We start from the raw sequence: 57,671 nt of genomic DNA on the forward strand, positions 1-57,671 counted from the left end.
GCCGGTCAACACCAGCGACGCAAGCACCCACACAAGCCATCTGATCCGTATTGTTAAAGAGCTTCAGGGCCGCCTTGAAGCGGCGAAGAGCGCGTATTCTACAGCGCCTGAATGCCGCGTCAACCCCTTTGTTCCGCCCCGTCAGGGCCTCGGCTCGTCGCCTTCGCCCCAACCGGGAACAGGCATTCTAGTGCATCCTGAATACCTGTCAACGCCCCGTAACTTCCAGTCCGAAAACCGCCTCCGGGGCGCCCCTCACCAGACCCTTCGCCCGACAAGAGAGCGCGCATTATAGCCACATCTGACGAGCGGTCAACAACCCGTAACGCGGCTCACACGCGATAGTAATCCCGGTACCAGTCCACGAAACGCGCCACGCCCTCTTCAACGCTCGTCGAGGGACGGTAGCCGACGGCCTGATCCAGCAGCGAGGAGTCCGCGTAGGTGTCCGGCACGTCCCCCGGCTGCATCGGCAGCATGCGCTTCTCCGCACTCCTGCCCAGGCACGATTCCAGCACCTCGATGTAGCGCATCAGCTCCACCGGCCGGTTATTGCCGATGTTGTAGACGCGGTACGGCGCGGCGCTGCTCGCCGGGTCCGGGCGGTCGCTGTCCCAGTCCGGGTTGGCGGCGGCGACGTGGTCGCAGGCACGGACCACCCCCTCGGCGATGTCGTCGACGAAGGTGAAGTCGCGCTGGTGGTGACCATGGTTGAACACATCGATGGGCTCGCCGGCGAGTATCGCCCGCGTGAACTTGAACAGCGCCATGTCCGGCCTCCCCCACGGTCCATAGACGGTGAAGAAGCGCAGCCCGGTGGTGGGCAGCCCGAACAGGTGGCTGTAGCTGTGGGCCATCAGCTCGTTGGCCTTCTTCGTGGCCGCGTAGATGGCAAGGGGATGATCGACGGGGTCGTGCTCTGAGAACGGCATGCTCGTGTGCGAGCCGTAGACCGAGCTGGTGGAGGCGTAAACGAGGTGGCCGACGTCGTTGTACCGGCACCCCTCCAGGATGTTCATGAACCCGACCACGTTGGAATCCACGTAGGCGTGGGGGTCCTCCAGCGAGTGGCGCACCCCCGCCTGGGCGGCCAGGTGAATAACCCGGTCGAAGCCCTCGCGGAAGACCGCGGCCATGCCGTCGCGGTCGGCGACGTCGAGGCGCACGAACCGGAAACCGTCGGCCCCCTCCAGGCGGGCCAGGCGCGCCTGCTTGAGCGTGACGTCGTAGTAGTCGTTGAGGTTGTCGAGGCCGACGACCTCGTCACCGCGGGCGAGCAGCCGCTCGGCGACGTGATAGCCAATGAACCCGGCCGCGCCGGTGACGAGTACCTTCATGGTCTTCCCGTTGCTGTCTCAGAGAATGGCGTTGCGCCGGCGGCCGCTCAGAGGCGGCCGTCGACACAGTCACGGGGCAGCGCCCCCTTGATGTCGTAGAGCACCCCGCCCGGGCGGAGCAGGCCGCGCAGATCCGCACCGAGCTCGCGGAAGCGGTCATGGGCGACCGCGAGGACCACGGCGTCGTAACCGCCCTGCTCCGGCTCGCCGACCAGACGGATGCCGTACTCCGCCTCGGCCTCCGCGGCGACGACCTCCGGGTCGTGTACGCTCACGTGGGCGTGATAGTCCTCGAGCTCGGCGATGATATCCACCACCCGGGTGTTGCGCAGGTCCGGACAGTTCTCCTTGAACGCCAGCCCCAGCACTAGGACGCGGGCGTCAACCACCGGCTGCTTGCGCTTGGTCAGCAGCTTGACCACCTGGGCCGCCACGTAGCCGCCCATGCCGTCGTTGATGCGCCGCCCGGCCAGGATCATCTCCGGGTGATGCCCCATCTGCTGGGCCTTGAACGTCAGGTAGTAGGGGTCGACACCGATGCAGTGCCCCCCCACCAGGCCGGGGCGGAACGGCAGGAAGTTCCACTTGGTCCCCGCCGCCGCCAGCACCTCCTGGGTGTCGATGCCCATGCGCTCGAACAGGATGGCCAGCTCGTTGACCAGCGCGATGTTGACGTCGCGCTGGGTGTTCTCGATGACCTTGGCCGCCTCCGCGACCCGGATGCTGCTCGCCCGGTGGGTACCGGCGGTGATCACCCGCGCGTAGAGGGCGTCCACGAAATCGGCGATCTCCGGTGTGGAGCCGGAGGTGACCTTGACGATATCGGTAACACGGTGGGCGCGGTCGCCGGGGTTGATCCGCTCCGGGCTGTAGCCCGCGTGGAAGTCGCGGTTGAACGCCAGCCCCGAGGTGCGCTCGATCACCGGCACGCACACCTCCTCGGTGGCGCCCGGATAAACGGTCGACTCGTAGATCACCACATCCCCCGGCGAGACCACCCGGCCCACGGTCTCGCTGGCCGCGCGCAGCGGGGACAGATCCGGCTGGCGGCCGCTGTCGATGGGGGTGGGCACGGTCACGATATAGACGTTGCAGTCGCGCAGCGCCTCGAGGTCATCGGTGATCGTGAGCCCATCGGCCTCCGCCAGCTCCGCCGGCGAGACCTCGCGGGTATCGTCCCGGCCTTCATGCAGCGCCTCGACCCGGGCGCGCTTCACGTCGAAGCCCACGACCGGATAGTGGCGCGCAAAGGCCACGGCCAGCGGCAGACCCACGTAGCCGAGACCGAGGACGGCGACGCGGGGACTGACGGTTTCATCGCTCATCGGTGTAATTCCATCCCTGTCCGGAAAATACTTCGGGCGATGCAACGATACCGCGCCGCACCAGCGCACAGCCATCCCCGCGGCGGGGCATTCATCCGGCTTTCCCCGGCCTTCATCGGGCCACCGGTGACGTCCCGCCGGGCGCTGCCCCGGCGGGACGTCGCCGGGAGGCTACACTGGCGATGTAGACCAGAAACGGGGGACGCTCCGGTGCATTCGGGTGCATGGCAAAGCTGCGACAGGGAAGAAGGGGCACAGATGGACGCGACCTCGCGGCGGAACCGCCAGCTGGAGGCGGTGCTCGGCGCGTTTCCCGACATCTCCTTCGTCATCGACCGCCGCGGCCGCTATCTGGAGGTGATCGGCGGGGTCGACGAACGCCTCTATGAGGACGGCCGCGGCCTCACCGGTCACACCCTCCATGAGGTACTGCCGGCCGAGACGGCCGACCACTTCCTCGACGTGGTACACCGTGCGCTCGGCAGCGGCGAGCTGCAGCGCGTGGAGTACACGCTGAGCGCCCGTCAGGTACGCAGTCTCGACAACGAGCGCCGGCGCTCGCCTCGGGCCGGCACGCCGCAGTGGTTCGACGGCCGGGTGCTGCCGCTGCCCGGTTACGAGGCGGACGAACCCGTGGTCCTGTGGGTGGCCTTCAACGTCACCGAGCGCAAGGCCCTGGAAGAAGAGCTCCGGCGGCTCGCCACCACCGATGATCTCACCGGCCTGTGCAACCGGCGCACGGCACTGCTGCAGCTCGGGCGACTCCACCAGCGGGCCCGGCAGGGACACAGCCGGCTGTCGGTGCTGCTGCTCGACGTGGACCAGTTCAAGCAGATCAACGACGGCTTCGGCCATACCGCCGGCGACCGGGTGCTCAGCTGGGTCGCGCGGCAGATCGAGGGGGTTATCCGGCCCGGCGACCTGATCGCACGGGTGGGTGGGGATGAGTTCCTGATTGGCCTGCCGGATGCCGGCAGCGGCGCCGCCGAGGAGATCGCGGCACGGCTGACCCAGCGCATTCGCGGAGAGGCACTGCCCTTCGAGGGCATGGACATCCCGGTGACGATCAGCGTGGGCGTGGCCACGGCCGGCGTGGAAGACGTGGAGCTGGAGAGCGTGATCATGCGCGCCGACTCCGCGCTCTACCAGGCGAAGGCCGCGGGACGCGACTGCCACCGGGGGGCGGCGCCCCCCGGGGATATCCGACCGCGCCCGGCTAGCGCAGGCTGATGTAGCCGAGCTGCTCGAGCTTGAGGATGACCTCCTGGGCCGCCTCGTCCGGCGTCGAGTCCGTGGTGTCCAGCACCAGTTCCGGGGACTCCGGGGCCTCATAGGGGTCGTCGATACCGGTGAAGTTCTTGATGATACCGGCACGCGCCTTGGCATAGAGTCCCTTTCGGTCCCGCGCCTCGCAGACCTCCAGCGGGGTCGCCACGTGCACCTCGACGAAGCCGCCGTTGGCCTCCTCCACCATCCCGCGGACCTGGCGCCGGGTCGCCGCGTACGGCGCGATCGGCGCACAGATGGCGATGCCGCCATTCTTGGCGATCTCGCTGGCGACGAAGCCGATACGCTGGATGTTGAGGTCGCGGTGCTCCTTGGAGAAACCGAGCTCGCTGGAGAGGTTCTTGCGCACCAGGTCGCCGTCGAGCAGGGTCACCCGGCGACCGCCCAGCTCCATGAGCTTGGCCATCACCGCGTTGGCGACGGTGGACTTGCCCGAACCGGAGAGCCCCGTGAAGAAGAGGGTCACGCCCTGCAGGTGCTTGGGCGGGAACGTCCGGCGCAGCTCCTCGACCACCTCCGGATAGCCGAACCAGTCCGGGATATCCAGCCCCTCGCGCATGCGCCGGCGGAACTCCGTGCCCGATATCTGGAGCATCGTCTCGCGGGACTCGTCGACCTCGTCGATGGGCGCGTACTCCGCGCGCTCCTTGACGTAGACCATCATCTGGAACGGCACCATGGTGATGCCGAGCTCCTCGCCGTGGCGCGTAACCAGCTCCTGGGCGTCGTATTCGCCGTAGAATGGCTGGCCGTCACTGCCCTTGCCCGGACCCGCATGGTCGCGCCCGACGATGAAGTGGGTGCAGCCGTAATTGCGCCGGATGATCGCGTGCCAGACCGCCTCGCGGGGCCCACCCATGCGCATGGCCAGCGGCAGCAGCGACAGCGCGGTGGTCTGCTCCGGGTACTTCTTGAGCACGTGCTCGTAGCAGCGCACGCGGGAGTAATGATCCACGTCTCCCGGCTTGGTCATGCCCACCACCGGCTGGATGAGCAGGTTGGCCTCGGCCTGCTTGGCCGCGCGGAAAGTCAGCTCCACGTGGGCCCGGTGCATCGGGTTACGGGTCTGGAACGCCACCACCCGCCGCCAGCCGCTGCGCGCAAAGCGCTCGCGCAGCTGGCGCGGCGTCGCGCGGAGGTGGTTGAAGTCATAGTGCACGGGCTCGCTCACGCCGTAGACGCGACCACCGAGGTAGACCGGATTGCTGCGGTTGAGGAGGTAGTCCACACCGGCATGGGCGGTGTCCGTCGTGGCGAACACGCCCTGCGCCTCGCGCTCGCGGTCCGGCCGCCACAGCGCCTCGACATCCATAACCGCCAGCAGGACGCCCTCCGGGTCGCGCAGCGCAATGCGCTGCCCTTCCCCGACCCCCTCGGCGAACGCCTCGGAGACATCGAGGGTCACCGGGATCGGCCACAGCGTGCCGTCGGCGAGGCGCATCTCATCGACCACCCGATCGTAGTCGGCGGGCGAGAGGAACCCCTCCAGCGGCGAGAAGCCGCCGTTGAGCAGCAGCTCGAGGTCGCAGAGCTGGCGCTGTGTGAGGTCCCAGCTCGGATAGTCGCGGGCCCGCTCCTTCTCGGCCGCAGCCGCCGCCTCGTCAAGGTAGAGTTCCTTGAGCTCCCCGCCGTGGGGCTCGATGAGCTTGGTCATGTCACTCCTTTCCTGCTGAACCGTAGAGAATTCGATCGCCGGGCGCCGGCCGCGGCTACGCCCCCTGGGAGGCCCCCGCGGTGACCGGCGCCGACAGCCCGCTGATCAACACCAGCCAGACCGCGGCCAGCACCGCCCCGCCAATGAACACGCCGGTGGGACCGAAGCGCCCGTAGGCCGCACCGCCGAGCACACCGCCGATGAACGCGCCGGTGAACTGGGACGTCGAGAACACCCCGAGCGCCGCGCCCCGCGCCGCCTGAGGGGCAAAGCGCGTGACCAGCGAGGGCAGGCTGGCCTCGAGCACGTTGAAGGCCGTGAAATACACCACCAGCGCCCCCGCCAGGGCCCAGGGACCGACGGCGGCCGCGTCCGCCAGCGCCACCTCGCCGACGATGAGCACCACCACGGCGGCGGCGATCAGCCGGTGCATGATCCGCTTGGCCTCGCCCACACCGATGGCCGGGAACATCAGCAGCGCCGAGATCGCCATCACCGGCACGTACATCTTCCAGTGGTCCGCGGGCGCCAGTCCCGCCACATCGGCGATCACCACCGGCAGGACCACGAACTGCGCGGTCATGATCATGTGCAGCACCATCACGCTCGCATCCAGGCGCAACAGGTCAGGGTTGCGAAGCACCTCGCCGAAGGTCCCGGCACGGATATCGCGGTCATGACTGCGGGTCGTCGGCACCGGCACCAGCCAGACCAGCAGCGCCAGCGCCACCAGCGCCAGCGCGCCCGTGAGCCAGAAAATCCCCGAAAGGCCCATCGCCGCAGCCGCCTCCGGCGCGATGACCAGCGCCAGCATGAACGCCAGCCCGACGCTGATCCCGATCAACGCCATCGCCTTGGTACGCTGCTGCTCCCGGGTGGTGTCCGCGGCCAGCGCCATCACCGCGGCCGCGATGGCCCCGGCACCCTGCAGCGCGCGCCCCGCAATCACGCCCCAGATCGTGCCCGACATCGCCGCCACCGCCGAGCCCAGGGCGAACACCACCAGCCCCCCGATGATCACCGGCCGGCGACCGAGGCGGTCGGAGAGCACGCCCATGGGGATCTGCAGCAGCGCCTGCGTGAGCCCGTAAGCGCCGATGGCGAAACCGATCAGCGTGGGCGTGGACCCGCCGAGGGCGTCCGCATAGAGCGTGAAAACCGGCATGATGAGGAACAACCCCAGCATGCGCATACCGAAGATAGTGGCGAGTCCCGCTGTCGCCCGGCGCTCGGCGCCGTTCATGGGACCGCTGGAGTGGCGTGTGCTGTTACCCAAGATCCTGACTGCCCTGATCGCTGATGAATGGATTCGAGGACGCAGCCGAATTGACAGACCCGGTATACTATCAGGTTGGCTACGCCGGTCCTAATTCGATGAATCATATCTTTATTCAGGGTGCCCGCACCCATAACCTGCAGAACATCACGCTGGCCATCCCCCGGGAGCGGCTTGTGGTGATTACCGGACTCTCCGGCTCGGGCAAGAGTTCCCTCGCCTTCGACACCATCTACGCCGAGGGCCAGCGCCGCTACGTCGAGTCGCTGTCCACCTATGCCCGGCAGTTCCTCTCCATGATGGAGAAGCCGGACGTCGACCATATCGAGGGGCTGTCCCCGGCGATCTCCATCGAGCAGAAGGCGACCTCCCACAACCCGCGCTCCACCGTCGGCACGGTAACCGAGATCCACGACTACCTGCGGCTGCTGTTCGCCCGCGCGGGCACGCCCCGTTGCCCGGAGCACGGCATCGCCCTGAGCGCGCTCACCGTCAGCGAGATGGTGGATCGCGTGCTGGCCCTGGATGAGGGCTCGCGGATCATGCTGCTCGCCCCCCTGCACCCGCAGGCCGGCGGCACCGAGACGCTGATCGACGAGCTCCGCGCCCAGGGCTTCATCCGGGTACGGATCGACGGCCACGTCCACGAGCTCGACGACGTCCCCACCCTGCCCCCGGAACAGACGCACACCATCGAGGCAGTGGTGGACCGGCTGCGCGTGCGCCCGGACCAGGCCGGGCGCATCGCCGATTCGGTGGAAACCTGCCTGGGCCTGTCCGACGGGCTGCTGCGCGTCGCCGACATGGACGACGGTGATACCCCGGAGCCGCTCTACACCGCGCACCACACGTGCCCGATGTGCGGCTACGCCGTCGCCGAGCTCGAGCCGCGGCTGTTCTCGTTCAACAACCCCCACGGCGCCTGCCCCACCTGCAACGGCCTGGGCGTGCACCAGTTCTTCGACCCGGAACGGGTGGTCGCCCACCCCGAGCTGTCCCTCGCCGGTGGCGCCATCCGCGGCTGGGACCGTCGCAACGCGCACTACAGTCGCATCCTCGACGCCCTGGCCGCACACTACGGCTTCGACGTGGAGACCCCCTGGCAGGACCTGGACGCCCACGTCCGCGAAGTGCTCCTAAACGGCAGCGGCGACGAGGAGATCACCTTCCGCTACCGCGGGCCGAGCGGCGAGCACGTGCGTGCGCACCCGTTCGAGGGCGTGCTCAACAACCTCGACCGCCGCTATCGCGAGACCGACTCCACGGCCGTGCGCGAGGAGCTCGGGCGCTACATCAGCACCCGGCGCTGCCCGGACTGCGACGGTTCCCGGCTCAACGAGGCGGCCCGCCACGTGTACGTCGGTGAACACACCCTGCCCGCGGTCTCCGCGCTGTCCGTCGGCCGGGCCCGGGAACTGTTCGCCGGCCTCGCCCTGGCGGGCGCCCGCGGCGACATCGCCGAAAGCATCCTGCGCGAGATCCGCGAGCGGCTGAGCTTCCTGGTCAACGTGGGCCTGGACTACCTCAGCCTCGACCGCGGTGCCGACAGCCTGTCCGGGGGCGAGTCCCAGCGCATCCGCCTGGCCAGTCAGATCGGCGCCGGCCTGGTCGGGGTGATGTACGTGCTCGACGAGCCCTCCATCGGCCTGCACCAGCGCGACAACCAGCGCCTGCTCGACACCCTGCTACGCCTGCGCGACATGGGCAACACCGTGATCGTCGTCGAGCACGACGAGGACGCCATCCGCGCCGCGGACCACGTGGTGGACATGGGCCCGGGTGCCGGCACCCACGGCGGGCGCGTCATCGCCGAGGGGCCACCCGCCGCCATCGAGGCGGAGCCGGCCTCGCTCACCGGCGACTACCTCGCCGGCCGCAGGGCCATCGAGGTCCCGGCCCGGCGGGTCGCCCCCGGCGATGCCTGGCTGCGGCTGCGAGGCGCCCGGGGCAACAACCTCCACGCCGTGGACGTGGACCTGCCGCTCGGGCTGATGATCGGCATCACCGGCGTGTCCGGGTCGGGCAAGTCGACCCTGATCAACGCGACCCTGCATCCCCACGCGGCGAACCGCCTCAACCGCGCCAGCCTGGACGCCGCCCCCTGCGACGGCCTGGAGGGGCTGGACGCGCTGGACAAGGTCATCGACATCGACCAGAGCCCCATCGGGCGCACGCCACGCTCCAACCCGGCGACCTACACCGGGCTGTTCACCGCGGTGCGCGAGCTCTTCGCCGGCACGCCGGAGGCGCGGGCACGCGGCTACGGGCCGGGACGGTTCAGCTTCAACGTCAAGGGCGGGCGCTGCGAGGCCTGCCAGGGCGACGGCGTGATCCGCGTGGAGATGCACTTCCTGCCCGACGTGTTCGTGCCCTGCGACATCTGCCAGGGCCAGCGTTACAACCGCGAGACCCTGGAGGTGCGCTACAAGGGGCTGAACATCCACGAGGTCCTGGAGCTGACCGTCGAGGAGGCGCTGTCGCTGTTCGAGCCGGTGCCGGTGATCGCGCGCAAGCTGCGCACACTCATGGAGGTGGGGCTCGGCTACGTGCGCCTGGGCCAGAGCGCCACCACCCTCTCCGGCGGCGAGGCCCAGCGCGTGAAACTCGCCCGCGAACTCGCCAAGCGGGATACCGGACGCACCCTCTACATCCTCGACGAGCCCACCACCGGGCTGCATTTTCACGACATCGCCCAGCTCCTCGAGGTGCTCACCCGGCTGCGCGAGCACGGCAACACCGTAATCGTCATCGAGCACAACCTCGACGTCATCAAGACCATGGACTGGATCGTGGACCTCGGACCGGAGGGAGGCGAAGGCGGCGGCCGTGTGGTGGCCACCGGCACGCCGGAGACGGTGGCCGGCGTCGAGGCCTCACACACCGGGCGCTATCTGCGCGGGATGCTGCCGGGGGACACCGCGCGCACCGGCAGCGGGGGCTGAGCCCGCGGGCCGGCGCCCGCGGGCCCGGGGATGGCTCAGCCGTTCGCCGCGGCGAGGGCCTGGTCGATGTCGGCGATGATGTCCTCGGCATGCTCGATGCCCACCGACAGCCGCACCATGTCCCGGCTCACCCCCGCGGAGGCCAGCTCCTCATCGTTGAGCTGGCGGTGGGTGGTGGTCGCCGGGTGGCAGGCGAGGCTGCGGGCGTCACCGATGTTCACCAGCCGGACGATGAGCTGGAGCGCGTCGATGAAGCGCGCACCGGCGGCCTCCCCGCCCTCGATCCCGAAGCTCAGGATGCTCGCGGCCCGGCCATCCATGTATTTGCGCGCGAGATCGTGGTGGGGACTCTCCTCCAGGCCCGCGAACTTGACCCACTTGACCTGGGAGTGATCGCGGAGATGGCGGGCCACCGCCAGCGCGTTCTCGCAGTGGCGCTCCATGCGCAGCGGCACCGTCTCGATGCCCTGCAGGAGCTGGAAGGCATTGAACGGCGACAGCGCCGCGCCCATGTTGCGCAGCGGCGCCACCCGGCACCGGCCGATGTAGGCGGCCGCCCCGAGGGCCTCGGTGTAGACGACACCGTGGTAGGAGGGGTCCGGCTCGTTGAGCATGGGGTAACGCGCCGCCTGCTCGGCCCAGGGGAAGTTTCCGGAGTCCACGATCACCCCGCCCACCGTGGTGCCATGGCCACCCATGTACTTGGTCAGCGAGTGGATTACGATGTCGGCGCCATGCTCGATTGGCCGCCAGAGACAGGGGGTCGGCACGGTGTTGTCCACCATCAGGGGTACGCCGGCCTCGTGGGCGATGGCGGCGAAGCGCGCCACGTCCACGATGTTGCCGTTGGGGTTGCCCACCGTCTCGCAGAACACCGCCTTGGTCCGATCATCGATGAGCTCCGCGAGCCGCTCGGGGTCGTCGGCATCGACGAAGCGCACCTCGATGCCCTGGTTCGGCAGCCCGTGGGCGAAGAGATTGTAGGTGCCACCATAGAGCTGGCTGGTGGCGACGATGTTGTCCCCCGCGCGGCTGATGCACTGGATGGCGTAGGTGATCGCCGCCATCCCCGAGGCCACCGCCAGGGCACCGATGCCACCTTCCATCGCGGCGACGCGCTGCTCGAGCACGGCGTTGGTGGGGTTCATGATGCGGGTGTAGATATTGCCCTCGACCTTGAGGTCGAACAGATCGGCCCCGTGCTGAGTGTCGTCGAAGGCGTAGGACGTCGTCTGGTAGATCGGCACCGCCACCGCCTTGGTGGTGGGCTCCGGGTCATAACCGGCATGCACGGCAAGGGTTTCGAGCTTCACGGCCACTCTCCTCCACGGTTCGGACTACGACCGCCGATGGTAACCGCTCCGTCACCCGTAGACACGCGTGAACGGGAATATGCATATACCGCGGCGCCACAGTCCTACTCACCGCGGACATGCCCTCGCTCTTGGCCCCGGACTCATACTCACTATTACACAGATTGATGGAAATGCGCTGATACTTGAAACGAGCGCAAAGCATGAGAAGATGGTCTATTGATTCCAGGAGGTACCCCAGTCGCGGCCTATCGACGTGACGCCCGGCCTGCCGTACGGACATCGCCACCGGGCGAGCGATAGCGCAACGCACCAACCTGGCGGACCCCACCGGCGGCGCACAACGCCACTGAAAGGCGCGGACCGTGCACTGCCCGCAGAGAAGCATTCGCAGCAACAGACAGGTTTCTACATGTCCGATCGCATACAGCGTGATCTCGCCGATCGTATCCTGCTCCTGGACTGTGCCATGGGCACCATGATCCAGAAGCAGCCCCTCGAGGAAGCGGACTTCCGCGGTGAGCGCTTCGCCGAGCACCCCAGCTCGCTCAAGGGCAACAACGACTTGCTCACGCTCACCCGGCCGGATCTCATCCGCGAGATCCACGAGGCCAACCTGGCCGCCGGCGCGGACATCATCGAGACCAACACCTTCAACGCGACGCGGCTGTCACAGTCGGACTACGACACCGAGGACCTGGTCCCCGAGCTCAACCGCGAGGCGGCCCGCCTGGCGCGCGAATGCGCCGACGCGTGGACGGAGAAGACCCCGGAGCGCCCGCGCTATGTCACCGGCGTGCTCGGCCCCACCAGCCGCACCGCCTCGATCTCGCCGGACGTGAACAACCCCGGCTACCGCAACGTCACCTTCGACGAGCTGCGCGAGAACTATCTCGAGGCCGCGCACTCGCTGGTGGAGGGCGGTGCCGACCTGATCCTGGTCGAGACGATCTTCGACACCCTCAACGCCAAGGCGTGCCTGTTCGCGCTCGAACAGCTGTTCGAGGAGCTCGGCCGCAAGGTCCCGGTGATGATCTCCGGCACCATCACCGACGCCTCCGGGCGCACCCTTTCCGGGCAGACCACCGAGGCCTTCTGGAACTCCGTGCGCCACGTCGAGCCGTTCTCCATCGGCCTGAACTGCGCGCTCGGTGCCGAGGACCTGCGTCCCTACATCCAGGATCTCTCCCGGGTGGCGAGCAACACCTACGTGTCCGCCCACCCCAACGCCGGCCTGCCCAACGAGATGGGCGAGTACGACCAGTCGCCGGAATACATGGCGAAGCTCATCCGGGAGTTCGCCGAGAGCGGCTTCCTCAACATCGTCGGTGGCTGCTGCGGCACCACCCCCGAGCATATCGCCGCGATCCGCGACGCGGTGGACGGCGTCGCGCCCCGCGAGATCCCGAGCCTGTCCCCGGCACTGCGTCTCTCGGGCCTGGAGCCGCTGAACGTCGGCGACGGCGACATGTTCGTCAACGTCGGCGAGCGCACCAACGTGACCGGCTCGGCGCGGTTCAAGCGCCTGATCAAGGAGGAGGACTACGACACGGCGCTGGACGTCGCCCGCCAGCAGGTGGACAACGGCGCCCAGGTGATCGACATCAACATGGACGAGGGCCTGCTCGACGCCGTCGAGTGCATGGACCGTTTCCTCAAGCTGGTCGCCTCCGAGCCGGACATCGCCCGGGTGCCGATCATGGTCGACTCCTCCAAGTGGGAGGCGATGGAGGCCGGCCTGCAGACCATCCAGGGCAAGGGCATCGTCAACTCCATCAGCCTCAAGGAGGGTGAGGAGGACTTCCGCAAGAAGGCGCAGCTCGTGCGCCGCTACGGTGCCGCGGTCATCGTCATGGCCTTCGACGAGGAGGGCCAGGCCGACACCCTGGAGCGGCGCACCGAGATCGCCGCGCGCGCCTACCGGATCCTCACCGAGGAGATCGGCTTTCCGCCCGAGGACATCGTCTTCGACCTGAACATCTTCCCGGTGGGCACCGGCATCGAGGAGCACGCCCGCTACGCCATCGACTTCATCGAGGCGACGCGGCACGTGAAGACCCACCTGCCCCACGCGAAGGTCTCCGGCGGGCTGTCCAACCTGTCGTTCTCCTTCCGGGGCAACGAGCCGGTGCGCCGCGCCATGCACTCGGCGTTCCTCTACCACGCCATCCAGGCGGGGCTGGACATGGCCATCGTCAACGCCGGCCAGCTCGACGTCTACGACGACATCGACAAGGAGCTCCTGGAGCTGGTCGAGGACGTGCTCTTCGACCGCCGCGAGGACGCCACCGAGCGCCTGGTCGACCGCGCCGAGGAGTTCAAGGGCCAGGGCGCGAAGGCCGAGGAGAAGAACCTGGAGTGGCGCGAGTGGCCGGTGGAGAAGCGCCTGGAGCACGCCCTGGTCAAGGGCATCACCGAATACGTGGTGGACGATACCGAGGAGTGCCGCCAGCAGTTCGACCACCCCATCAAGGTCATCGAGGGCCCGCTGATGGACGGCATGAACGTGGTCGGTGACCTCTTCGGCGCGGGCAAGATGTTCCTGCCCCAGGTGGTGAAGTCCGCGCGCGTGATGAAGAAGGCCGTCGCCCACCTCATCCCCTACATCGAGGCGATGAAGAGCGACGGCGATCAGTCCAACGGCAAGGTCGTGCTGGCCACGGTGAAGGGCGACGTCCACGACATCGGCAAGAACATCGTCGCGGTCGTGCTCCAGTGCAACAACTACGAAGTCATCGACCTCGGGGTGATGATCCCCAACGAGAAGACGCTGGCCGCGGCCGAGGAGCACGGCGCCGACATCGTCGGCCTCTCCGGGCTGATCACCCCGTCGCTGGACGAGATGGTGGACATGGCCAAGGAGATGGAGCGCCGCGGCTTCACCGTCCCGCTGCTCATCGGCGGCGCCACCACCTCCCGGGTGCACACAGCGGTGAAGATCGAGCCGCAGTACAGCGGCGATACCATCTACGTGAAGGATGCCTCCCGCGCCGTCGGCGTGTGCTCGAAGCTGCTCAGCGACACCCAGCGCGAGGACTACGTCGCCGAGATCAAGACCGAGTACGAGCGGGTGCGCGAGCAGCGTGCCAGGCGCCAGGTGAAGCAGAAATGGCTCACCATCGAGGACGCGCGGGCCAACCGCACGCCCGTCGACTGGCAGTCCTACGAGCCCGTCACTCCGCGCGAGCCCGGCGTCCACGTCATCGAGGACCAGCCGCTGGAGGAGCTCGTCGAGTTCATCGACTGGACTCCGTTCTTCCAGGCCTGGCAGATGACGGGCAAGTTCCCGAAGATCCTCGACGACGAAAAGCAGGGCGAGCAGGCACGCAAGCTCTACGACGACGCCCGCGCCATGCTCGCGCAGATCGTCGAGGAGCGGTGGCTCACCGCGCGGGCCGTGTTCGGGCTGTTCCCGGCCAACGCCGTCGGTGACGACACCGAGATATACGCCGACGACTCCCGTGAGCACGTGCGCCTGGTAACCCACCACCTGCGCCAGCAGACGGAGAAGCCCGAGGGCCGGCCGAACCAGTCCCTCGCCGACTTCGTCGCGCCCAAGGACACCGGCATCCAGGACTGGATGGGGGCGTTCGCGGTGACCGCCGGCATCGGCATCGACGAGCACGTGAAACGCTTCGAGGCCGATCACGACGACTACAACGCCATCCTGCTCAAGGCCCTGGCCGACCGGCTCGCCGAGGCCTTCGCCGAGATGCTCCACCAGAAGGTGCGCCGCGAGTACTGGGGCTACGCCGCCGACGAGGCGCTCGACAACGACGGCCTCATCGCGGAGAACTACCAGGGCATCCGGCCGGCGCCGGGCTACCCGGCCTGCCCGGACCACACCGAGAAGGATCTGCTCTGGGAGCTGCTCGACGTGCGCGGGAACGCCGGTATCGAGCTGACCTCGTCCAAGGCGATGGTGCCGACGGCGGCGGTCTCCGGCTGGTACTTCGCCCACCCGGACAGCCGCTACTTCGGTCTCGGCAACATCTTCCGCGACCAGGTCAAGGACTATGCCCACCGCAAAGGCATGGACCCGTCCACGGCGGAGCGCTGGCTCAGCCCGAACCTCGGCTACGACCCGGACGAGGGCTGACCCGGGGCCCGGGGAGTCCGCCGGCGTGCCCGGCGGGCTCCACCGCCCTTTCCACCCGGCCGTCATGTCAGATCACGGCGGACGCGGCCCGATGCCCGCCGCGTACCAGTACTCGCTCTGACCCCTGCTATAGCGCCGCGAGGTCGTACGGCCCGCCACGCTCCCGGGCGCGCTGATAGGCGGCCCGCCCGCGGATACGCTCGACGAACGCGTTCAGCCGGGGACGCTCCGGTCCCGCCAGACCCCGCGCCACCGCAGCCTCCACCGGGAAGCTCATCTGGATGTCGGCGGCGGTGAACGCCTCACCGGCGAACCACGTCCGGCGCTGCAGCACGTCCTCCAGGTAGTCCAGGTGCGCGCGCACCTCGGGCCCCACGAAGGCCGACTGCACCCCGGCGGCGATCCGCCGCAGCAGCGGGCGCATCAGCCAAGGTGCCGCCGGCCCGCCAAGCCGGTCGAAGACCAGGCTCAGCAGCAGCGGCGGCATCGCCGAGCCCTCGGCGTAGTGCAGCCAGTAACGGTAATCGAGGAAGGCCTCCGTACCCGGGGCGGGGCGGAAGCGGTGGTCCGGGTCATGACCGTCGAGGAGATACTCGATGATCGCCCCGGACTCCGCCACCACCCGCTCGCCGTCGGTGATCACCGGCGAGCGGCCCAGCGGGTGGACCGCGCGCAGCGCGGCCGGCGCACGGCCGGTCGCCGGGTCGCGCTCGTAGCACTGGATGCGGTAGTCCGCGTCCAGCTCCTCGAGCAGCCAGAGCACGCGCTGGGAGCGGGAGTGGGCGAGGTGATGGACCGTGAGCGCGGTCATCGGCTCACCCCCATGGCCGCGCTCGTCTGACGGCGCGGGTCGGCGGCCCCGTGGAAGCCGTCCGCATCGATGAGGATGGACTGGATCGCCCCCATCGAGCGCTCCTGCTTCACGCGGTGGCCCATGGCCTCCAGTCCGGCGATGGTGTCCGGGCTGATGCCCTGCTCGATGCGGATATAGTCGGGCCGCCACTGGTGGTGCACCCGCGGCGCGTTGACCGCGGTCTGGATGTTCATGTCGTGATCGATGACGTTCATGATCACCTGCAGCGTCGTGGTGATGATCCGCGAGCCGCCGGGGCTGCCGGTGACGAGGCGGTTCCGGCCGTCCTTCTTCACGATGGTCGGCGACATGGACGAGAGCATGCGCTTGCCAGGCTCGATCCGGTTAGCCTCGCCGCCGATGAGCCCGTAGGCGTTGGGCACGCCCGGCTTGGCGGAGAAGTCGTCCATCTCGTTGTTCATGAGAAAGCCCGCGCCGTCGACCACCAGCCCCGAGCCGTAGCTGAAGTTCAGGGTGTAGGTGTTCGCCACCACCAGGCCGTCGCCGTCGGCGATGGAGAAGTGCGTGGTCTCGTTGGACTCGTACGGCCAGGGATCGCCGGCGGCAACCGCGTCCGCCGGCGTCGCCCGTTCCGGGTCGATCTCCCCGCGCAGCGCCCCGGCGTAGGCCTTGCTGGTGAGCCCCGCCACCGGCACGTCGACGAAGTCGCTGTCGCCGAGGTAACGCGCCCGGTCGGCGTAGGCACGCTTCATTGCCTCGGCCATCAGGTGGATGGTGCGTGCCGAGTTGTGTCCGGCCGCGGCGATGTCGTAACCCTCGAGGATGTTGAGGATCTCCACGATGTGCGTGCCGCCGGAGGACGGCGGCCCCATGGAGTAGACGTCGTAGCCGCGGTAGCGGCCATGGACCGGTTCGCGCACCACCGGCCGGTAGCCGGCGAGGTCGTCCAGGGTCATGATCCCGCCGTGGCGCTGCAGGGTCGAGACGATGCGCTCGGCGGTCACGCCCTCGTAGAACCCCTTCGGCCCCTGCTCGGCGATCCGCCGCAGGGTCCGCGCCAGCGCCGGCTGACGGAAGACCTGGCCGGCACGGTAGGGCGTGCCGTCGTCATGGAAGAACTTGGCCCGGCTGGACGGCCAGCGCCCGAGCCGGTCCCGCGCCGAGGTCAGCCCCTCGGCGAAACGCGGCGGGACCTCGAAGCCCTCCTCCGCCAGGCGGATCGCCGGTGCCAGGGCCTCGGCCAGCGAACGCGTGCCGTAGCGGCGCAGGGCGAGCGCCAGGCCCGCGACGGTGCCGGGCACACCGGAGGCGTTCGCACTGAAACGCGAGCGCTCCGGCACGACCTCGCCCTCGGCGTTCTGGAACATGGTCTCGGTGGCCGCCGCGGGGGCGGTCTCGCGGTAGTCGATGGCGACCACCTCGCCGCTGCGCTCGTCGGAGACGAGCATGAACCCGCCGCCGCCGATGTTGCCCGAGCGCGGCTGGGTCACCGCCAGGGCGAAGCCCGCGGTCACCGCCGCGTCCACGGCGTTACCGCCGTCACGCAGCACGTCCCGCGCCACCCGGGAGGCGATGTAATGACTCGTCGCCACCATGCCGCCGTCCGCGGTCACCGGCCGGAAGCGCTCCCCCGCGAGGATAGCCTCCGCCGCGTGGCCCGCCGGCCCCCACACCAGCGCCACCGCTGCCAGCGCCAGCACCCGCCGTCGAATCCCCTCGATCATGCCGCTCTCCCGCTGTCCGTATCTGCCCTGCCCGGCACCCGGCTCAACCGCCGGGCGCCGGCACACCATTAGTCCGGCCACCAGTATGGTCACCGCCCCGGACACCTGCACCCCTGCCGGCGAGTTCCGGAACGCCGAAGCGGCCGGACACACGGCCTCGGGGACGGGGCGCGCCGGGGCACGTCAACGTAGTAGGCTGTGATCGATGAGTATCGACCCGGACAATGACAAGGTACTGCGCATCTCGCGCAACGTGGCGATCGGGCTGGACGAGATCGAGCTCTCGGCGGTGCGCGCCCCCGGCCCCGGCGGGCAGAACGTGAACAAGGTCGCCACCGCCGTGCACCTGCGCTTCGACAGCCAGTCGTCGTCGCTGCCGGCCTTCTACAAGGAGCGCCTGCTGGCGTGCAGCGATCACCGCGTGACCGCGGACGGCGTGGTCGTGATCCGCGCCCGCCGCCACCGCAGCCAGGCCCTCAACCGCCAGGACGCCCTGGAGCGCCTGCGCGCCCTGCTGCGCGGGCTCACCGAGACGCCGGCGACACGGGTACCCACCCGCCCGAGCCGCAACGCACGCCGCCGGCGCACGGACCGCAAGGTCCGCCACGGGCGCAAGAAGGCGATGCGCCGTACACCACCGACGGAGTGACGGCAGCGGACCGCTTCAGGGGCGGGCCGTGAACCGGTAGAGGATCATGCCGCCGGCGAGCCCGACGACGAAGGTCAGGGGCACCACACTGCCCAGCGCCAGTGCCGCGATCCCCGGCCCGGGGCAGAAGCCCGCCACACCCCAGCCGACCCCGAACACCACGGCACCGCCGATCAGCCGCGCGTCGATGTCCCTGCGGGTCGGCAGCTGGAAGGCCGGTGCGAACACCGGCCGGGGACGGCGCAGCACGAAGCGGAAGCTGATCAGCGTGGTGGCCACCGCCCCGGCAAGAACGAACACCAGGGTCGGGTCCCAGCGGCCGGTGAGATCAAGGAAACCGAGCACCCGCGCCGGGTCCGTCATCTGCGCAAGGGCCAGGCCGGCGCCGAACAGCAGCCCGGCGACAATGCTCACGAGATGGATCATGACGCCACCCCCAGTACGTGCCGGACGACGAACACGGTGACGATGCTGGTCGCCATGAACGTGATCACGGCGATCAGCGAGCGCGGCGACAGCCGCCCGAGCCCGCAGACACCGTGGCCGCTGGTGCAGCCGCTGCCCAGGCGGGTACCGAAGCCGACGAGGACACCGGCGGCCAGCACCGCCCACAGCGGCAGCCCGCTGTGGAGCACCGCCCCCGCCGGCCAGAGCACGTAGACGGCCCCCGCACCGGCGATCATGCCGGCGAGGAAGAGCAGCCGCCACAGGCGCTCGCCACCGTGCTCCTCCATGGCCCCGGCCGCGATGCCGCTGATGCCCGCGATCCGCCCGTTCAGCCACAACAGGATGGTGGCGGCGAGCCCGATGAGGATCCCCCCTGCCAGGGCGGGAACCGGCTCGAAGGGCACGATCGTCATGCGGATTCCCCCGAATAGCTCTGGCTGAAATCCCCGGGCCGGTCAATGGGGATCTTCACGTAGGCGACCCCGTTGTCCTCCGCCGGCGGCAGCCGCCCGGCACGGATGTTCACCTGCACCGCGGGGATGATCAGCCGCGGCAGGTCCAGGGTCCGGTCACGCCCCTCTCGGCGTTCGACGAATTCCGCCTCGGTGACGCCGTCGCGCACGTGGATGTTGCCGCCACGCTGCTCGCCGATCGTGGCCTCGTTGCGATACTCGCGGCCGTTGGGACGGTAGTCGTGGAGCACGAACAGCCGGGTCTCGTCCGGCAGCTCGTAGAGCCGCATGATCGAGTGATAGAGCACCGATGCGCTGCCGCCGGGGAAGTCGCAGCGCGCGGTTCCCCCGTCCGGCATGAACAGGGTGTCCCCGCAGAAGGCCGCGTCACCGATCACGTACGTGAGGCTGTCCGAGGTGTGCCCCGGCGTGGGAATGGCCCGGGCCTCGATGTTGCCGACGTGGAAGGTCTCGTAGTCCGCGAACAGGTGATCGAACTGCGAGCCGTCCGGCAGGAAGCCCCGCTCCAGGTTGTAGACGTCGCGGAAGTGGCGCTGCACCGTGCGGATCCCCTCGCCGATGCCGGTGGTGCCACCGAGGCGGTCACGGATGTGCGCACCGGCGGCCAGGTGGTCCGCATGGGCGTGGGTCTCCAGCACCCATTCCACCTCCAGGCCCTCGCGGCGCACGAACTCGATGATCCCGTCGGCGCTGTCGGTGCCCGTGCGCCCCGCGTTCTCGGCGTAGTCGAGCACCGAGTCGATCACCGCGGCACGCCGGGTCTGCGGGTCCCAGACCACGTAGGAGAACGTGGACGTGGGTTCGTGCAGGAACTGCCTGACTTCGGGACGTGCACTCATCGCGGCACCTCCTTCGACTGATATCCCGAATAATGTAATAAGCATATTACTGAAACATATATTACACTGCGAATGGTACCGCTCGATCATCACCATAGACGCAACGGCGCCGATGAAGCTGCAACCGCCCCTGCTGACCAGCCTCCGCGGCTATGACCGCCAGGCCTTCTCCGACGACCTGACGGCGGGGATCATCACCGCCATTCTGCTCGTCCCCCAGGGCATGGCGTACGCGCTGCTCGCGGGACTGCCGGCGGAGACCGGGCTGTACGCCAGTATCATACCGCCGGCGGTCTATGCGGTGTTCGGCACCAGCCGCACCCTTGCCGTGGGCCCGGTGGCCGTCGCCGCACTCATGGTCGCCGACGCCCTGTCCCGCTTCGCCGGCGCCGATCCCCAGCAGTGGATCACCGGCGCCTCCATCCTGGCCGCGGAGGTGGGCGTAATACTGGCCGTCGGTGGGGCCCTGCGCCTGGGCCGGCTGGTCAACCTGATCGGCCACCCGGTGCTGTCCGGTTTCACCAGCGCGGCGGCGGCGCTGATCATGCTGAGCCAGGTGGGCCACCTGCTGGGCGTCGATGCCCCCCGGGGGGACGCGGTCACCATGATCACCGGCCTGTACACCCACATCGGCGCCGTCTCCGCCGCCACCACGGTGACCTCCGTGCTCGCCATCGCCGCGCTGGTGCTCGCGCGCCGGCCGCTGCAACGGCTGCTCACCGGGCTCGGCGCCAGCCCGAACGCCGCCGCCCTTGCCTCCCGGACGGCCCCGCTGGCGGTGGTGATCGCGGCCTCCCTGGCGATGGCCGCCCTCGCCGGCAACGGCGGTGCGCCGGTGCGCGTGGTGGGCGACATCCCCGCCGGCCTGCCGGCCCCGGGTCTCGATTTCCTCGCCAGCGCCGGGTGGGTGGAGCTCGCCCCGTCCGCGGTGCTCATCGCACTGATCGGCTACGTGGAGAGCGTCACCGTCGCCAAGGTCCTGGGCGGGCGCCGGCGCGAGCGCGTCGACGCCAATCAGGAGCTCCTCGCCCTGGGGGCGGCCAACTTCGGCTCCGCGCTGGTGGGTACCATGCCCGCCGCCGGCGGCTTCTCGCGCTCGGTGGTGAACTTCGACGCCGGGGCCCGAACCCAGGTCGCCGCGCTGATCACCGCCGGCCTCGTCGGGGTGGTCGCCGCCTTCTTCACCGGCTGGTTCGCGTTCCTGCCGAAAGCGGTGCTCGCCGCGATCATCGTGGTCGCCATCTGGCAGCTCATCGACTTCCGCGGCGCGATAGAGACCACCCGGTACGACCGGGGCGACGGCGCGACCCTCATCGCCACGGTGGCCGGCGTGCTGGGCTTCGGCCTGGAGCCCGGGCTGGTGGCCGGCATCGCGCTGTCGCTGTTCCTCTACGTCTGGCGCAGCAGCCGGCCGCACATGGCCGTGATCGGGCGCATCCCGGGCACCGAGCATTTCCGCAACGTCGAGCGCCACGAGGTGGTCTGCGACCCCCGGCGGGTGCTCCTGCGCATCGACGAGAACATCTACTTCGCCAACGCCGAGCCGGTCCGCGACTTCGTGCTCGCGGCCCTCGACCGCCATCCCGATGCCGAAGCCGCGGTGCTGGTGATGAGCTCGGTGAGCTACATCGACAGCAGCGGGCTGGAGATGCTGGAGGCGCTGCACGCCGATCTGCAGGCGCAGTCAGTCGCCCTGCACCTCGCAGAGGTGAAGGGGCCGGTGGCGGACCGGCTCGCGCAGACACACCTCTGGCACGGGCTGCCGGAGAGCCATCACCACCTCAGCGTCGCCGCGGCGGTGGACGCCCTGGGGGGCGACGGCGGGAACGAGACGACCGCGGCCGCAACACGACGCCGCATCCACGGCCCGGACCGCCCTGCGGGATGACCCGGGCCTGCGGCTCCTAGCGGATGCCCCGCACGAAATAGGCGTTGGGGTCGTCGGTAATCACGGCCGTGAGCCCCGCCGACCACAGCGGGTCCACCGCCTCGGGACGGTTGGCGGTCCATGCCACCACCGCGATTCCCGCCGCGCACAGCCGCCGCACCCCGGCGGGGTCCAGATGACGCCAGTCCACGTGCAGGCTCACACCGCCGAACGCCTGCAGCACGGCGCCGGCACGCTCGGGCACGCGCTCGCAGATCAGGCCCAGGCGGATCCCGGGATCCCGTCGCCGGCATTCGGCGAGCACCGGCACGTCGAAGGACGAGAGCAGCAACGCCTCCCGTGGGAACCCGGTCGTCTGCAGGCTATCGAGGACCGTGGCCGCCAGGGCCGTCCGCCTGCCCTCCTCCCCCGTCGGCTTGAGCTCAAGGTTGAGCCCCAGCCCGCGCTGGCGACACAGGGCGAGGGCCTGCTCGAGACGCGGCATCCGGGTGCCGGCGTAGCGGGGTGAGAACCACCCGCCGGCATCGAGGGCGGCAACCGCTGCCCAGTCCGCATCGGCGATCCGTCCGGCCCCGTCGGTGCAGCGATCCAGACGCTCGTCGTGGAAGATGACCGGCGTGCCGTCGCCGAGCAGCTGGACATCCAGCTCCACCCAGCCCACACCCAGGGCCGCCGCCAGCTCGATCGCCGGGAGTGTATTCTCCGGCGCGGCCAGCGATGCCCCGCGATGGGCGAAAACCCGTGTCCCGAACATGCATGACTCCCTCGGCCCGGACCGCGGCACGGCGGACAACGACCCATCCTGCCACGTGGCAGGACGGCATACGGCCAAGGCTGACGCGGGAATATTACACGGGTGTTGCAGGCGGGCCCGGCCCGGGGCAACGCCCCGGGGCCCGGCCATGCCTAGATCGCCAGGTACTGGTCGCGGAGCTCCTGGTTGTCGAGCACGTGGTTGGCCTCACCCTCGTAGGCGACCTCGCCCATGTCCAGGATCACCGCCCGGTCCGCGAGCTCCAGCGCGGCGATCGCGTTCTGCTCGACGATGATGGTGGTGATACCCAGGGACTTCACCTCCCTGAGGATGGACTCGATCTCCTGAACGATCTGAGGTGCCAGTCCCTCGTAGGGCTCGTCGAGGAGCAGCAGCTTGACATCCCGCGCCAGTGCCCGGGCCACGGCCAGCATCTGCTGCTCGCCGCCGGACATGGTGATCGCCTCCTGCTTGCGGCGCTCGGCGAGCCGCGGGAAGTGCTCGTAGATCTGCTCGATCGACCACCCCCGGGGCTCGGCGATCTGCGCCACCACCAGGTTCTCCTCGACCGTGATGCCGGGGATGATCCGCCGGTCCTCGGGCACCAGCTGCACCCCCGACTGCGCCGCCCGGTGGGTGGGCATGCGATGCAGCGGCTGACCGGCGAGCCAGATCTCGCCGCTGCGCAGCTGCGGATCGTGGGCCCGGGCGATGGTACGCAGGGTCGAGGTCTTGCCGGCACCGTTGCGCCCGAGCAGGGCGACGATCTCACCCTCCCGGACCTCGAAGCTCACACCCTGGACGATGTAGCTCTCGCCGTAGTAGGCGTGAATGTCCCGGCACGCGAAGTACGCCTCCTGTCCGCCCGCATCGGTCTGTGCCGGCTGCGCATGAGTACTGGCGCTCATTCCTGTGCCCCTCCCAGATAGGCCTCTTTCACTCGCGGATCGCCACGGACCTCGTCCGGCGCGCCGCCGGCGATGATGCGCCCCTGCGCAAGCACGCTGATCCGCTCGGCAAGGCTGAAGACCACGTGCATGTCGTGCTCGATCACCACCTTGGTCATACCCGTCTCGGAGATCTCCTTGAGCAGGTCGATGGTGCGGTTGGTGTCATGCCGGGACATGCCGGCGGTCGGCTCGTCGAGGAGCAGCAGCTTGGGTCGCGCGGCAAGGCAGACCGCGAGCTCCAGCCGGCGCTTGTCGCCCCGGGCCAGATGCTGGGCCTGCTCCTCCAGGTGATCGCCGAGACCGACCCGCTCCAGGGTCGCCGCGGCCTCCTCATAGATGGCGTGTCCCCGGCGCAGCGTCTCCGCGGCCTTGATGGAGAACTGGCCATCGCGGCGGGCAAGCGCTGCAATGGCCACGTTCTGCAGGAGATTCATCGCCGGAAAGACCTGCGGGGTCTGGAACACCCGCGCGATCCCCCGCTGGATGATGCTGTGGGGCTTGACCCCGCGCAGCTCGCGCCCGTCGAAGAGCACGTGACCCTGATCGGCCTCGATCAGACCGATGAGGACGTTGAGCAGGGTCGACTTGCCCGCCCCGTTGGGGCCGATGATGGCGTGGATGCTGCCGGTCCGGACCTGCAGGCTCACGTCCGTGAGCGCCTGCAGTCCGCCGAAGCTCTTGGACACCCCCTGAACGTCGAGCAGTGCCTGTTCACTCATGATCCGTCTTCCTCCCGTGTTCGTCACCGGCCTAGCGGCCGCCCAGCTGGGCATCCGCGCGGCGGCCCTTCTGGCGGTCCTCACGCATGGAGCCGGGGGCGTCCGGCACGTTATCCCGGCGCGACGGCACCATATGGCCCATCGCCTTGCGCACGCGGCGCGCGAGGTCGATGAAGCCGCCGGGGAGGAAGATCACCACCAGGACGAAGATGGCACCAAGGATCAGCTTCCACTGCTCACCGATAAACGCCTGCACGACGTTCTCGAAGAACAGCATGAACGCGGCACCGATCATCGGCCCGAGCAGCGTGTTCACGCCGCCGATCACGGACATGATCACGATCTCGCCGGAGGTGGTCCAGTGCATGAACTCGGTGGCGACATAGGGCTCGTAGACGACCATCAGCGATCCGGCGACGGCCGCGTAGAGCCCGCTGATGGTAAACGCCATCATCTTGTAGGCCATCACGTTGACGCCGGTGTACTCGAGCCGCATCGGGTTCTCCTTGATGGACATCAGCATCAGCCCGAACGGCGAGCGCTTGATCTGGCGTGCCAGCGCGAAGCCGCCTATGAGCAGCACGGCGCAGACGTAGAACACGTTAAGCCCCTGCATCGGCAGCCCGAGCAGCGTCGGCTTGGTGCTCATCGTCAGGCCGTTATCGCCCCCGGTCCAGCCCTGGAAAATCGACAGCACCGCCGCGTACAACATCTCGCCGAAGGCCAGCGTGAGAATGGAGAAGTAGATGCCGCTGCGCCGCAGCGTGAGAAAGCCGAGCACGATGGCGAGCACCAGGGTCAGCGACACGCTCACTGCGAGCGCCGGTATGATGTCGGCGCTGACGTGCTTGAGCATCAGACCCGTGGTGTAGGCCGCGGTACCGAAGAAGGCCGCGTGGCCGAACGACAGAAACCCGGTGAACCCGAGCAGGATATCGAAGCCCAGGGCGAACAGCGCCCAGATCACGATCTTCGTCGCCAGGGCCTCGTAGCCGCCGAGCAGCGGCAGCCAGAACGGCAGCAGCAGGACGATGGCGGCAAACACGCCGATCACCAGCAGCTCGCGCCCGCCACCGCTGGTCTTGGACATGGCACTCATTATTCGAACACCCCCTTCTTGCCCATCAGGCCGCGCGGACGGGTCAGCAGCACCACCACCGCCACCAGATAGATGATGATCTGCTGGATCGACGAATACTCGGCGGTGAAGCTCAGCGCCATGCCGAGCACCACCGCGGCGATCAGCGCACCGGCCACGGAGCCCATGCCACCGATGACCACCACCAGGAAGGAGGGCACGAGCATCTTCATGCCCACGGCCGGACTGACCTGGGTGATGGGCCCGCCGAACACGCCGGCGATACCCGCGATCAGCGCGCCGAGGCCGAACACCGCAGCGAAGCGGCGGGTGATGTTGATGCCGAGGAAGCGCACCATCTCCGCATCACGCATGCCCGAGCGGATGACCAGCCCGAAGCGCGTGAACTGCAGCAGGAAGAACAGCGCCCCGATCACCACGAGGGAAACCAGGATCAGGATCAACCGCCACTTGGGGAAGACCACAAAGCCGCTCAGGAACGGCACGTATTCGTGGAGCATGACGATCCCCTGACCCCAGGAGGGCACTGGATAGGGGATGTTGTTGGCGCCGAAGATCCACTTGAGGGCCTCCTCGGCGACGATCGCCAGCCCGAACGTGACCAGGATCTGGTCCGTGTGGGGGCGGTCGTAGAAATACTGGATCAGGCCGCGCTCGAGGATGATCCCGATCACGAACAGGATCAGCGGCACCAGGATCACCGCATACAGGAATCCCAGCTTGCCCGCGATGATCACGGCGCAGTAGGCGCCGATGAGATAGAGCGCACCATGGGCGAAATTGACCACGCCGAGGGTGCCGAAGATGAGCGTGAGCCCCAGCGCGATCATGGCGTAGATCATGCCGAGCTGCAGGCCCGTGAGAATCTGAAGGAATAGCGCGTTAATCAGGTCACCGGACATTGAACGACTCCACCCGCCGGGATGCGCCGCAGCCCCCGTCCGCGCGACGGGGCGCGGCCGGTCCCGCGATTATCAGTTTGCGACTGCGCTGATAAACGGTGCCACGGCCGTCGGCCGTGGCACTGTCGGCCGGAAGCCGCCGTCAGGCCGGCTTGTACGGACCCAGCTCCCCGGAGAAGGTATCCACCGGGTAGATCACGTCGTCACGCTTGACGTGCTGGACGATGTTGAGCAGGTCGTACTCGCCCTGCTTCTGGTCAGGGCCCTTGCCCTGCACCACCAGGATGTCCTTGAAGCACTGGTGGTCCGCACCACGGTAGTAGGCCTCGCCCGGGCCGGCACCGGTGAAGCGGAAGTCCTCGAGGGCCTTGATGACCTCCGGCGGGTAGAACGTCCCGGCCCGCTCGCAGGCGTTGGCATAGAGCAGGGTCTGCACGTAGCAGGTCTGTGCCGCCTGGGAGGGGGGGAAGCCGTACTCGTCCTCGAAGGACTTCACGAAGGCCTGCGAGCCCGCATCCTCGAGGGTCCAGTTCCAGTTGGTGGAGCCGAACACGCCGTCGATGTTGCTCGCACCGGCACCCTGGGCCATGAGACGGCTGTACAGCGGAACGACGATCTGGAAGTCCTTGCCGTTCTTCTGCATGTCCTTCATGCCGAACTGCACCGCCTGGGTGAGCGAGTTCACCATGTCCTTGCCGTAGTGGTTGAGCACCAGCACGTCGGCGTCGGAGTTGAGCACCGCGGTCAGGAACTGCGAGTAATCGCTGGTGCCGAGCGGGGTCATGATGTTGTTGACCGTCGTCCAGCCTTCCTTCTCGGTGAACTCCTTGATGGACTGATACTGGGTGTGGCCCCAGGTGTAGTCGGCGGTGAGGTGGAAGGCCCGGCGATCGGTGCCGTAGGCATCCGCGAGCACCGGCCCGAGGGCCTTGCCGGACATGTAGGCGTTGAAGAAGTGGCGGAAACCGTAACGCCGCTTGTCCTTGCCGGTGGTGTCGTTGGAATGGGTGAGGCCGCACATGAAGATGACACCCATCTCCTGTGCGAGGTACTGCTGGGCGATGGCCACCGAGCTCGAGGAGCCGCCGCCGTACATGATCACCTTGTCGCGTTCGATCATGCGGCGGGCGCTGGTGCGCGCGGCATCCGGGCTGGTCTGGGTGTCACCGCTGACGTAGCCGACCTTCTTGCCAAGCACCCCCTGACCGGTGAGCGAGCTGGGCTTGAGGGTCTCGAGCATGCCGCCGCCGTTGTTGAGATGCTTGACGGCGAGCTTGTAGGCGCGCAGCTCGTCCGCCCCCTCGTCGGCATACGCACCGGTCTGCGGCACGTTGAAGCCGAACATCACGGTGTCGCCCTTGACCGGGAAGTTGCCGATGGCGTCCTGTGCCCAGCTGTTGCGCGTGAAGATCATCGGCCCGGTGCCGGCGATCACCGCCGATGCGGCACCCGCCTTGAGCACGTTACGCCGGGACCAACCGCGATTGCTGTCGTCTTTCCTGTCGGTCATCACTCTCCTCCTCATTGTTGGCCGTTGCCGCGTTGCGCGGCGGCCATGGCTCACTGCTTCTTGTTCTGGCAGCTATTCATTTTCGTTATAGCCTAGCTACGATATCGGAGAACAGCAATGTCCGTGAACCATCCCACAGTTTTCCGGCGGGAGAGCACGGCGGCAGGCACCGAGGCGGGCGGGGAACAGAAGGGCGTGAGGGCGGGCGACTCACTCAGCCCCGGGGCAGGCCCCCTTGCCGCGGCGGCAGCGGATATCGGCAAGGGTGTCGCGGAACTGCTCGACGTGGGGACCACCGGCGGCCACGGCGGACTCCGCCGCCGCCTCGGCCTCGGCCAGGTCGCCCTGCTCGGCCTCGATATTGGCGAGATTGTTCCAGACCACCCCCTTGCCCTCGGCGACCCGTGGCAATGCGTCGATGAGCACCTTGCGGGCCGCGTCCGCATCGCCGGCGGCGTAGACGGCATTGGCCAGCCCGACGGCATACGGGCCACTCTCCGGCCAGCGCCCGGCCGCGGCACGCCAGTAGGGGATCGCCGGCCCCACGCCCGCGGTCCCCTCCAGGGAGGCCAGCGCCTGGAACAGCGGCCCGGGCTCGGCGGTGGCCGGCAGGCCCCCTGGCGCCGGGGTGACCATGGCCCAGTATTCCGCCCGCGCCCAGGTGTGCAGGAATGTCTTGAAGCTGATGCGGTGACGGCGGCGCTCGCCGGAACGCAGCACCACGGTGCCGTCGTCCGGATACAGCCCCACGACCACGGCATAGTGCCACCGCGGCCACCATCCGAACGCCAGGTTCTGGAGGACGATCACCGGGTGCCCGGCGCGGAGCTCGCGCTGAACGGCGGCGAGGCGGCCGTCGATCTGGTAGGCCAGACGTCCCGCGCGGCGCGCCGTCGCCAGCATCTCGGGCTGAAGGCTGCCGTTGCGTTCCGGGATGAACAGGGACCCGCCGAGCGCGTCCGGCGAGGTCTCGTAACCGCTCCACTCCAGCGTGCTCGCCAGCGAGGCGGGCCCGCAGTAGTAGGCGGTGTCGGGGAAGAAGGGCACGGCATCCAGCTCCGTGGCCGTCGTCCCCTCGGCAAGCTCGGCACGCTGCTCCGGTATCCCGGCGCAGGCGCTGAGGAGGATGGCGGCGAGCAGGGCCACCGCCATCGCCACGGGGCTTCGGCGGCGCCCGCCCGCGGGGGCCGGGGGATGCATCCTCCCCGGCCCCCCGGGCACTGCAGGGCTCAGTCCGGGCCCGACGGGCCTCGCATGCCTGCCGTTACGCCGCATGACCCCTTCCTGGACCGCCTAGCGGGCGGTGTTGTTGACGAACGGGAACACGTCGGTAAAGCCGAGGATGTCGGTGATCAGCAACACCACGAAGATGAACACCGCGGCCCCCAGAATGCTGGTGCCACCCGCGGGCATCTCATCCATGCGCTGCGCCATCTGGCGGGCCTCCGCGTCGGAGAGTGCGGCAACGCGCTGCTGCGCCTCGGCCGGGTCGACACCATAGGAGACGAGCTGGTCACGCACGTCCTCGCGCTGGAGCAGCGCCTGGACCCGCTCACGGGCGGCATCCGCCGACTGCTGGGCGGCGAGGGTCTGGGTACCCACCATGCTGGCCTGCGCGGCCGGAATGAACAGCGTCGCCCACAGAAACAGGGCGGCGAGCAGCGGGACGAGGCGGCGATTTGTTGCGATAAAGCGGTCCATTTCTTCTTCCCTCCTGTGTGATTGACGGCTACCGGCATCCATCATAGCCGACCGGGCCGGCCGCCGTAGAGCCGCTGCGCTGCCGCTCAGGCCGTCGGTCGGAAGCGTCCCCGGACAGCGACATGTGATGGCCGGCCACCGCGCGGTGTGCCCGGGGGATATGCCAGACGGAACGGCTAACGCCCCTGCGGCGGGAGGTCGAGCCAGCGGATGCGCCAGCCGGTTCCGGCGAGGAAGACCGTGCCCGCCGCCGCGGTCACGACCTCGCCGCCACCACGGGGCACGAGGAGGAGACGGTAGCGCCGGCCCCGGTCTGCGGCCAACACCTCCTTCACGCCGGCGAGCCGGTATCGATGCCGCAACGCCCCCTTGCGCACCCGCCAGGCGGCGCGTATCGCCGCCGCGGCATAGTCGGGTGACGGCGCGGAGGCAGCCGCGGTGGACCGGACGGTCAGGGCCTCGCGGTGAGCGCCGGCGCCTCCCCCGGCACGCAGGCGTACCGCCAGCAGCGATCCCGGCACCACTTCGAGACCGCGGGCGGTGAGAACCGCGTCGGCGGTGCGTGCGCGCACGTCGTAACGCCCACCCGGCAGGGCGAACACCGTTGGCCGGTCGGCCCCGCCGGACTCGATGGCGGACTCGTCAACGGCGCCACCGTCCCGGACCCGGTTCACCCGCACGCCCGCCGGCACGATTCCCCGCGCCCCGGCGACCGTGACCGCCAGCCGCCCCTGCGCGAACCCGACCCGCAGACGGTGCCAGCCCCGGGTAATCCAGATGTCCCGGGCGGCATGGGTGGCCGCGCCAACGACATCGCGCGGCACGACGTACACGTCGTACGCACCCGGCGCCAATGCAAGCCGGACCGGTGCGCCGGCACCGCGCCGGGGAGATGCGGGCGTGACGGCGTAACCCGCCTGCAGCCCGGAACGGGCGTCACGCACGACGACACACACCGGGACCCGCGCACCGCCGGGCTCGGAGGCGACGACCTCCAACCCCGTCCCGCCGCCACTCCGGATATCTGCGGAACCCGGCCGCCCGGTCGCCTCGACCACCCGTGGCAGCACCGTCACCGCCAGCAGGAGCGACATCGCCCATCGCCACGGTGCCCCATCTGTCCGTCTTCGGACCTCGCCCACCCCACCTCCTCATTCCGGCCCCTGCCCTTCAGGCAAGCAGTCGCACTGCACACTGTCCAGCCGGCGGCCCCGACACGCCGGCGACCGGAAAGGCGTTGGCCCCGTCGGGCAACTCGATTATCGTGAGGATTGTGAGCAACCGCACAACACGCGTGAGCAGTCGGTCACCGCATCCCAACGGATGCACGCCGGGCAACATCCCTCGGGGAGGTCGAAGAGGCGCCATGCAGCGGCCATACCGTTCCGGGCCACCGCTACGCCAGGCCGCGAGACTCGCCCTGCTGTATGCCGTGGCCGCAACCGCCTGGATCACCCTCTCGGATAGCCTCCTCGAGCTGTGGTTCCGTGATCCCGACGCCCTCTCCTGGCTGCAGACGATCAAGGGCACCGCCTTCGTGCTCGTCACCGCCGCGGCACTCTGGCTCCTCGTCTACCGCCAGCTCCACAAGGCCGACGACCTCGTCCAGCGCCTGGAGAGACAGCGTTCCGAGCTGGACGAGCTCAACCAGTTCCGCCGCAGCATCATCGACAACGCCAGCATCTGGCTGAATGTCATCGACCCGGACGGACAGATACAGGTCTGGAACCAGGCTGCGGAGTCGATCAGCGGCTACGACCGCGAGTCCGTCCTCCATAGCGACCGCATCTGGGCCAATCTCTACCCGGATCCGGATTACCGCACCCGGGTCATCGAGGCGGTACGCGGGATGCACGAGCGCGGCACCGAGCTATCGGGCTTCGAGACCACGATTCGCTGCCGCGACGGCGACGAGAAGGTGATCTCCTGGGACGCCCGGCGCTTCTTCGACGAGAGTGGCCAACTCATGGGCTCCATCGCCATCGGCCAGGACGTCACCGAGCGTCGCCGTGCCGAAACCGCGCTCAGGGCCCGTGAGCGCCAGCTGGCCACGCTCCTCAGCAACCTGCCGGGCATGGCGTACCGATGCCTCAACGACGGCTACTGGACGATGAAATTCGCCTCCAGCCACTGTCTCACGCTTACCGGCTATCCCCCGGAGGCGCTGATCGACAACCGCGATGTGGCCTTCGTCGACCTCATCCACTCCGACGACCGCGCCACCGTCGACGAGGAGGTAAGCACTGCGGTCGCCAACCAGCGCCAGTTCGCCGTGGAATACCGCCTGTGCCGGCGTGACGGCACGGAGCTGTGGGTATGGGAACAGGGCCAGGAGGTGAGCCTCGACGGCGAGACCGTTCTGGAAGGCATCATCATGGACATCACCCAGCGCAAGCGCATGGAGCAGGAGCTCGCCCGCCAGGCGGCGAAGGACCCGCTCACCGGCCTGCCCAACCGCCGCGAGCTGGAGCATCGTCTCGATACCGAGATCTCCCGGGCGGACCGCTTCGACCATACCCTCGCGGTGCTCTGGGTGGACATCGACCACTTCAAGACGGTCAACGACCGCTTCGGCCACCTGGTCGGCGACGACGTCCTGCGCACGCTCAGCCACGTGCTTGAGGCCAACGTGCGCACGGTGGACAGCGTCACCCGATTCGGCGGCGAGGAACTGGTGATCCTGCTGCCGGAGGTGGAGCTGGCGGAGGCAGTGGAGACGGCAGAACGGCTGCGACGGCTCGTCGCCGATACCGCATTCCCGCTGCCCGTGCCGGAGACCGTGACGATCAGCATCGGCGTGGCAATATACCCGCACCACGGACGCAGTGCGGAAACCCTGTGCAATGCCGCCGACCGCGCCATGTACGACGCCAAGGCCGCCGGCCGGAACCGGGTGAGCGCGGCACCGATGTTCTGGGGGTAAGCTCGCGGAGTGAAACGGCCACCCGAGGGTCCCCGCCCCGCCCGGCATGATCCCGCAGCACGTTTTGAGAACAGTTTGAGAACACGAAAAAGGCGGGCCGGGAAGCTCTCGCAACCCATTGGCCCGCCTCGTGTTTTTTGGTCGGGGTGAGAGGATTCGAACCTCCGACCACCTGCACCCCATGCAGGTGCGCTACCAGGCTGCGCTACACCCCGAATACGCGCGAGATGATACCCCATCACCGCGTTCAGTGAAAGGCGCTGCGGCGCTCAGCGCCGCAGCGCGGAGAGCACGTCCTCCAGCTCCGAGCGGATCTGGCGGATCACCTGCTGCCCCTGGTTGAGGTCCTGGCGGGCGTCGTCGCCGGCAAGCTTCTGCCGGGCGCCGCCGATGGTGAACCCCTCCTGGTAGAGCAGCGTGCGGATCTGGCGGATCAGCATCACGTCCTGGCGCTGGTAGTAGCGGCGGTTCCCCCGGCGCTTGACCGGCTTGAGCTGGGGGAACTCCTGCTCCCAGTAGCGCAGCACGTGCGGCTTGACCGCGCAGAGCTCGCTCACCTCACCGATGGCGAAGTAACGCTTCGCCGGGATCGGCGGCAGCTCGTCATTGCTTGTCGTGTCCAGCATAGGCCTCGACCCGCGACTTCAGTTTCTGTCCCGGCCGGAAGGTCACCACGCGACGCGCGGAGATCGGGATCTCCTCGCCCGTCTTGGGGTTGCGCCCCGGCCGCTGGTTCTTGTCCCGCAGATCAAAATTGCCGAATCCGGAGAGCTTGACCGGCACGCCGCGCTCCAGGGCGGAGCGGATCTCCTCGAAGAAGCTCTCCACGAGCTCCTTCGCCTCGCGCTTGTTCAGTCCCACCTCCTCGAACAGGCGCTCGGCCATGTCGGCCTTGGTCAGTGCCATCGTCGATTCACTCCCTAAGCGATGCGTTGAGTTCGGTACGCAGCCGTTCGATCACGCCCGCGATGCAGCCCTCCACGTCAGCATCGGTTAGCGTGCGCCCGGAATCCTGCAAAATCAAGCCGATAGCCAGGCTCTTGCGCCCCTCGGGGACACCCCGGCCGCGGTAGACGTCGAAGACGGCGAGATCGCGCAGCCACTCGCCGGCGCTCTCGGCGATCAGCCGCCGCAGTGTGCCCGCGGCGACATCGTCGTCGACCACGACGGCGAGGTCGCGGCGGATGGAGGGATAGCGCGACAGCGGCTCGAAGGCCGGTACCCGAGCTGCATCCAGCGCGGCGAGCTCGATCTCGAAGACGTAGCTACGACCGGCGAGCTCCAGGCGCCCTTCGAGGTCCGGATGTATCGCGCCGATCCAACCCGCCGGCCGGCCGTCACGCAGCACACGAGCACTCTGCCCCGGGTGCAGCGCCGGGTGCTCGGCCGGCTCGAAGGTGAAGGAGTCCGGCACCCCCGTAAGCGCCATCAGGGCCTCGACGTCGCCCTTGATGTCGAAGAAGTCCAGGGGCCGGGACCCGCCATCCCAGTGCTCGCCGGCGGCGTTGCCCGTGGCGATGCCGGCGAGCACCGGCGTCTGCTCCAGGGTCGCGCCGTCGCTGCCGCGGAAACGCAGGCCGGACTCGAACAGCCGCACCCGCGGGCTCTGCCGGTTCTGGTTATACACGGCCGCGCGTACCAGCCCGGGCCAGAGGCTCGTGCGCATCACCGCCAGCTCCTCGGACAGGGGGTTGGCGAGCGCCAGCGCCTCGGAGTCCGGGTCCAGGGACTCGTCGAGCTCCCGGGCGACGAAGCTGTAGGTGATCGCCTCCTGGTAGTCCCGGTCCACCAGTGCCCGGCGCAGGCGCCGCAGACCGAGCCGCGTCTCCGGCTGCGGGCTCATCGCCAGCGGGGCCGGCGTGCGCTTGACCGGGATGCTGTCATAGCCGCGGATACGCGCGATCTCCTCGACCAGGTCCTCCTCTCTGGCGATGTCGAAGCGCCAGGTCGGCGGGGTGACGGACCACTCGTGCGCCTCACCGGCCACTGCCATCCCGAGACGCTCGAGGATGTCGCGCATCTCGGCCTCCGGCGTATCCGTGCCCAGCAGCCGGTTGACCCGGCCCGGACGCAGGCGGACCGGCGGCCGTACCGGCAGCGCCCCCTCGTCCACCGCCTCGCCCGCGGGCCCCGCCTCGCCGCCGGCGATGGCGGTGAGCAGCGCCGTCGCGCGCTCCATGGCCCGGGCCGGCAGCGCCGGGTCGACACCACGCTCGAACCGGTGCGAGGAATCGGTGTGCAGACCGTGGGCACGGGCCCGTCCTGCGATCGCGTCGGGGGCGAAGAATGCGGCCTCCAGGAACACGTCCCGGGTGCCCTCGCCGACGGCGGTGTCGGCCCCGCCCATGATCCCCGCCATGGCCACCGCGCGCTCGTCGTCGGCGATGACCAGCGTCTCCGGGTCTAGGGTGACGGTGTCACCGTTGAGCAGCGCCAGGCGCTCGCCGGACGCCGCCATGCGCACATGAATGCCGCCCCTGAGCGTCGCCAGATCGAAGGCGTGCATCGGCTGTCCGAGCTCGAGCATGACGTAGTTGGTGACGTCCACGGCCACGGACAGCGGGCGCACACCGGCACGGCGCAGGCGCTCGCGCATCCATACCGGCGTCTCCGCGGCCGTGTCCACGCCGCGCACGATCCGCCCGAGATAACGCGGGCAGGCGGCGGGGGCGTCCAGCCGCACGGGGAAGGAATCGGTCAGCGCGGGACTGACGGTGCCGGCGGCCGGGTCGGTAACCTCGCAACGGCCGATCACGCCCACTTCACGGGCGACACCGGCCATGCCGAGGCAGTCGCTGCGGTTCGGTGTGAGGTCGACCTCGATGACGGTGTCGTCGAGGCCGAGATACTCGCGCAGGTCGGCACCTGTCGGCGCCGAGCCGGGCAACTCCATCAGGCCGGCCGCGTCCTCGGAGAGGCCGAGCTCGCGGGCCGAGCAGAGCATGCCGTGGGATGCCACGCCCCTGAGCTTGGTACGCCGGATGCGGAAGTCGCCGGGCAGCACAGCGCCGATTCGTGCGAACGGCGCCTTCAGGCCGACACGGACGTTGGGTGCGCCGCAGACCACCGTCTGCTCGTCCTCGCCGTCGGCAACGGTGCATACGCTGAGCCGGTCGGCATCGGGGTGCGGCTCGCAGGCGACGACCTCACCGACGACCAGCCCGGTGAACGGCGGAGCCGCCGGCTCGACAGCGTCCACCTCCAGGCCGGCCATGGTCAGGCGGTGCCCCAATTCGGCCGTGGTCTCGGGGAGTGTTACCCACTCGCGCAGCCACTGCTCACTGATCCTCATGCGATGCCCCTGGTGTGTTGATCGAGTGCCCGCCGCCTAGCGGAACTGGCGCAGGAAGCGCAGATCGTTCTCGAAGAAGATGCGCAGGTCGTTGACGCCGTAGCGCAGCATGGCCAGCCGCTCGGCGCCCATGCCGAAGGCATAGCCGCTGTAGCGCTCCGGATCGACGCCCACGTGCTCGAACACCGCCGGATGGACCATCCCGCAACCGAGGATCTCCAGCCAGCCGCTGCCGCCGCAGACCCGGCAGCCGTCGCCCGAGCAGAACATGCACTCCACATCCACCTCCGCCGAGGGCTCGGTGAACGGGAAATACGAGGGGCGGAAGCGCACCGCCAGGTCCTGCTCGAAGAAGCGCTTGACGAAATCGTCGAGCACCGCCTTGAGATCACCGAAGGTGATGCCCTCGTCGACCAGCAGGCCCTCCACCTGGTGGAACATCGGCGTATGGGTCAAATCCGAATCGCAGCGGTAGACCCGCCCCGGGGCAATGACCCGCACGGGTGCGCCGTCGTTCTCCATGACCCGGATCTGTACCGGCGAGGTGTGGGTGCGCAGCAGATGCCGGGCGTCGAAATAGAAGGTGTCATGCATCGCCCGGGCGGGGTGATGCGCGGGGATATTGAGGGCCTCGAAGTTGTGGTAGTCGTCCTCGACCTCCGGGCCCTCGGCGATGCTGAAGCCCACGGCGGCGAACAGATCCTCGATCCGCTCCAGCGTCCGGGTGATCGGGTGCAGGCCGCCCGGGGCCGTACCCCGGCCGGGCAGCGTCACGTCGACGCGCTCCGCCTCCAGCGAGCGCGCCAGCGAGGCCCGTTCCAGGGCCTCCCGCCGGCCCTCCAGGCGCTCGGCGAGGCGCTGCTTCGCGGCATTGATGGCCTGTCCTGCGGCCGGCCGCTCCTCCGCGGGGAGGCGTCCGAGCTGCTTGAGCTCGGCGGTCAGCCGGCCCTTCTTGCCGAGGTAGTCGACACGTACGGCATCGAGCTCGGCGAGGTCGCCGGCGGCGTCGATGGCCTGCTCGGCGGCGGCGACGAGGGCGTCGAGATCCTGATTGCTCATGGTCCGTCCCGTCCGGCGATAAAAAAAGGGAAGGTCGCTACGGCCCCTTCCCTTTCCATACGGCGGGCGTACCCGCGGGGGTACGCCCGTTTCCCGCGCTTCAGGCGAGGCTTGCCTTCGCCTTCTCGGCGAGCTGACCGAAGCCCGCCGGATCATGCACCGCGATGTCCGCGAGCATCTTGCGGTCCACCTCGACCTCGGCCTTGCGCAGGCCGTCGATCAGGCGGCTGTAGGACAGACCGTGAGCCCGCGCCGCGGCGTTGATGCGCTGGATCCACAGCGAGCGGAACTCGCGCTTGCGCTGGCGACGGTCCCGATAGGCGTATTGTCCAGCCTTGGTGACGGCCTGATTGGCCACTTTGAAGGTCTTGCGCCGGGCACCGTAATAGCCCTTGGCCTTGGTAAGGACCTTCTTGTGGCGGCGGCGGGCAGTGACACCGCGCTTTACTCTCGCCATCGTGTTGTCTCCCGAATGATTCCCTCTGGTTTACGAGTACGGCAGCATGCGACGGATCATGGCGGTATCCTGTTCCGCCACGAGGGCCGGCGCACGCAGGCCGCGCTTACGCTTCATATCCTTCTTGGTCAGGATATGGTTGTGGAAGGCCTGGGCGCGCTTGAAACGGCCCGAACCGGTCTTCCGGAAGCGCTTCGCGGCGCCGCGGTTGGTCTTGATCTTCGGCATTGCCTGATCTCCGCTTTCTCAAACAAAAACCCCTGGCGGAACCGCCAGGGATTCTCGGTGCTCGCCCGCCGGCGTTACGGGGCTACTTGCCCTTGCGCGGCGAGAGCATCATCACCATCAGCCGCCCTTCCATCTTGGGCCGCTGATCGACGGTGGCCTCTTCCTCGAGGTCCTGCTCGACACGCTGGAGCAGCTGCAGGCCCAGTTCCTGGTGGGCCATCTCCCGGCCCCGGAAACGCAGCGTGATCTTCACCTTGTCCCCCTCTTCGAGGAACCGGCGCACGTTGCGCAGCTTGACGTCATAGTCCCCCTGGTCGGTACCCGGGCGGAACTTGACCTCCTTGACCTGGATCTGCTTTTGCTTCTTGCGCGCAGCCTGCTGTTTTTTCTGCTGTTCGAACTTCCACTTGCCATGATCCATGATCCGGCAGACGGGCGGATCGGCATTGGCGTCGAGCTCGACCAGGTCCAGCTCCGCTTCCTCTGCCCTGGCAAGGGCGTCCCGGGTGTCCATGACCCCGACCTGCTCGCCGTTCTCGTCGATCAGGCGGACATTGGGGACACGGATATCACGATTGACCCTGCGATTGTCGCCCGCACTCGGCTGCTGCCGACGGGCCCCCGGTTTTCTACGGATAGCGATGCTTCAACCCTCCGAAGCCGTTCGACCGAGCCGCGCACGCTCCATTTCGAGGCGCTCGATGAACGCATCGAGCGACATCCCGCCTAGGTCCTTGCCCTCGCGGGTGCGCACGGCAACGGTGCTGGATTCCACTTCTTTATCGCCCACTACCAACAGGTAGGGCACACGATGAATCGTGTGCTCGCGAATTTTAAAGCCGATCTTCTCGTTCCTCAAGTCGACGCCGGCGCGAAACCCCCGGCCGATCAGCTGTTTCTCGACTTCGCGGGCGTAGGCGGCCTGGCGGTCGGTGATATTGAGCACCACCGCCTGGGAGGGAGCGAGCCACACCGGCCAGTCACCGCCGTAATGCTCGGTGAGCACGCCGATGAAGCGCTCGAAGGAGCCGAAGATCGCGCGATGGAGCATCACCGGCACGTGGCGGGAGCCGTCCTCGCCGACATAGTCCGCACCGAGACGCCCGGGCATGGAGAAGTCCACCTGCATGGTGCCGCACTGCCAGACGCGGTTGAGGCAGTCGCGCATGGACAGCTCGATCTTGGGGCCGTAGAACGCCCCTTCGCCCGGGTTGACGGTCCAGTCGTAGCCCTTGGCATCCAGGGCGTCGGCCAGGGCCTTTTCCGCCTTGTCCCAGGCCTCGTCCGAGCCCACACGCTGCTCCGGGCGGGTGGACAGCGCCACCGCCACGTCGTCGAAGCCGAAGTCGCGGTAGACCTCGAAGGCGAGGTCGAGGAACGCCGAGACCTCGTCCTGGATCTGGCCCTCGGTACAGAAGATGTGCGCGTCGTCCTGGGTGAAGTTACGCACCCGCATGAGTCCGTGGAGCGTACCCGAGGGCTCGTTGCGGTGGCAGGAGCCGAACTCCGAGAGGCGCAGCGGCAGGTCCCGGTAGCTCTTCAGCCCCTGGTTGTAGACCTGGATGTGGGCCGGGCAGTTCATCGGCTTGACCGCGTAGTCCCGGCTCTCGGACTCCGTGGTGAACATGTCGTCGCGGAACTTCTCCCAGTGCCCGGAACGCTCCCAGAGGCTGCGGTCAAGCAGCTGGGGCGTGCGGATCTCCTGGTAGCCGTGGGCGTCCAGGCGGCGGCGCAGATAGTCCTGCAGGACCTGGTAGACGCGCCAGCCGTTGGGGTGCCAGAACACCATTCCAGGGGCCTCCTCCTGGAGGTGGAACAGCCCCTGGTTGCGCGCGATGCGCCGGTGGTCGCGCTTCTTGGCCTCCTCGAGGAAGGTCAGGTAGCGCTTGAGCGCCTTGCGCTCGGCCCAGGCCGTGCCGTAGACGCGGTTGAGCATCTCGTTGTCGGCGTCGCCGCGCCAGTACGCCCCGGCCAGCTTGGTGAGCTTGAACGCCTTGCAGAAGCGCGTATTCGGCACGTGCGGACCGATGCACATGTCGATGTACTCCTGGTGGTAGTACAGCGCCATGGACTCGACGTCCGGCATGTCCTCCACCAGGGCGACCTTGTAGGACTCGCCGCGCTCGCGGAAGATGCGCAGCACCTCGTCCCGCGGGGTGACGCGCTTGACGACGTCGTACTCCTGGTCGATGAGCTCGGCCATGCGCTGCTCGATGGCCTCGACGTCCTCCGGCGTGAAGCCCGGCTCGTAGTGGACGTCGTAGTAGAAGCCGTCCTCGATGACCGGGCCGATGGCCATCTGCGCCTCGGGATAGAGCTGCTTGACCGCCTGCCCGAGCATGTGCGCGCAGGAATGGCGGATGATCTCCAGGCCGGCCTCGTCCTTCGGAGTGACGATCTCCAGCGACGCGTCCGCCTCGATGAGGTCGCAGGCGTCGCGGAGCTCGCCGTCGACGCGCCCGGCGAGGGTCGACTTCGCCAGTCCCGGGCCGATGTCCCGCGCCACGTCCATGACGCTCACCGGCCGGTCGTAACGGCGCTCACTGCCATCGGGGAGGGTGATTACGGGCATGCGTTCGCTCCACAGTGGTGACCTATACGAGGGGCCACATGCATTTCCCGGCGGATCAGGGGTGCCGGCATAAACAAAGAAAGCATCGCCGAATGGCGATGCTTCCGGAATGCTGGTAGGCGCGAGTGGACTCGAACCACCGACCCCCACCATGTCAAGGTGGTGCTCTAACCAGCTGAGCTACGCGCCTGTCTCGATGCAGGGCGGTATTCTACAGTCTTGCCGCCCGGTGTCAAAGCCTCAGGATCGCAGTGTGCCGGCGGTTTCCACCGCCAGGCGTCCTAGGGCCGCGATCGCCGTCTCCACCGCCTCGTCCCAGGGCACGGCGGCGTTGAGCCGAATGAACTGGCGAAACCCGCCGGCGGCGGAGAACAGGTGACCGGGCATCACGCCGATCCCCTCGGCCAGCGCCCGTTCGTGAAACACCGCCGCGTCCACCCCGCCCGGCAATCCGACCCACAGCACGTAGCCGCCGCGCGGGCGGGTCACCGTCGTGCCCCGGGGGAGGGCACGGCTGATGGCCGCGATGAAGCGCTGCACCTGCTCGGCGTAGGCGCTCTGCAGCCGGCGGATGTGGCGCTCGTAGCCGCCGCTCGCCATGAACTCGGCCACCGCCATCTGGCAGATTGGGGGGCTGCTCACGCTGCTGAACGACTTGAGGAACTCGACGTCGTTCTCGAACCGCCCCGGCGCACACCAGCCCACCCGCAGCCCGGAACCGATGGACTTCGACGCCGAGGAGCAGTACAGCACCAGGCCATGCTCGTCGAAGGCCTTCGCCGCCCGCGGCCGGGTACGGTTGTAGTTGAGGTCGCCGAACTCGTCGTCCTCCACCAGGGGGATGCCGCGTGCGGCGAGCATCGCCACCAGCCGCTGCTTGGCCTCGTCGGGCATCGACGCCCCTACCGGGTTGCTGTTGGTGGTCACGAAGGCACAGGCGCGCACGTCCCACTGCTCCAGGGCGAGGGCCAGCGCCTCCAGGCTGACGCCGTCACGGGGGTCGGTGGGAATCTCCAGTGCCTTCATCCCCAGGGACTCGATCGCCTGTAGCAGGCCCACGTAGGCCGGCCCCTCGATGGCGATGGTGTCCCCCGGACGGGCCACGGTGCGAAGACAGAGATTGAGCGCCTCCTGGCAGCCGTTGGTGATCACCACCTCCCGCGGCGAGACGTGACAGCCGGCGTCGGCCAGCCGTTTCACCACCTCCTGGCGCAGGGCGTCGAGCCCGGGGGCGAACCGCGCCATCACGATCTCGTCGATGTGGTGACGCGCCAGCCGCGAGAGGATCCGCTGGAGCTGGCGGCGGGGCAGGAACTCCGGCGCCGGCAGCGCCGCCCCCAGGTTGAGCACCCCGTCGGCCTCACAGCGCTGGAGCGCCGCAGTGGCCTCGTTGCGCACGGACACGGTGGTGGGCAGCACCGGCCCGTCGCCCATGGGGGGTTCGCCGGTGGCGGCCGCGACGGGATGACGGACGTAGAAGCCCGACTGCGGGCGCGACTCCACCAGGCGCCGCGATTCCAGCAGCTCATAGGCGGCCTGCACCGTGGCGATGCTGACGCCACGCTGCCCCGCGAGCCCGCGGATGGAGGGCAGGCGCTCGCCCGGGCGGTACACGCCCTCGTCGATGCGCCGAGCCACCTCGTCCGCGAGCTGGCGATAGAGGACCTCCGTCATGCCACTCCTCCCGGACCATGCAGTTGCCGCCAAAAAGACCATTACAGCCGTCGGATTCGGAAACTGTCATGGTTCAATTCACATTTTTTACATCTGCAAGGTCACACTACCCCAGCCTAGACTTCCGGTGAACTGGCGCGATCACGCGGAGGCAGCCATGTCCCGGCGCATCCTCAACGGCAATGAGCTGGTCATCCAGGGCGGGCTGGAGGCCGGTTTCTCCCTGTACACGGGCTACCCCGGCTCGCCGCTGGCCGACTTCTTCACCGTCCTCCACGGTCACCGGGACGCGCTGGCCGAGCGGGGCATCCGGGTGACCCTGGCCAACAGCGAGGGCAACGCCGCCGCCATGGCCGCCGGCGCCAAGCAGGCGGGCCGCAGCACCCTGGTGGCCATGAAGTCCATGGGCCTGCAGGTCGCCGCGGACGCCCTGTCGGTGGGCAACTTCGCCAGCCCCGGCGACACCGAGCCCGACCCGGTCACCGGCGAGCCGCGCTGGCCGGGGGTGGTCGTGGTGGTGGGCGACGACCCGTGGTCCATGTCCACGGCCGCCCCGGTCGACTCCCGCTACCTCTACAAGCATCTGCACATGCCCTTCCTGGAGCCGGCCACCCCGCAGGAGCTCAAGGACTGGATCGGCCACGCGCTCACGCTCTCGCGGCGGACCTCTCTGTATGCCGGGGTGCTGCTCACCACGTTCATGGCAGAGGGCGGCGGACGCGTGGCGACCGGGGACTGGGCCGAGGTCCCCGGCGCCGCCGCGGCCCTCGACCCGCGGGCGTTCGACCCGGCCCAGTGCGTGATGGTCCCGCCCCACTCCCACGGCGCCGACGTCCGCATGACCGAGGAGCGATTCCCCCGCGTGGTCCCCGCCCTGGAGGCACTGGACCTGGACCGTGTCACCGGCGCGGCGGACGCCCGCATCGGCTTCATCAGCGCCGGCTCGGTGTACGAGACCCTGCACCAGGTCATGGCGGACGGCGGCCACCTGGAGCACGTCTCGCTCTACAAGCTCGCCAGCTCCTGGCCGCTCACCCCGGCGCGGCTGCTGCCCTGGCTCCGGGGACTGGACACCGTGGTCGTGGTCGAGGAGAAACGCGGCTTCCTGGAGACCGAGCTCATCGAGTTCTGCCACGACCACGGCGTGTCCGTGCGCGTGCACGGCAAGACGTTCGCGGACGGTGAGCGCGGAGTGCCGGGCTTTCCGGCCCACGGTGGCCTGTCCTACGAGATCATCCGCGACAGGCTCAACGAGCTGACTGGTCTGCTCGGCATGCACGCCTGCCGGCTCGAGCCCGCCGGGACCACCCGGGTCGCCGGCACACTGCCGCCGCGGCTGCCCACGTTCTGCCCCGGCTGCCCGCACCGGGAGACCCTGTCATTGATGAAGGAGCTGCGCCGGAGCCTGGAGCGCGAGGGCGTGCGACTGCTCTCCCACGGCGACGTGGGCTGCTACTCGCTGTCCTTTCTGCCGCCTTTCGGGGAGATGCACGACATCAGCGCCATGGGTCAGGGCGGCGCGCTGGCCGCGGGCATGGACAGCTTCGCCGACAACCCCTCGGTGGTCCTGCTGGGGGACTCCACCTTCTTCCACACGGGGATGACGGCGATCTCCAGCTCCGTGCAGATGGGCCACGACATCACCTACATCGTGCTCGACAACGACGTCACCGCGATGACCGGCCACCAGATGGACCCGCGCACGGGCCGCTCCGTCGAGGGCCGGCCCCGTCCGCGCCAGGACCTTAAAACGATCATCCGGGGCATGGGCCCGGCGGAGGTGCTGGAGGTCAACCCCAGCGACCGCTATTTCTACCGCAACGTGCTCGCGGAGACCGTCCGCCGGCCGGGCACCAAGGTGATCATCTCCACCAAGGAGTGTGCGCTCACCTATCACGCCCGCCTGAAGGCCGCCGACCGCAAGCGTTTCGCCGACGGCGAGACCAAGCCCGAGCAGACGTTCTTCCGGATCAACACCTCCGCCTGCGAGGACTGCCGCGCCTGCATTGATGCCACCGGCTGTCCGGGGCTGTCCCAGACGGAGGACGCCTACGGCACGAAGATGACGATCGACCCCCAGATCTGCGTCTCGGACGGTTACTGCACGCAGATCATGGCCTGCCCGAGCTTCGAGCGGGTGCGGGTGATCGACTACCACCCGACGAAGTACTCGGCCCTCCCGGAGGTCGACACGGACAGCGCCCTGCCGGAACCCGCGGTGCGCAAGACCTTCGAGGATGTCATCGCCGGCAACGACTGGCGGGTGGTGGTGACCGGCGTCGGCGGTTCCGGCGTGACCACCATCTCGCGCGTGCTCGCCGAGGCGGCCACGGACATGAACGGCCACGACGGGCTGGGTTTCCGGTTCATGGACCAGAAGGGCCTGGCCCAGCGCAACGGCCGGGTCACCGGCCATCTCACGGTCCACCGCGAGGACCGCGCCGCCGGCCCGATCACCCCCATGGGGACGGGGGACCTGGTCATCTCGCCGGACCTCCTGGACGGCAGCGAGGCCGTCGGCTTCCTCGCCCCGCACGGTATCGCCGTGGTGGACGAGACCTTCCAGCTGCCGCTGTCGGTCATGCTCGACCGCGGCGAGGACGCGCCCGCGCCGACCGCCGCCGACATCCGCGGCCGGCTTCGTGAGGCGCTCGGCGAGCGCGCCCACCTCGCCGGCGCCCGTGCACTGACCCACCGCCTGCTCGGCCGCAACGTCTATGCCTCGGCCATGCTGCTGGGCGTTGCCTACCAGCAGGGGGGCATGCCGTTCACCCTGCACAACCTCCGCGAGGCCTTCGCCCGCGCGGTGCCGGCAAGCGAGTTCGACGCGAACTGGCGGGCGTTCACCCTGGGCCGGCGATTCGTCGTCGAGGGTGCGGAGGCGATCGCCCGGACCTTCGGCGAGACGGCGGCACACGAGGACCCGCTGGCCCCCCTTCACGCGAGCCTGCGCGACGGCACCGCGCCCTGGGAGCGCAGCGGACGGCTCGCGAACGCCCTCGAGCGGGCGACCGACAGCCTCGCCGCACGCCTGCCGGAGATCGAGCGCGAACACCTCGGCCAGTATGTCCACGATCTGCTGGTCTACGACCGCGGTGCCCGCCTCGACGACTTCCTCGCCGACGCCGCGCGACTGCCCGGGCTGTACCCGGACGCGGCACACCAGCGTATCGCGCTGCGGGCCCTCGCCAGGACCTACTTCATCAAGGACGAGGTGTTCGTCTCGCACCTGCTGGTCTCGCCGCTGGAGCGCGAGCGCGCCCGCCGGCGCTACGGCCACCTCGGCCGCAGCGTGGAGGTGGGGCACATCAACCGTCCGAGCTTCGACGTCGCCGGCCGCAGGATCGAATTCGATCTGAACCCGCGGGACTGGATGCTGCGCACCATGCGTCACCTGCGCGTGCTGCGCCGCGTCCTGCCCCGGTGGCACCGGCGCGAGAACGCCATCGCCCGGCAAATCCGGGAGGAACTGCTGGAGGCCGTGCCCCGCCTGGCCGTGGACGAGCGCCGCCGGCGGCTCATGCAGCTGGACAACGTCAAGGGCTACCGGGAGACCCGTTACGAGCAGGCCGAGGCCGTACTGGGCGCCGGCGCGGCAACCTCCGAGTTCCCCGAGCGGGCGCCGCGCACGGCCGGGGTGCACCGGCCCGGGGCCACCGCCCGCTGACGCCGGCCCTCGGCCGGGGCATGAGGCGGGCAGGCCGCGCCCCAGTGGCCCGCCACCGCGGCGACGGAGCGCGTACAGCGTGGCGGTGGCGCACGGCCACCCGGACCCCGGCAGGGCCGGCTGTGCTCAGACCCTGAAGCGCCCGACGACCTCGCGCAGCGTCTCGCCGAGTCGCGCGAGTTCGTCGCTGGCGGTACGCGTCTGATCCATGCCTTCGGAGCTGCTTCCGGCGGCCTCGACGATCTGGGCGATATTGCGGTTGATCTCCTCGGCCACCTGGCTCTGCTCCTCCGCCGCCGTGGCGACCTGGGTGATCTGGCCGTGGATCCCGGCGACCGCCTCCTCGATGGCCCGCAGGGCTTCACCCGCCTCGTTTGCCCGTTCCTGATTGCGCACCGAGCGTTCCCGGGAACGGTCCATGATCTCCACGGCGGCCGCCGTGTCCGTGGTCAAGCCATCGATGATCTCGCGGATCTGCACGGCGGACTCGTTGCTGCGTTTGGCCAGCGCCCGCACCTCCTCGGCGACCACCGCAAAGCCGCGCCCCTGCTCGCCCGCCCGGGCCGCCTCGATCGCAGCATTCAGCGCCAGGAGATTGGTCTGTTCGGTCACCTCGTAGATGACATCGAGCACAGTACGGATCTCCTGGCTGCGGGCCTCGACCTTCGCCACCGCCTCGCTGGTACGCTGGATATCGGTGGCGAGCGTATCCATCGAATCCCGGTTCTCGGCGACGATGCGGTTGCCGTCACGCGCCCTTTCGTCCGCCTGGGAGGCAGACGTCTCGACCTCGCCGGAGTTGCGGGATATCTCCTGCACGGTCGCCGTCATCTCGTTGATCGCCGAGGCGATCTGGTCCGTTTCGTTGCTCTGCTGTCGTACCACGTCCTGGGTCTGGGCAGCGACCTGGTTGAGCTCTTCGGCAGACGAGGCAAGCTGCTGGGTAGTACCGCTGACCTCGGAGATGGCACGCCGGACCTTGTCGACGAAGGCATTGAACTGCTCGGCGAGGTCCGTCATCTCGTCCCTGCCATGCACAGGAAGACGCTGCGTGAGATCCCCCTCACCCTCCGCAATGTCACGCATTTTCTCGGTAACGCTGACGATCGGGCGCGTGAGATAACGGGCGATCAGCAATGCCACGAATATGGCGACGACAATCACGGCAACACCGACGGCCGCCATCTGAATGGTCACCCGGTTGGCCGCCGCCATCATCTCCGAGCGCGGGATCAGGCCGATGAACTTCCAGCCGAGCCCGGGCGACGTATAAATACTGGCCTGGTACGCCTTGCCCCCGATCTGCAAGGCCACGGACCCTTCATCGCGTTCCGCCAGCCGGGCGTAATCACCGCCTTCGAGCTCACCGAGGTTGTGGAAGTTGTGATCGGGATTACTGGGGTCGACCAGCACGGTGCCGGTATCCTCGACCAGCATCAGGTAGCCTTCGTCACCGAACTCGATATCCGCGACGCGCTCGGTCAGCGTCTCCAGCGACACGTCCATGCCCTGCACGCCTATCACCTCGCCCCGCCCGTCGCGGATCGTGTGCTCAAAACTCACGATGGCAACGTCGTCGGTGCTGAAATAGTACGCGTCGGTCATGACCGTCTCATTCGGCGACGCCTTTGCCGCGCCGTACCAGGGACGTTCACGCGGATCGTACCCCGCCCCGATCCGACCCTTCGGCCACTGAACGTAACCACCTTCCTCGGTCGCCATGTAGACGTAGGCCAGCTCCGGATGGGCGGAAGCGAAACGATCGTATGCGCCGAATATCTCGGCCTCCACGTCCCCGTTGTCTTCCGGCGTCATCGACATCTCCCGGGACGTGTCGAGATAGGAGGTCACCCCGGAATCCGCCCTGCGTACTGCCGGGTGGCTGGCCATATACGCCGTATTCCGGGAAATCTGGTCGAAAAACCCGGTTATCACACCGTCGACCTGGCGGATCTCACGCAGGCTCCCTTCGGTGAAGCCCGAGACGGCATTGTCACGCGCGGCCTCGACCGCGATGAAGACCATCGCCACGACGGCGACGATGATCGTGCCACCAAAGGCGAGCACCAGCTTACGTGCGATGGACATGCATTTCCCCGTCTGTTTCAAACCTGCTCCCCGGCCGCCCGCGCACAGCCCCTCGCGGGTGGGAGGCTGGTAAAGTAATCGACCAGATCCTCCAAATCTTTACCATTCGTCGACTCCTGCTTCGGGGTCGACAACAGACAGGGATGCCGTTCAGTGGTCCCTCGGCCGGGCAGGCGCCAGGGCCTGGCGCAGGTAGGCCCGGAAGGCACGCACCCGCGCCGGCGCCTCGCTGCCGCGCAGGCTGACCGCGTACAGCGTGCCGCTGGCACACTGCCATTCGGGCAGCACCCGGACCAGGTGCCCCTCCTCCAGCGACCGCCGGGCGACTGGCTCGGGCAGCGGTGCGATCCCTCCCCCGGCAGCAGCGATGCGGTGGACACTGGCGTAGTCCGTCGTGCGGACCCCGGGCCGGACAATCACCGTTACCGGGCGGTTGCGCCGGTCGGTGAGCGTGAGCCTGGCCGCCCCCGTGAGCTCCCGGGATACCACCCACTCGTGATCCGCAAGCGCGGCGGGCGTGTCCGGCACCCCGTGGGCGTCCAGGTACGCGGGCGAGGCATAGAGCGCGATGGCGAAAGACAGCAGGGTGGACGCCCGGTAGCCGGAGTCCGGCAAAGCCCCGGGGGTCGCCCGCAGGGCGAGGTCGATGCGGTTGGCGGCGAGGTCCAGCGCCGTGTCGGTGAGCACCAGCTCCACGGTGATCTGGGGATAGGCCGCGCGAAACCCGGTCACCAGCGGCGGCAGCACATCCATGCCCAGATCCACCGGCGCGGTGACACGCAGGTGGCCGTCCGGTACCGAACGCGAGGCCCGTGCCGTCTCCGCGGCATCGTCCAGCAGTCCCAGGGCCTCCCGGGTACGCGCGAAGAACACCCGCCCCTCCTCGGTGAGCGACACCGCGCGGGGCGTACGCGCCAGCAGCGCGACGCCCAGGCGCCGTTCCAGGCGCGACAGCCGCCGGCTCACACCCCCCTTGGTCTCGCCGAGCCGCTGCGCCGCGGCGGAGACGGTGCCGAGATCCGCAACGGCGCAGAACGCCCTCAGGTCCTCGACGGCCCCGCCAATGGTTTCTGATTCTTCAACCATAAGTTCCATTAATGCCGTCTTACCAAAATATGGAAACTACGGCATGCTGTCTCCCGAATCCAGCGCACTGCACGCGCAATCGAACCGGAGCCCCCGTGCCCCCCGGACCGACACCGTCCCCGCTCCGGCCCGCCCCCCTGAGACTGCGGAGTGACAACCATGAGCGCACCGACACTACCGACACTGTTCATCCCCCACGGGGCGGGCCCGTGCTTCTTCATGGACTGGGACCCCGCCGACACCTGGCACCGCATGGCCGACTGGCTTCGCGCCGTACCCCGGCACGTCGGCCCGCGCCCCCAGGCGGTGGTGGTCGTCTCGGCACACTGGGAGGCACCGGCGTTCACCGTGAACGGGCAGGCCGACCCGCCGTTGCTCTACGACTACGGCGGCTTTCCCCCGCACACCTACGAGCTCACCTACCCGGTGGCGGGCGCGCCGGCCGTCGCCGCCCGCGTGCGCGCACTCCTCGAGGCGGCCGGGCTGGAGACCGCCGAGGAATCCCGGCGCGGTCTGGATCACGGGGTCTTCATCCCCTTCCGGCTCATCCATCCGGATGCCGACGTGCCCATCGTCCAGCTCTCCCTGCGTCGCGGCCTGGACCCGGCGGAGCACCTGGCCGCCGGCCGGGCGCTGGCGCCGCTGCGGCGGGAGGGCGTGCTGATCGTGGGCAGCGGCATGAGCTATCACAACATGCGCCGCTTCCGCTTCGACAGCGCCGGGCTGGACCCGGACTCGGTGCGCTTCGACGACTGGCTCACCGCGGCGGTGACGGGCCCGGCGACGGCCCGCGAGACGGCGCTCGCACACTGGGACGATGCACCGTCGGCCCGTGCCGCCCACCCGCGGGAGGAGCACCTGCTGCCGCTGCACGTGGCGGCGGGCGCCGCCGGCGACGATCCCGGGCGGCGGGTGTTCACCGACGAGGTGCTCGCCAGCCGCCAGTCGGCCTACCTCTTCGGCACCGACGCCCTCGCGGCGGAGTGACCCGGTAACGACGCCCCGCGCGCGGGGCGGCCCGACGGACACGGAGGACATCATGCCCGGACTGGTCGATGGACAGTGGGTGCGCGGCGACATCGCCGAGAGCGAGATCCACGGCGGCGCCTTCGAGCGCGAGCCGACGCGGTTCCGCCGCTGGATCACCCCGCACGGCACGCCCGCACCCGCGGACGACACCCCCCTCGCCGCCGAGGCGGGACGGTTCCAGCTCTTCGTCGCCTATCTATGCCCCTGGGCGTCACGCACGCTCATCGCCCGCCGCCTCAAGGGACTGGAGTCGCTGATCCCCGTGTCCGTGGCGGACGCGGTGCTCGGCGAGGACGGCTGGACATACAGCGAGCCCCAGGATGCGGGGCCGGCCATCGCACCGGTCACCCGTCACCACCAGCTCTACACCGCCACGGAGCCGCGGTACACAGGCAAGGTCTCGGTACCGGTGCTCTGGGACCGTCAGGCGGGCCGGATCGTGAACAACGAATCCGCGGACATCCTGCGCATGCTCAACACCGCCTTCGATCACCTCACCGGCAACCGCCTGGACCTCTATCCGGTCCCCCTGCGCGGGGAGATCGACGCCTGGAACGCCCTCATCTACGAGCGCGTGAACAACGGCGTCTACCGGGCCGGCTTCGCGCGGAGCCAGGCAAGCCACGAGACGGCGGTGCGCGCGCTGTTCGACACCCTGGCGCGGATCGAGCGCCACCTGGACGTCCACCGCTACCTCGCCGGGCGCCACCTCACCGAGGCCGACTGGCGACTGTTCGTGACCCTCGTGCGTTTCGACGTCGCCTACCACGGGGCCTTCAAGTGCAACGTCCGCCGTATCGAGGACTACCCCAACCTCGCCGCCTACCTCCGCGAGCTCTACCAGTGGCCTGGCATCCGCGAAACCGTGAACCTCGAGCACATCCGCGTGGGCTACTACACCAACGCCGCCATCAACCCGTCGCTGGTCGTGCCCCTCGGCCCGGACGTGGATCTCGACCGGCCCCACGACCGGGAACATCTGCCCGGAGAAGGCATCCTCGAACGTCCGCCTGCCCACTGACGGGGGCGCGGGCGTTTCATATTGGGGACAGAAACTGTTCCATATTGTATACAGTCCCTATATCCTGCAGCCCAGAAGCCACCATCGAGCCGGCGGTGAAGGGGCGCCATGGCCATGGAGAGCAACGCCGCGACCCGGGCGGAGCGGACACCGCGCAACCGGGACGACACGATCCACCGCGCACTCAGCGAGGCGATTGTCGATCACCGCCTCGCACCGGGAGCACGCCTGCCCGAGGACGCGCTGGCGGAGGCCTTCGAGGTCAGCCGCACGAGCATCCGCAAGGCCCTCCAGCGCCTGGCGCTGGAACACCTGGTCACCCTCCGCACGAACCGCGGCGCGCAGGTCGCCAAGCCCTCCCCGGACGAGGCCCGGGAGGTCTTCGCCGCCCGGCGCCTTGCCGAGTGCGCCCTCGTCGACTGGGTCGTGGACGCCCTGGGCGACGATGACCTCACCGCCCTCCACGAACTCGTCGACCGCGAGCGCCGTGCCCAGGCGGACGGCGCGCAGCACGAGGCCATCCAGCTCTCCGCGGCATTCCACATCCGCCTGGCCCGCGTGGCGCACAATGCCCCGTTCGCCACGTTCATCGAACAGCTCGCCCGGCGCTCGTCGCTGGTGATCGCGGTCTACGGCTCGGCGAGCAGCGTCGGCTGCGAGTGTGGCGACCATGGCGAGATACTGGCGCTGCTCGCCGGTGGCGAGCGGGAACGGGCCCGGCAGTGGATGACCCGTCACCTCGAGGGGATTGAGCGCTCCCTGAACTTCGACGGCGAGCGCCGCGAGACCCCGGATTTCAACGCCCTGTTCGGCCGGCACGGCCCGACACAGACAGCCAGCGAGGAGTAACCGCGCCATGGACACCGCACAGGAGACCGCCTACCCACGGGACATGGTGGGCTACGGCCGCCGGCCGCCGCAGGCGGACTGGCCCGGCAGGGCCCGCGTGGCCGTGCAGTTCGTCCTCAACTACGAGGAGGGCGGCGAAAACAACGTCCTCCACGGCGACCCCCACGCGGAGACGTTCATCTCCGAGATCCCCGGCGCCGAGCCCTACGCGGCCCGGCACATGAGCATGGAGTCGATCTACGAGTACGGCTCCCGCGTCGGCGTCTGGCGGGTGCTCGACGAGTTCACCCGCCGGGGCCTGCCGCTGACCGTATTCGGCGTGGCGATGGCCCTGCAGCGCAATCCCGAGGCCGTCGCCGCGTTCCGCGAGGCCGGCCACGAGATCGCCTGCCACGGCCTGCGCTGGATCCACTACCAGGACGTCCCCGAGGCGGTGGAGCGCGAGCACATGGCACGCGCCGTCGACATCCTCACCGAGCTCACCGGCGAGCGCCCGCTCGGCTGGTATACGGGCCGGGACAGTCCCAACACCCGCCGGCTGGTGGCCGAGGACGGCGGCTTTGTCTACGACTCGGACTACTACGGTGACGACCTGCCGTTCTGGCAGCGCGTCACCGTCAGCGACGGGCGCGAGGTGCCCCAGCTCATCGTGCCCTACACCCTGGACAACAACGACATGCGCTTCGCCTCGCCCACCGGCTTCGGCGACGGCGAGCCCTTCTTCCGCCACCTCCGCGATGCCTTCGACGTCCTCTACGCCGAAGGGGCGGAGACGCCGCGGATGATGAACATCGGCCTGCACTGCCGGATGGTCGGCCGGCCCGGGCGATTCCGGGCCCTGCAGCGCTTCCTCGATCACATCGAGGCCCATGACCACGTGTGGGTGGCGCGCCGCATCGACATCGCGCGCCACTGGCGCGAGCATCACCCGTACGCATAGACGGGGCATCGCAGAAATGCCGGTCGCGGGGATCGCGAAAAGAGCCCCCCGTGTCATCGACGGTCATCCACGGCCGCCGTCGGACTACCGCCGGCATGCCCTGCCCGGCAGCACCGCTGCGATCACACCGCCAGGCGGGGAACGGGAAACCGTCCCCGACGGCGAGAGACAACGGAGACCCGCGATGAGCACAGAGCCGAGAATCGAGGCCCCGCCGGTCGAGCTGCCCGCATTTGCCCGCGGGCGCATCAACCTCGCCGACGCCGGCGCCGGTGCCGCCGCGGTGGCGGCCAGCGACGAGTTCTTCGCCCCTCTTGAGCGCATGCTCGCCGCCGACACGCCGGTGTTCTACCCGGAGCGCTTCGACGACCACGGCAAGTGGATGGATGGCTGGGAGACCCGCCGCCGGCGCAACGGCGGCCATGACTGGGCCGTCATCCGCCTGGCCGCACCCGGCGTGATCCACGGCCTCGACCTGGACACCAGCTTCTTCACGGGCAACTTTCCGCCCGCCGCCACCGTCGAGGCCTGCCACTGCCCGGACGGCGACCCGGACGACGCCGCGGCCTGGACCACGCTGCTGCCCACACTGAGCCTGGCCGGCGACCGGCATCACTTTCACGCCGTCGACGACGGGCGCACCTGGACCCACCTGCGTGTGCGCATCTTCCCCGACGGCGGCATCGCCAGGCTGCGCGCCTACGGCGAGGTCCGGCGGGACTGGTCCGACACGGCCATGCAGACAGACGCGGACCTGGCGGCGCTGATGAACGGCGGCCGCGTCGTCGCCTGGAACGACGCCCACTACGGCACCCCGCGCATCCTCCATCCGGGCCGCGGGGTCAACATGGGCGACGGCTGGGAGACCCGGCGGCGGCGCGAGCCCGGCAACGACTGGTGCATCGTCGCCCTCGCCCACCCCGGCGTGATCGAGCGGGCCGTCGTCGACACCGCCCACTTCAAGGGCAACTACCCGGACCGCTGCAGCATCCAGGCGGCATACGTCCCGGAGGCGACCGACGAATCGCTGGTCACCCAGAGCATGTTCTGGCCCACGCTGCTCGACGAGCAGCCCCTGTCGGCGGACAGTATCCACGAGTTCACTGCGCTCGCGGATGACATCGGCGTGGTGACCCACGTGCGCTTCAACATCATCCCGGACGGCGGGGTCAGCCGCCTGCGCCTGTTCGGCCGTCCGTATCGCAACGGGGAGTGACCGCCATGCGCACCCTCACCGCCGAGCCCCTGACCCGCGAGGCGTTCGCCCCGTTCGGCGACGTCATCGCCGCCGATGAGACGGCGGAGTCGTTCCCCATCAACAACGGCACCACGCAGCGCTTCCACGACCTCGCGGCAGTCCAGCTCGGGGGCGACGCGCCCCGGGCGCTGATCAGCATCTTCCGCGGCCAGTCGTTCTCGCCGCCGCTGACCGTGTCCATGCTGGAGCGCCACCCGCTGGGCAGCCAGGCGTTCGTGCCGCTGAACGGCCGGCCCTACCTGGTGGTGGTGGCCCCGCCGGGCGAGCAGGTCGACCCCGCAACGGTGCGGGCCTTCCTCGCCCGCGGCGATCAGGGTGTGAACTATCACGCCGGCGTCTGGCATCACCCGCTGCTGGCACTGGAGTCCACCAGCGACTTCCTGGTGGTCGACCGCGGCGGCCCCGGGGACAACTGCGACGAGCTCACGCTGGCGCAGCCGCTGCAGCTCACCGCCTGAGGGGCCGTCCGCAAACCGGCCAGTGGCCGCGCGCCGGCGGTTCGCGGTATGGTCAGCGGTCATCCATTCGGGAACGAACTGTCTGCCCATGGCCTATCGCATCGCCATCAACGGATACGGCCGCATCGGCCGCTGCGTGCTGCGCGCCCTGGTCGAGCGGGCACGCAGCGGCGGCACGCCGGCGCTGGAGGTGGTCGCCATCAACGAGCTGGGTGACCTGGACACCATCGCCTATCTCACCCGCTTCGACACCACCCACGGGCGCTTTCCCGGCGAGGTGACCGCCCGCGACGGCGAGCTCGTCGTCGACGGCCGGCCGATCCGCGTGTTCAGCGAACCAGAGGCGTCACGGCTACCCTGGCGCGAGCTGGACGTGGACCTGGTACTGGAGTGCTCCGGCCAGCCGGGCGAGCGCGACAGCGCCGGCGCCCACATCGATGCCGGCGCCCGCCGGCTGCTGTTCTCCCACCCGGCGGGCAGCGACATCGATGCCACCATCATCCGCGGCATCAACGACGACACCCTCGCCCCGGCGCACCGGATCGTCTCCGCGGCCTCGTGCACCACGAACTGCGTGGTACCGATCCTCACGGTCCTCGACGAGGCCCTGGGGGTGGAGCACGGGGTCACCACCACGCTGCACTCGGCGATGAACGACCAGCCGGTGATCGACGCCTACCACCGCACCAACCTGCGCCTCACCCGCTCGGCGATGCAGTCGATGGTACCGGTGGACACCGGCCTGGCCCGGGGCATCGGCCGTCTCATGCCCCACCTCGCCGGGCGCTTCGAGTCGCTGCACGTACGCGTGCCCACCATCAACGTCTCGGCGATGGACATGGCCGTTCAGGTGCGTGACGAGACCACCGCGGAGGCGGTCAACGAGCTGCTGGCCTCGGCCGCGGGGGGGCGGCTCGAGGGGTTGATCGGAATCAACCGCGAGCCCGTCGCCTCCATGGATTTCAACCACGATCCCCGCTCCGGGATCGTCGACGCCACCCAGACCCGGGTCGCCAACGGCCGGATGATCAAGCTGCTGGCGTGGTTCGACAACGAGTGGGGTTTTGCCAGCCGGATGCTCGATATCGCCGAGGCCCTGGCCCGGCTGGACACCCCGGACCGGGGCTGACCGGCGTCAGGAGACGCTGCCGGCGGCCGGCCGGGGCGGCACCGGCGCGGTGAAGAACGGCGCCGGCACCGCCTCGCGCTCACAGGCCCGCGCCACGGCGGGACGCGCCTCCAGCGTGGCGAGCAGCCGCGCCAGGTGTGGATGGCTCGCCGGCGGCGGCGTGATGGCGGCTGCCCCCCGCGGGTAGATCATGGCCCAGCGTGCACATACCGCGAGATAGAAATCGCACACCGACAGCCCGCCGGGCAGCAGCCAGTCGCCCCCGTGCGCGGCAATGGCGTCCTCCAGCAGGGCGAAATGGCCGGCGACGCGCTCCGCCGTCGCCGCCCGGATCCCGGCAACGGCGTCGGGATCGCCGGTATAGCGATGGGCGTAGAAGCGCACCCGCAGATCCGCATGCAGGGTGTTGGAGAGATAGAACAGCCACTTGTAGCACTCACCGCGTGCCGGCGTGGCCACCGCCGGGGCGAGCGCGGCATGCCGGTCGGCGAGCTGCAGGACGATCGCGGCGGTCTCGAAGAGTACCTCGTCCTCCCCGGCCACGAGGACCGGTAGCAGCCCCTGGGGGTTGAGCCGTCGGTACGCCTCGCTGCGCTGCTCGTCACGTCCGCGGTCGACGAGCACGTCGCGGTAGTCCACGCCGAGCTCCTCCAGCACCAGGCGGACGATCAGATTGGCGCTGTCCGGCGAATAGTACAGGCAGTAGCCCCGGGCCTGTTCAGTCATCTCTGTACCTCGGGATTGGCGCGTCACCCGATCCCGGGCGCGCGGATGTCGACGATGGAGAAGCGCGGGCTGTCGCCCATATGCCGCGCGCCCGCCTCCGGCAGCCAGCCCCCGGTCTCTATCCAGTACCGGTTGGCGATACGGCAGGGCGACAGCCCGGGCATCAGCGTATGACCATGGAAGACCCGGCAGACGTCCGGCAACGGTCCCGGCGGTTCGCCCCCCGCCGCCCGGCCGCGGCAATGGCCGGCCGCCTCCCGGGACCAGATCGCCTGGTAGCGCACGCGCTCGCCGGTGTCCGGCGCCGACAGGGCGGCGGCGAAAGCGCCCCAGTCCGGGAATGCCGGCGGCACCTCCGCGTGCACGATCCCCACCCGCCCCTCGGGGGTCTCCACCTCCAGCGCCCAGGGCATGCGGGCCAGCGCGTCGACCAGCGCCCGCGCCTGTGTCGCCGTCAGCCCCCCGAGCCAGTCGTGGTCCTCGCAGCGGTACGGCAGCCCCTCGGGTGAACCCTCCTCGCCGACGGCATGCAGAACGCTGACATCGTGATTGCCGCGCACCGCGTGGAACCAGGGCTCGGCGAGCAGGTCGGGGACGAGCTCCGGTTCCGGCCCCCGGTCGACGAGGTCGCCGACACAGATCAGCCGGTCCCGTTCCGGGTCGAAACCGCAGGCCCGCAGCCGGCGGTACACCGCGGAGACCGCGGCGTGGATATCACCGATCACGTAGTCACGTCCCCGGCGGTTGGCGGGAAGCCGCTCGACGATCATGCCGCCTCCTCGGCGCTGCCGAGCGACGATGGTAGCGCCCGGCGCACGGTGCCGGCCAGCCACAGCGACACGGTGTAAGCCCGGTGCAAGTCGCACTCCATAGGCTGCAACAAGGGCAGGTGCCGGCCCATTGCACCAGTGGCGACGACTGTCGGTATCCACGCCCGCAACGAAGAAAGAACAACCGTCATTACAGGAAGGGAAGCGACAGCAATGAACCAGAAGCGACTCCTGGGGCACACCGCTCTGGTCGGCACCGCGCTCGCCGTGAGTCTTGCCACCACCGCCGCGGCAGCGGGCAAGTGGACAGGGCGCAGCCGACTCATTCTCAAGTCCGGGGACAGCCGAACCCTCGGGCGCATTGAATTCATGGTGCCGCTCTACCAGACCGGCGACTCGATGCTGTTCACGGATCTGCGCGCACAGCGCAGCAGCGACAACTCCGAAGAGGGCAACGCTGGTCTCGGTTACCGGCGCATCGTCTCCGACGATCTGCTGCTCGGCGGCTACGGTTTCTTCGATCGCCGCCGCTCGGAGACAGGGCACTACTTCAATCAGGGCACATTCGGCGCCGAGGCGATGACCCCGGACTGGGACCTGCGCGCCAATGTCTACGTCGCCGAGGATGACACCACGACGCTGTCGGCCACGAGCACGAACCCGCGCTTCTCCGGCACGAATATCGTGGTCGATGAGGACCGTCGCTACGAGACGGCGCTGTCCGGCTTCGACGCGGAGGTCGG

47 protein-coding genes and 2 tRNA genes (1 of these 49 running past the window's edge) are annotated in these 57,671 nt (G+C 69.1%); 15 read left to right on the top strand and 34 right to left on the bottom strand.

The window, feature by feature from the left end:
* Window positions 1-332 precede the first annotated feature (332 nt).
* Window positions 333-1,337, bottom strand: coding sequence for an NAD-dependent epimerase (locus ACEZHJ_RS06890; protein WP_163139389.1), 1,005 nt, complete (start codon window positions 1,335-1,337; stop codon window positions 333-335).
* A gap of 47 nt (window positions 1,338-1,384) precedes the next feature.
* Window positions 1,385-2,662: a nucleotide sugar dehydrogenase gene (locus tag ACEZHJ_RS06895; protein WP_018718523.1), complete on the bottom strand. Its 1,278-nt coding sequence runs from the start codon at window positions 2,660-2,662 to the stop codon at window positions 1,385-1,387.
* Window positions 2,663-2,920: 258 nt separating this feature from the next.
* On the opposite strand from ACEZHJ_RS06895, the gene ACEZHJ_RS06900 reads away from it, so the two are divergent.
* Entirely contained in the window at window positions 2,921-3,892 is a 972-nt protein-coding gene (locus ACEZHJ_RS06900; RefSeq protein ID WP_018718524.1) for a sensor domain-containing diguanylate cyclase, read from the top strand.
* Here the strand turns inward: ACEZHJ_RS06900 and ACEZHJ_RS06905 are convergent.
* The gene (locus ACEZHJ_RS06905) at window positions 3,879-5,603 is read right to left on the bottom strand and encodes a bifunctional sulfate adenylyltransferase/adenylylsulfate kinase (protein ID WP_163139388.1); all 1,725 of its coding nucleotides are present in this window, start codon (window positions 5,601-5,603) and stop codon (window positions 3,879-3,881) included. The two genes, ACEZHJ_RS06900 and ACEZHJ_RS06905, sit on opposite strands and share 14 nt — an antisense overlap.
* Window positions 5,604-5,658: 55 nt before the next feature.
* The gene (locus ACEZHJ_RS06910) at window positions 5,659-6,879 is read right to left on the bottom strand and encodes an MFS transporter (RefSeq protein ID WP_240466168.1); all 1,221 of its coding nucleotides are present in this window, start codon (window positions 6,877-6,879) and stop codon (window positions 5,659-5,661) included.
* A gap of 98 nt (window positions 6,880-6,977) precedes the next feature.
* Between ACEZHJ_RS06910 and uvrA the strand changes: the two genes are divergently transcribed.
* Entirely contained in the window at window positions 6,978-9,821 is a 2,844-nt protein-coding gene (uvrA, locus tag ACEZHJ_RS06915) for an excinuclease ABC subunit UvrA (RefSeq protein WP_163139387.1), read from the top strand.
* Window positions 9,822-9,856: 35 nt separating this feature from the next.
* Here the strand turns inward: uvrA and ACEZHJ_RS06920 are convergent, their stop codons facing one another.
* Complete coding sequence (locus ACEZHJ_RS06920) at window positions 9,857-11,134, bottom strand: bifunctional O-acetylhomoserine aminocarboxypropyltransferase/cysteine synthase (RefSeq protein WP_163139386.1); 1,278 nt, start codon at window positions 11,132-11,134, stop codon at window positions 9,857-9,859.
* A 412-nt stretch (window positions 11,135-11,546) separates the two neighbouring features.
* On the opposite strand from ACEZHJ_RS06920, the gene metH reads away from it, so the two are divergent.
* On the top strand, window positions 11,547-15,233 hold the full coding sequence (gene metH, locus ACEZHJ_RS06925) for a methionine synthase (protein ID WP_018718529.1): 3,687 nt from the start codon (window positions 11,547-11,549) through the stop codon (window positions 15,231-15,233).
* Between the two features lie 127 nt (window positions 15,234-15,360).
* On the opposite strand, the gene ACEZHJ_RS06930 is transcribed toward metH, so the two are convergent.
* Complete coding sequence (locus tag ACEZHJ_RS06930) at window positions 15,361-16,044, bottom strand: glutathione S-transferase (protein WP_018718530.1); 684 nt, start codon at window positions 16,042-16,044, stop codon at window positions 15,361-15,363.
* Entirely contained in the window at window positions 16,041-17,771 is a 1,731-nt protein-coding gene (ggt, locus tag ACEZHJ_RS06935; protein ID WP_163139385.1) for a gamma-glutamyltransferase, read from the bottom strand. Before ggt ends, ACEZHJ_RS06930 begins: the two co-directional genes overlap by 4 nt.
* 205 nt (window positions 17,772-17,976) lie before the next feature.
* On the opposite strand from ggt, the gene arfB reads away from it, so the two are divergent.
* Window positions 17,977-18,420: an alternative ribosome rescue aminoacyl-tRNA hydrolase ArfB gene (arfB, locus tag ACEZHJ_RS06940; RefSeq protein ID WP_163139384.1), complete on the top strand. Its 444-nt coding sequence runs from the start codon at window positions 17,977-17,979 to the stop codon at window positions 18,418-18,420.
* Window positions 18,421-18,435: 15 nt separating this feature from the next.
* Here arfB and ACEZHJ_RS06945 read toward each other — a convergent pair whose 3' ends face one another.
* From ACEZHJ_RS06945 to ACEZHJ_RS06955, 3 genes are read right to left on the bottom strand one after another with little or no spacing between them, the layout of a single operon-like run.
* Window positions 18,436-18,846, bottom strand: a complete 411-nt coding sequence (locus tag ACEZHJ_RS06945; RefSeq protein ID WP_018718533.1) for a DUF6691 family protein — start codon at window positions 18,844-18,846, stop codon at window positions 18,436-18,438.
* On the bottom strand, window positions 18,843-19,280 hold the full coding sequence (locus tag ACEZHJ_RS06950; protein ID WP_018718534.1) for a YeeE/YedE family protein: 438 nt from the start codon (window positions 19,278-19,280) through the stop codon (window positions 18,843-18,845). Before ACEZHJ_RS06950 ends, ACEZHJ_RS06945 begins: the two co-directional genes overlap by 4 nt.
* Window positions 19,277-20,179, bottom strand: coding sequence for an MBL fold metallo-hydrolase (locus tag ACEZHJ_RS06955; protein ID WP_163139383.1), 903 nt, complete (start codon window positions 20,177-20,179; stop codon window positions 19,277-19,279). The genes ACEZHJ_RS06950 and ACEZHJ_RS06955 overlap by 4 nt, the downstream gene beginning before the upstream one ends.
* Before the next feature lie 112 nt (window positions 20,180-20,291).
* Between ACEZHJ_RS06955 and ACEZHJ_RS06960 the strand changes: the two genes are divergently transcribed.
* Window positions 20,292-22,067, top strand: a complete 1,776-nt coding sequence (locus tag ACEZHJ_RS06960) for a SulP family inorganic anion transporter (RefSeq protein ID WP_375036365.1) — start codon at window positions 20,292-20,294, stop codon at window positions 22,065-22,067.
* Window positions 22,068-22,083: 16 nt separating this feature from the next.
* On the opposite strand, the gene ACEZHJ_RS06965 is transcribed toward ACEZHJ_RS06960, so the two are convergent.
* The 9 genes from ACEZHJ_RS06965 to ACEZHJ_RS07005 all read right to left on the bottom strand — a co-directional run bounded on the left by ACEZHJ_RS06965 (window position 22,084) and on the right by ACEZHJ_RS07005 (window position 30,796).
* Window positions 22,084-22,821 (bottom strand): glycerophosphodiester phosphodiesterase family protein, encoded by a 738-nt coding sequence (locus tag ACEZHJ_RS06965; protein ID WP_018718537.1) that lies wholly within the window; start codon window positions 22,819-22,821, stop codon window positions 22,084-22,086.
* A 152-nt stretch (window positions 22,822-22,973) separates the two neighbouring features.
* A complete protein-coding gene (locus tag ACEZHJ_RS06970) occupies window positions 22,974-23,729 on the bottom strand; it encodes an ABC transporter ATP-binding protein (RefSeq protein WP_018718538.1) in 756 nt (251 codons plus the stop codon).
* Window positions 23,726-24,490, bottom strand: coding sequence for an ABC transporter ATP-binding protein (locus tag ACEZHJ_RS06975; protein ID WP_018718539.1), 765 nt, complete (start codon window positions 24,488-24,490; stop codon window positions 23,726-23,728). The genes ACEZHJ_RS06970 and ACEZHJ_RS06975 overlap by 4 nt, the downstream gene beginning before the upstream one ends.
* 31 nt (window positions 24,491-24,521) lie before the next feature.
* Complete coding sequence (locus ACEZHJ_RS06980) at window positions 24,522-25,589, bottom strand: branched-chain amino acid ABC transporter permease (protein ID WP_018718540.1); 1,068 nt, start codon at window positions 25,587-25,589, stop codon at window positions 24,522-24,524.
* Window positions 25,589-26,491: a branched-chain amino acid ABC transporter permease gene (locus ACEZHJ_RS06985; protein WP_018718541.1), complete on the bottom strand. Its 903-nt coding sequence runs from the start codon at window positions 26,489-26,491 to the stop codon at window positions 25,589-25,591. The genes ACEZHJ_RS06980 and ACEZHJ_RS06985 overlap by 1 nt, the downstream gene beginning before the upstream one ends.
* 142 nt (window positions 26,492-26,633) lie before the next feature.
* Window positions 26,634-28,001 (bottom strand): substrate-binding protein, encoded by a 1,368-nt coding sequence (locus tag ACEZHJ_RS06990; RefSeq protein ID WP_018718542.1) that lies wholly within the window; start codon window positions 27,999-28,001, stop codon window positions 26,634-26,636.
* A gap of 210 nt (window positions 28,002-28,211) precedes the next feature.
* Entirely contained in the window at window positions 28,212-29,153 is a 942-nt protein-coding gene (locus tag ACEZHJ_RS06995) for a PA2778 family cysteine peptidase (protein ID WP_240466171.1), read from the bottom strand.
* Between the two features lie 141 nt (window positions 29,154-29,294).
* Window positions 29,295-29,702 (bottom strand): PA2779 family protein, encoded by a 408-nt coding sequence (locus tag ACEZHJ_RS07000; RefSeq protein ID WP_375036366.1) that lies wholly within the window; start codon window positions 29,700-29,702, stop codon window positions 29,295-29,297.
* Window positions 29,703-29,878: 176 nt separating this feature from the next.
* On the bottom strand, window positions 29,879-30,796 hold the full coding sequence (locus tag ACEZHJ_RS07005) for a hypothetical protein (protein ID WP_163143222.1): 918 nt from the start codon (window positions 30,794-30,796) through the stop codon (window positions 29,879-29,881).
* A 272-nt stretch (window positions 30,797-31,068) separates the two neighbouring features.
* Between ACEZHJ_RS07005 and ACEZHJ_RS07010 the strand changes: the two genes are divergently transcribed.
* The gene (locus tag ACEZHJ_RS07010; RefSeq protein WP_163139185.1) at window positions 31,069-32,625 is read left to right on the top strand and encodes a diguanylate cyclase; all 1,557 of its coding nucleotides are present in this window, start codon (window positions 31,069-31,071) and stop codon (window positions 32,623-32,625) included.
* 138 nt (window positions 32,626-32,763) lie between these two features.
* Here the strand turns inward: ACEZHJ_RS07010 and ACEZHJ_RS07015 are convergent.
* The 11 genes from ACEZHJ_RS07015 to ACEZHJ_RS07065 all read right to left on the bottom strand — a co-directional run bounded on the left by ACEZHJ_RS07015 (window position 32,764) and on the right by ACEZHJ_RS07065 (window position 41,907).
* Window positions 32,764-32,840 (bottom strand) — tRNA-Pro (locus ACEZHJ_RS07015).
* 54 nt (window positions 32,841-32,894) lie between these two features.
* The gene (locus ACEZHJ_RS07020; protein ID WP_018718547.1) at window positions 32,895-33,251 is read right to left on the bottom strand and encodes a MerR family transcriptional regulator; all 357 of its coding nucleotides are present in this window, start codon (window positions 33,249-33,251) and stop codon (window positions 32,895-32,897) included.
* Window positions 33,229-33,531, bottom strand: coding sequence for an integration host factor subunit alpha (ihfA, locus tag ACEZHJ_RS07025; RefSeq protein ID WP_018718548.1), 303 nt, complete (start codon window positions 33,529-33,531; stop codon window positions 33,229-33,231). Before ihfA ends, ACEZHJ_RS07020 begins: the two co-directional genes overlap by 23 nt.
* Before the next feature lie 7 nt (window positions 33,532-33,538).
* Window positions 33,539-35,917 carry a phenylalanine--tRNA ligase subunit beta gene (gene pheT, locus ACEZHJ_RS07030; RefSeq protein WP_018718549.1) on the bottom strand — a complete coding sequence of 793 codons (2,379 nt, stop codon included), beginning with the start codon at window positions 35,915-35,917 and terminating at the stop codon, window positions 33,539-33,541.
* A gap of 36 nt (window positions 35,918-35,953) precedes the next feature.
* Entirely contained in the window at window positions 35,954-36,976 is a 1,023-nt protein-coding gene (gene pheS / locus ACEZHJ_RS07035) for a phenylalanine--tRNA ligase subunit alpha (RefSeq protein ID WP_018718550.1), read from the bottom strand.
* Between the two features lie 100 nt (window positions 36,977-37,076).
* Complete coding sequence (gene rplT, locus ACEZHJ_RS07040) at window positions 37,077-37,433, bottom strand: 50S ribosomal protein L20 (RefSeq protein ID WP_163139184.1); 357 nt, start codon at window positions 37,431-37,433, stop codon at window positions 37,077-37,079.
* A gap of 30 nt (window positions 37,434-37,463) precedes the next feature.
* Complete coding sequence (gene rpmI, locus ACEZHJ_RS07045) at window positions 37,464-37,661, bottom strand: 50S ribosomal protein L35 (RefSeq protein ID WP_163139183.1); 198 nt, start codon at window positions 37,659-37,661, stop codon at window positions 37,464-37,466.
* Between the two features lie 82 nt (window positions 37,662-37,743).
* Complete coding sequence (gene infC / locus ACEZHJ_RS07050) at window positions 37,744-38,298, bottom strand: translation initiation factor IF-3 (protein ID WP_084594188.1); 555 nt, start codon at window positions 38,296-38,298, stop codon at window positions 37,744-37,746.
* Between the two features lie 9 nt (window positions 38,299-38,307).
* On the bottom strand, window positions 38,308-40,233 hold the full coding sequence (gene thrS, locus ACEZHJ_RS07055; protein WP_163139182.1) for a threonine--tRNA ligase: 1,926 nt from the start codon (window positions 40,231-40,233) through the stop codon (window positions 38,308-38,310).
* Window positions 40,234-40,346: 113 nt separating this feature from the next.
* A tRNA-Val gene (locus tag ACEZHJ_RS07060) sits at window positions 40,347-40,423 on the bottom strand.
* A gap of 50 nt (window positions 40,424-40,473) precedes the next feature.
* Window positions 40,474-41,907 carry a PLP-dependent aminotransferase family protein gene (locus ACEZHJ_RS07065; protein WP_163139181.1) on the bottom strand — a complete coding sequence of 478 codons (1,434 nt, stop codon included), beginning with the start codon at window positions 41,905-41,907 and terminating at the stop codon, window positions 40,474-40,476.
* Between the two features lie 157 nt (window positions 41,908-42,064).
* On the opposite strand from ACEZHJ_RS07065, the gene ACEZHJ_RS07070 reads away from it, so the two are divergent.
* Complete coding sequence (locus ACEZHJ_RS07070) at window positions 42,065-45,574, top strand: thiamine pyrophosphate-dependent enzyme (RefSeq protein WP_375036367.1); 3,510 nt, start codon at window positions 42,065-42,067, stop codon at window positions 45,572-45,574.
* 126 nt (window positions 45,575-45,700) lie between these two features.
* Here the strand turns inward: ACEZHJ_RS07070 and ACEZHJ_RS07075 are convergent, their stop codons facing one another.
* Together ACEZHJ_RS07075 and ACEZHJ_RS07080 are read right to left on the bottom strand one after the other, a co-directional pair.
* The gene (locus ACEZHJ_RS07075; RefSeq protein ID WP_163139180.1) at window positions 45,701-47,662 is read right to left on the bottom strand and encodes a methyl-accepting chemotaxis protein; all 1,962 of its coding nucleotides are present in this window, start codon (window positions 47,660-47,662) and stop codon (window positions 45,701-45,703) included.
* A gap of 150 nt (window positions 47,663-47,812) precedes the next feature.
* Complete coding sequence (locus tag ACEZHJ_RS07080; RefSeq protein ID WP_240466113.1) at window positions 47,813-48,757, bottom strand: LysR substrate-binding domain-containing protein; 945 nt, start codon at window positions 48,755-48,757, stop codon at window positions 47,813-47,815.
* A gap of 150 nt (window positions 48,758-48,907) precedes the next feature.
* Between ACEZHJ_RS07080 and ACEZHJ_RS07085 the strand changes: the two genes are divergently transcribed.
* The 7 genes from ACEZHJ_RS07085 (at window position 48,908) to ACEZHJ_RS07115 (ending at window position 55,432) form a co-directional block, all read left to right on the top strand.
* On the top strand, window positions 48,908-49,735 hold the full coding sequence (locus ACEZHJ_RS07085; RefSeq protein WP_018718559.1) for a class III extradiol ring-cleavage dioxygenase: 828 nt from the start codon (window positions 48,908-48,910) through the stop codon (window positions 49,733-49,735).
* 52 nt (window positions 49,736-49,787) lie between these two features.
* Entirely contained in the window at window positions 49,788-50,798 is a 1,011-nt protein-coding gene (locus tag ACEZHJ_RS07090; RefSeq protein WP_018718560.1) for a glutathione S-transferase family protein, read from the top strand.
* 108 nt (window positions 50,799-50,906) lie between these two features.
* Window positions 50,907-51,647 (top strand): GntR family transcriptional regulator, encoded by a 741-nt coding sequence (locus ACEZHJ_RS07095; RefSeq protein WP_018718561.1) that lies wholly within the window; start codon window positions 50,907-50,909, stop codon window positions 51,645-51,647.
* 7 nt (window positions 51,648-51,654) lie between these two features.
* The gene (gene puuE, locus ACEZHJ_RS07100; RefSeq protein WP_018718562.1) at window positions 51,655-52,587 is read left to right on the top strand and encodes an allantoinase PuuE; all 933 of its coding nucleotides are present in this window, start codon (window positions 51,655-51,657) and stop codon (window positions 52,585-52,587) included.
* 184 nt (window positions 52,588-52,771) lie between these two features.
* Entirely contained in the window at window positions 52,772-53,803 is a 1,032-nt protein-coding gene (gene alc, locus ACEZHJ_RS07105) for an allantoicase (RefSeq protein WP_163139179.1), read from the top strand.
* 5 nt (window positions 53,804-53,808) lie between these two features.
* Window positions 53,809-54,303 (top strand): ureidoglycolate lyase, encoded by a 495-nt coding sequence (locus ACEZHJ_RS07110; RefSeq protein WP_018718564.1) that lies wholly within the window; start codon window positions 53,809-53,811, stop codon window positions 54,301-54,303.
* Between the two features lie 88 nt (window positions 54,304-54,391).
* Window positions 54,392-55,432 (top strand): type I glyceraldehyde-3-phosphate dehydrogenase, encoded by a 1,041-nt coding sequence (locus ACEZHJ_RS07115; RefSeq protein ID WP_163139178.1) that lies wholly within the window; start codon window positions 54,392-54,394, stop codon window positions 55,430-55,432.
* Between the two features lie 6 nt (window positions 55,433-55,438).
* On the opposite strand, the gene ACEZHJ_RS07120 is transcribed toward ACEZHJ_RS07115, so the two are convergent.
* Both ACEZHJ_RS07120 and ACEZHJ_RS07125 read right to left on the bottom strand, forming a co-directional pair.
* Window positions 55,439-56,158 (bottom strand): glutathione S-transferase family protein, encoded by a 720-nt coding sequence (locus tag ACEZHJ_RS07120; protein ID WP_018718566.1) that lies wholly within the window; start codon window positions 56,156-56,158, stop codon window positions 55,439-55,441.
* A gap of 23 nt (window positions 56,159-56,181) precedes the next feature.
* Entirely contained in the window at window positions 56,182-56,928 is a 747-nt protein-coding gene (locus ACEZHJ_RS07125; protein WP_018718567.1) for a metallophosphoesterase, read from the bottom strand.
* Between the two features lie 213 nt (window positions 56,929-57,141).
* Between ACEZHJ_RS07125 and ACEZHJ_RS07130 the strand changes: the two genes are divergently transcribed.
* Window positions 57,142-57,671, top strand: the 5' portion of a protein-coding gene (locus tag ACEZHJ_RS07130) for an inverse autotransporter beta domain-containing protein (protein ID WP_375036368.1). Its footprint extends 2,422 nt past the window's final position; 530 of the gene's 2,952 nt are visible here — the first part of the coding sequence; it begins with the start codon at window positions 57,142-57,144; the stop codon falls past the right edge of the window.

Source organism: Arhodomonas sp. KWT2, assembly GCF_041949875.1.
Taxonomy (GTDB): Bacteria; Pseudomonadota; Gammaproteobacteria; order Nitrococcales; family Nitrococcaceae; genus Arhodomonas; species Arhodomonas aquaeolei.

Coding starts and splice junctions, on each gene's coding strand:
- ACEZHJ_RS06890 (WP_163139389.1), bottom strand. CDS start 1,337: ATGAAGGTACTCGTCACCGGCGCGGCCGGGTTCATTGGCTATCACGTC.
- ACEZHJ_RS06965 (WP_018718537.1), bottom strand. CDS start 22,821: ATGTTCGGGACACGGGTTTTCGCCCATCGCGGGGCATCGCTGGCCGCG.
- pheT (WP_018718549.1), bottom strand. CDS start 35,917: ATGAGGATCAGTGAGCAGTGGCTGCGCGAGTGGGTAACACTCCCCGAG.
- metH (WP_018718529.1), top strand. CDS start 11,547: ATGTCCGATCGCATACAGCGTGATCTCGCCGATCGTATCCTGCTCCTG.
- ACEZHJ_RS06955 (WP_163139383.1), bottom strand. CDS start 20,179: ATGAGTGCACGTCCCGAAGTCAGGCAGTTCCTGCACGAACCCACGTCC.
- ACEZHJ_RS07080 (WP_240466113.1), bottom strand. CDS start 48,757: ATGGAACTTATGGTTGAAGAATCAGAAACCATTGGCGGGGCCGTCGAG.
- ACEZHJ_RS07085 (WP_018718559.1), top strand. CDS start 48,908: ATGAGCGCACCGACACTACCGACACTGTTCATCCCCCACGGGGCGGGC.
- ACEZHJ_RS07120 (WP_018718566.1), bottom strand. CDS start 56,158: ATGACTGAACAGGCCCGGGGCTACTGCCTGTACTATTCGCCGGACAGC.
- uvrA (WP_163139387.1), top strand. CDS start 6,978: ATGAATCATATCTTTATTCAGGGTGCCCGCACCCATAACCTGCAGAAC.
- ACEZHJ_RS07020 (WP_018718547.1), bottom strand. CDS start 33,251: ATGCTGGACACGACAAGCAATGACGAGCTGCCGCCGATCCCGGCGAAG.
- ggt (WP_163139385.1), bottom strand. CDS start 17,771: ATGATCGAGGGGATTCGACGGCGGGTGCTGGCGCTGGCAGCGGTGGCG.
- ACEZHJ_RS06930 (WP_018718530.1), bottom strand. CDS start 16,044: ATGACCGCGCTCACGGTCCATCACCTCGCCCACTCCCGCTCCCAGCGC.
- ACEZHJ_RS07110 (WP_018718564.1), top strand. CDS start 53,809: ATGCGCACCCTCACCGCCGAGCCCCTGACCCGCGAGGCGTTCGCCCCG.
- ACEZHJ_RS06970 (WP_018718538.1), bottom strand. CDS start 23,729: ATGAGCGCCAGTACTCATGCGCAGCCGGCACAGACCGATGCGGGCGGA.
- ACEZHJ_RS07005 (WP_163143222.1), bottom strand. CDS start 30,796: ATGTCGCTCCTGCTGGCGGTGACGGTGCTGCCACGGGTGGTCGAGGCG.
- pheS (WP_018718550.1), bottom strand. CDS start 36,976: ATGAGCAATCAGGATCTCGACGCCCTCGTCGCCGCCGCCGAGCAGGCC.
- ACEZHJ_RS07125 (WP_018718567.1), bottom strand. CDS start 56,928: ATGATCGTCGAGCGGCTTCCCGCCAACCGCCGGGGACGTGACTACGTG.
- rplT (WP_163139184.1), bottom strand. CDS start 37,433: ATGGCGAGAGTAAAGCGCGGTGTCACTGCCCGCCGCCGCCACAAGAAG.
- ACEZHJ_RS07075 (WP_163139180.1), bottom strand. CDS start 47,662: ATGTCCATCGCACGTAAGCTGGTGCTCGCCTTTGGTGGCACGATCATC.
- ACEZHJ_RS06950 (WP_018718534.1), bottom strand. CDS start 19,280: ATGACGATCGTGCCCTTCGAGCCGGTTCCCGCCCTGGCAGGGGGGATC.
- thrS (WP_163139182.1), bottom strand. CDS start 40,233: ATGCCCGTAATCACCCTCCCCGATGGCAGTGAGCGCCGTTACGACCGG.
- ACEZHJ_RS06895 (WP_018718523.1), bottom strand. CDS start 2,662: ATGAGCGATGAAACCGTCAGTCCCCGCGTCGCCGTCCTCGGTCTCGGC.
- ACEZHJ_RS07095 (WP_018718561.1), top strand. CDS start 50,907: ATGGCCATGGAGAGCAACGCCGCGACCCGGGCGGAGCGGACACCGCGC.
- ACEZHJ_RS06995 (WP_240466171.1), bottom strand. CDS start 29,153: ATGGCGGTGGCCCTGCTCGCCGCCATCCTCCTCAGCGCCTGCGCCGGG.
- ACEZHJ_RS07070 (WP_375036367.1), top strand. CDS start 42,065: ATGTCCCGGCGCATCCTCAACGGCAATGAGCTGGTCATCCAGGGCGGG.
- puuE (WP_018718562.1), top strand. CDS start 51,655: ATGGACACCGCACAGGAGACCGCCTACCCACGGGACATGGTGGGCTAC.
- ACEZHJ_RS06960 (WP_375036365.1), top strand. CDS start 20,292: ATGAAGCTGCAACCGCCCCTGCTGACCAGCCTCCGCGGCTATGACCGC.
- ACEZHJ_RS06985 (WP_018718541.1), bottom strand. CDS start 26,491: ATGTCCGGTGACCTGATTAACGCGCTATTCCTTCAGATTCTCACGGGC.
- ACEZHJ_RS07090 (WP_018718560.1), top strand. CDS start 49,788: ATGCCCGGACTGGTCGATGGACAGTGGGTGCGCGGCGACATCGCCGAG.
- ACEZHJ_RS06900 (WP_018718524.1), top strand. CDS start 2,921: ATGGACGCGACCTCGCGGCGGAACCGCCAGCTGGAGGCGGTGCTCGGC.
- ACEZHJ_RS06975 (WP_018718539.1), bottom strand. CDS start 24,490: ATGAGTGAACAGGCACTGCTCGACGTTCAGGGGGTGTCCAAGAGCTTC.
- ACEZHJ_RS06905 (WP_163139388.1), bottom strand. CDS start 5,603: ATGACCAAGCTCATCGAGCCCCACGGCGGGGAGCTCAAGGAACTCTAC.
- ACEZHJ_RS06990 (WP_018718542.1), bottom strand. CDS start 28,001: ATGACCGACAGGAAAGACGACAGCAATCGCGGTTGGTCCCGGCGTAAC.
- rpmI (WP_163139183.1), bottom strand. CDS start 37,661: ATGCCGAAGATCAAGACCAACCGCGGCGCCGCGAAGCGCTTCCGGAAG.
- ACEZHJ_RS07065 (WP_163139181.1), bottom strand. CDS start 41,907: ATGACGGAGGTCCTCTATCGCCAGCTCGCGGACGAGGTGGCTCGGCGC.
- alc (WP_163139179.1), top strand. CDS start 52,772: ATGAGCACAGAGCCGAGAATCGAGGCCCCGCCGGTCGAGCTGCCCGCA.
- ihfA (WP_018718548.1), bottom strand. CDS start 33,531: ATGGCACTGACCAAGGCCGACATGGCCGAGCGCCTGTTCGAGGAGGTG.
- ACEZHJ_RS06945 (WP_018718533.1), bottom strand. CDS start 18,846: ATGATCCATCTCGTGAGCATTGTCGCCGGGCTGCTGTTCGGCGCCGGC.
- ACEZHJ_RS07115 (WP_163139178.1), top strand. CDS start 54,392: ATGGCCTATCGCATCGCCATCAACGGATACGGCCGCATCGGCCGCTGC.
- ACEZHJ_RS06980 (WP_018718540.1), bottom strand. CDS start 25,589: ATGAGTGCCATGTCCAAGACCAGCGGTGGCGGGCGCGAGCTGCTGGTG.
- ACEZHJ_RS07000 (WP_375036366.1), bottom strand. CDS start 29,702: ATGGACCGCTTTATCGCAACAAATCGCCGCCTCGTCCCGCTGCTCGCC.
- arfB (WP_163139384.1), top strand. CDS start 17,977: ATGAGTATCGACCCGGACAATGACAAGGTACTGCGCATCTCGCGCAAC.
- ACEZHJ_RS07010 (WP_163139185.1), top strand. CDS start 31,069: ATGCAGCGGCCATACCGTTCCGGGCCACCGCTACGCCAGGCCGCGAGA.